Here is a 53,094-nt window from a genome sequence, read left to right on the forward strand (position 1 = left end):
TGGATCAACAAGCCCGACCAGGAAACGAAGACCGTCCCGCAAGCCGCTTAATTAATTAACTCCCGCTGGCCTCAATCCCTTGACACGTTCCGCGATGCCGTTGAAGACCGAGGCGAGGATGGTGACCGTAACGTAAGCGGCGAACATGAACCGTCCCTTTGTGGTTGTTTGCTTCAAGGACGAGCTAGCCCGGTGGGATGTGACTGGCTGTGCTGTGACCTGAAGCACAAGCAATGGCGTGGCCCCTGTACCGTGCGAAAAACTCGTCGCACAGGGTGTGAGCTGCTGTTTCGCGACAGTGACACAGGATGACAGGCGTGTTGGTTCGGCCGCTGCACCTCAGTGCGCTGGGGCCCGACGCCACTTGCCCGAACAGGGCCCTGGTCGCGCAACACCGCCAGATCAGCGATCGCTTCCCCACCATCGGCGAGCATGACCGCCACGTCCACCGCCACCCGGCCAGGGTCATGACCTACCCGCCGGACCCGCAACGGCGCGAGAGCGTCGATGAACGCCCCGGTCAGCCCCGTGGCATCGGCGAGGTCGGCCAGCAGCCGAGCCCCGGTATGCCCGACGACACCCCGCCCGTCAGCAGTGGCAACGATCTTCGGACGCGACCCGGTAACCTGAATCTAGAAAGTTCCCTCCGCGGCGAATGGTTGCGACCCTCAGCAGTCCCATCCTTGCAGCCCGGAGGGCACTTTCACGTTCACGCCCCGTCCCCAACGGCACGCCTTCATGAGGCGCGAGGTTGGCGCCCGTACGGCCATCGGATCGGAAGGATGCCGACAGTGGGCCCGGATGGTGCACAGCACGCTGTCGGAGGAGTCCGAATGACCGAGTTGTTCCCGCCGATCCCGCTGTCCGCCTGGGCGGACTCGAAGGAAACCGTCCACCGGTTCGCGCAGATCGTCGGCAAGATCCGGCTGGACCAGGCACCACCGCGCAACCACTGGTGGCACGTGCCGTTCCACCTGACCGGCCGCGGCATCACCACCCGGCCCATGGGCCGGGACGTGATGTTCGCCATCGACTTCGACTTCGTCGACCACCGGCTGGTCATCAACACCCTGGCCGGCCAGACGGTCTCCTTCCCGCTGCCCGGCCTGTCCGTCGCGGCGTTCCACGAGCGACTGTTCACCGCACTGTCGTACCTCGGCATCCGCGTCCACATCGAGGCCGAGCCCTACGATCTGACCGACAGCATCCCGTTCGCCGAGGACACCACGCACGCCGCCTACGACCCGTACTGGGTCAACCGGTACTGGCAGGTACTCAACCAGGTGGGGCTGGTGCTGGAGGAGTACGCCGGCCGGTGCAACGCCAAGACCAGCCCGGTGCACCACTTCTGGCACACCTTCGACATCGCGGTCACCCGGTTCTCCGGCCGGCAGGTTCCCCAGCCGGACACCGTCGACCCGGTGACCCGGGAGGCGTACTCGCACGAGGTGATCAGCGCCGGCTTCTGGTTCGGCGACAAGAACATTCCCGAGCCGGCCTTCTACTCCTACACCGCGCCCGAGCCCGACGGCCTCACCGAGGAACCGCTGCGACCCGCGCAGGCGCGCTGGATCGAAAGCCGGGGTGCACACCTCGCGCTGCTGACGTACGACGACGCCCGCGCCGCCGCCGACCCGCGCGCGACGGTCCTCTCCTTCCTGGAGAGCGCCTACCAGGCCGGCGCCCGCCGTGCCGGCTGGGATACAAGCGAACTGCGCACCCAGTACGCACCCTGACCGCCGGCACCAACGTGACCGGTGCCCGTCGTGCCGCCGGCCCGGCAAGGTCATCGTCCGGCTAATGTCCTGAGTCGTTGCTGATCGGCCTGGCCAACCACGCCGACGCCAACGGCCGCGGCGCGTACCCGTCACCGGAACGCCTCGCGCTCTAGGCCCGCAGGTCCGTCCGATCGGTACAACGCGACCTGACCGAACTGGCCCGCCGCGGCCTGGTCCGACGCGGCCACGGGCAACGGCTTCGGCGCGGCCCGCGACTCCGAGTTACGAGACGTCCCTCAATGGCAAAAGAGTGGTGGGCCGGCGATTGCCGGCCCACCACCTGTTTCTATTGCGGCGACGGCGCGCTACAGAGCCGCGCAGTCACCGCCCTTGGCACCGTTCATCGTGTTCGGTGCGCCGAAATCCTTGACCGCCGCGCTGTTGCCAGTGCAGCTCAGCGATCCGTTGACCCGGCTACCGACCAGGATGGGCCCGTAGGCGCCGGTCAGCCGGCTGAACCGCTCGTTGGCGGCCACCTGGACGTTGTCCGAGAGGGTGAGCGAGCCGTCGAAGGTGCTGCCGGCAATCGTCACGTCCCGGGTGGCTCCGGTGATCCGGGTGGGGCCGTTCACCGTGCTGCCGAACAGCTGCACCGCCTGGGCGCCGGTCGCCGTCAACCCGCCGTTGATCGAGCTGTCGCTGACCACCAACGAAGCGCCTGGACGCACCGATACCCCACCGGCCACCTGGGCGCTCTTGAGGCAGGTCACGCCCTCGGTGGCCACGACTCGCGGTTGGTGGCCGGTGAGCGTCCTCGTGCAGTCGGGCGACGATCCCGGCAGCACGGTGGCCCGGTAGGCGCTCGGCTCACCGATGTTGCCAGCCGGGTCGATCGCCCGGTGCTCCACCAGGTGCGTGCCGAAGCCCGGCACGAACCCGCCGCCCGGGTGGTTGTCCGGCAGCGTCTGCTCGAACGCCGCCTTCGACAGACCGCCGGTGCCGAGGTTGCCGTACGTCAGCGCCTTCACGGTCGTGCCCGAGTGGCGAAACTTGAACGGCGACTCGGGCATCGGCTGCTCGGGGAACCCGAAGTAGTTGAACCACCCGTCCTTGTCCAGCCGGAGCTGGCCAACGACATGGCGGTCGTCGTCGTATCCGGTGTGGTCGTCCTGCGGGTCCAGCCACATGTCCCAACCGTCGAAGTACACCGGGTGCTCCATGCTGTCCGCGAGCCGGGTCAGCGGCTCCGACAGGGTGCGCGGTGCGCTCGGCCGTGCGTTGTCGACGGTCCATTCGATTCGGTCGGAGACGCCACCCGGATCGGCCGGGTCGGTCACCGCCGCGGCCAGCTGGTAGGTGCCCGGCGCCAGATTCAGCGCATCGAGGTCAAGGTTGCGGCTGTTGTGCGGGTTCGACAGCGTCTTGCCGTCGAGCGACCAGGTCACCTCGAGAGTCCGGTCGTTCGGGTGGTTGGTTCGCACGTAGACCACCTCGTCACCGGCGACCGGCTGGGTGTTCAGCGTGGCGCCGGTGATGGTCGCCGCAGGCGACGACGGCGCCGTCTTTGTGTCACCCACCGTCCATTGCCGGGTCTGCACGAACCGCGCCCCGTTGTAGCCCGAGTTCGTGGCCGTGTTGCTGGTTGACGGGTTGCGGACCCAGTCGATGCCGTCCGGCCCCACCGGATCACGTACCTCGACATGCACCACGGTCCCGGCGGGCAGGTCCAGCTCACCGAGGTCGAGGTTGCGGCTGTTGTGCGTGTCGAGCACGGTGCCGTCCGGGCCACCGATTCGCCAGGTGACCTGCAGCTCGTGGAAACGCGGCTGCCCGGTCTCGACCCACAGCACACCGTCGGACGCCACCGTGCCCAGCGGGGTGTGCCGGACGTTCATCTGCCCGGAGTTACGCATACCTGTCACCCGGGCGACCATGTGCTCAAGGCCGATCTGGTCGAAGTCGAACCCGATCCAGCGCATCATCGAGTGCTGGCTGGGCCGGCGCTGGCCGCACGGGTACGTGCCGCCGCCCTCGTGCAACCCGATCGTGCCGCCGGACAGGCTCTCCTCGCCGATCCAGCGCCACCACTTCTGCTGGTCCTCGACCATCTTCTGCGGATCGCTGTAGATGGTGTGGTGGAAGCTGCTGGGCTCACCGCCGCTGTAGCAGGGGCGCACCACGTCACGGGAGGAGTACGGGTACTCGTCAACCAACGTGCCGAGCGAGTGGCCGATCTCGTGCAACGAGATCAGCGGCCCCTGCGGGGAGCCGCCGGAGGTCGTCGCGTTCGTACCGCCGATCCCGCCGTACGTGAACGTGTTGAAGATCGCCAGGGTCTGCACGTTCTGCGCGGTACGAGGGATCCCCATCACCGGCGCCACGTAGGTGTCGATGATCCGGTTCTGCGCCTGGGTGCCGGTCTCGCAGGGGTTGACCCCGGCCGGGTAGTAGGCGGCGTAGCTCGCGCAGTCCAGCGGTGCGCCGCCGTAGACGGTGCCGCGCGCCAGCGGGTCGTTACAGCCGTCCTGGAAGATCATGCGCAGCGCGGTGTTCTTGGCGTTGATCGGACCCTCACGCTGGCCGCTGTCACGGATCGTGCCGTCCGGGTGGCGTACCCGGCCATCGGGGTCGCACCGGACGCCATAGTCGATCGAGGCGATCTCCACCGCATACACATTGATGTAGTCGCGATAGGTCCGGAACGGTTCCGTGGCCCACATGACGGCCAGGTTGCGGTCCACGTCCTCCAGGAAGAGCCGCTGCTGGTCCCACTGGTAGCCGTCACCGAGAATGACCAGATTCAGCCGCTCGGTCGCCGGGCCGGTGACTTGAATCGGATGCACCTTCGGGCTGGGCAATGGCATCGGCGGGCTGTCCGCCGGAGCGCCGCTCGCCGGGCCGGCGCTCAGCAAGCCGGCCACCAAGGCTACCGCCGCGAGGGTCGCGACCTTGAGTCTCACTGGCTATCCACCTCACCTTCATCCGCCGGCATTTCCCTCCGGCCACCAGAAGCTAAGTCCGGCAAGGATCGGGAATCACCAGACACCTGACGGAACTTCTGTGGGCACCGGCCGTCCAACGTCGCAACGCGCCGATCCACCGGGACTTCACCAAGGGGCGGCTTCGGCCCTCGACCACCAGCTCAGCCTGGTCGACGGCCCGACATCCGAGCAGGAAGTCGACTGCCACAGCGAAACCCGCAAGCGCCGGCACCTGAACCGCTACGAGGTCGTACGGACTCCGTCGATCATGCGGGGAAGGCCGAGCGGGTTGGCCTCGCGCAGCTCCGGTGGGAGCAGCGGGTCGGGGGTGTTCTGGTAGCAGACCGGGCGCAGCCAGCGCTCGATCGCGGTGCTTCCCACCGAGGTCGCGCCGCTGGTGGAGGCGGGGTAAGGCCCGCCGTGATGCATGGCGGGGGCCACCGTCACCCCGGTGGGCCAGCCGTCCACGACGACCCGCCCCGCGATCTCGCTCAGCCCGGCGACCAGTTCCGCCGCCGCGCCGTCCCGCTCGTCGGCAGCCAGGTGCACGGTCGCCGTGAGGTTGCCCGGCAGGGCGCCGAGCACCCGGTCCCGCTCGGCCGTCGAGCCATAGCGGACCAGCACGGTGACCGGCCCGAAGCACTCCTCCAGCAGCTCCCGGTACGGCCCACCCTCGGCGAGCCGCGACGCCGCGACGGTCAGCACGCCCGGCCGGACGGCCAGCGGCGCAGCGTCATCGCCGGCCTCCCCCGCCCCGAGCGGTTCCGTCACGCCTGGGAGCGCGGCACGGGAGCGGACTCCGGCGAGGAACGCCGCGCGCATGCGCGGGTCGAGCAGCGGCCCGGACGGGACCGCCGCCGTGGCGACCGCCCGGATGACGGGGTCGCCCGCCGGTCCCTCGGGGATGAGGACGAGACCCGGCTTGACGCAGAACTGGCCCAGACCCTGAGTGTACGAGGCAGCGAGCCCCGCTCCGATCTCTTCCGCTCTGGTCTCGGCCGCCCGCGCGGTCACCACCACCGGGTTGAGACTGCCCAGCTCGCCGTGAAATGGGATCGGCCGCGGCCGGGAGGACGCGATGTCGAACAATGCGCGACCGCCGCGCACCGAGCCGGTGAACCCGACGGCCGCGGTAAGTGGGTGCCGTACGAGTTCCGGGCCCGCGTCGAAGCCGTGGACCAGGCGGACGACGTCCTCGGGCAGCCCGACCTCAGCCGCCGCCGAGCGGAGGATCCGGGCGCACAGGACGGAGGTGGCCGGATGGTCCGGGTGCGCCTTGACCACCACCGGGCACCCCGCGGCCAACGCGCTCGCGGTGTCGCCGCCCGGCACACTGAAGGCCAGCGGGAAGTTGCTCGCCGCGAATACCGCGACCACGCCCAGCGGCACCTTGTAGCGCCGCAGGTCGGGGCGGGGCGCGGGCTTCGCCAGCGGGTCGGCATGGTCGATGATCACGTCCAGGTGGGCGCCGGCTTCGACCACGTCCCCGAATGCGCGGAGCTGGTAGCACGTGCGGGCGAGCTCGCCCGTGAGTCGTACCCGGCCGAGCGCCGACTCCGCATCGGCAGTCGCGATGATCTCCTCGCCGCTCTTCTCCAGGAGCGTGGCAGCCGTGCGTAGCAGGTCTGCCCGCGCGGCGCGGTCCCTGAGTGCCGCGCCGGCTGCGGCGGCGGCCCGCACCGCCTCGTCCACGTCCTCCGCCGTCGACTCGGTCCCGACGCGTCCCTGCGGCTCTCCGGTACGCGGGTCGATGCTCAGCACGTCACTCACGTTCTCGTCCTCTCTTGCGTCGCGTCTTCTCTTCAGTCGCGCCTTCGGTCGCCTCGACGGCCGTCGTGTCTTCGGCCAGGGCGGCGAGCTCCCCCAGGGGCACCGGTACGGCGAAGCTGCGGGTGGCCAGCGGGCGCAGGTCCTCCGACGTGGTCTCACGCCTGCTCAGACAGGCCGCGATCTCGGCGGTGGCGAAGCCGCACACCCGTCCCTGGCACCAGCCCATCCCCGGCCGTGCCAGCATCTTCAGCGTGCGCGCATCCGCCGCGCCGAGGTCGTCGTGCGCCCGGCGCAGGTCACCGTACGAGACCTCCTCGCAACGGCAGACCGGGGTCGTCTCCGACAGCCAGTGCGGCCACGCCCGCGGCACCGGATAGGTCCGGTGCATGGCGGCGGCGAACCGGCGCCCCCGCCGGACGGCGCTTCGCAACCGCCTCATCACGGCCGGGTCGGCCGGCTGGCCCAGTGCGGCGGCGAGGGCGAGCGCGCTCAGCCGTCCTTCGTGGACGGCCAGGGCCGCGCCGCCCACGCCGGTCGCCTCGCCCGCGACGTACAGACCCTCGACGGTGCTGCGCTGATGGTCGTCAACGGCCACGACGAGGGATCCGTCGACGTCCTTCGCCGTCTCGGCGCCGAGCATGAGCGGCAGTTCGAGCGACGGGGTGAAGCCCCACCCGAGCGCCACGAGGTCGGCGGCGATCTCCTCGTCCGGTCCGGCCGGGCGGCCGTCGCGGTCCACCCTGGTGATCCGGGCCGCCTCGACCCTGTCCGTACCGAGGATCTGACGAATCACGGTCCTCGTCCGGTACGGGATGCGGTGGCGGGCCATGAGCGCCGCGTACTGCAGTGCCTCGACGCCCTTGCCCGGCGCGGAGATCGCGCCGACCGGGTCGCGCAGCCAACCGAGCGTTCCGTTGGCCTCGACGACGGCCGCGACGCTCACCCCGGCCCGCGCGAGGCCGGTGGCCACGGGAAGCAGGAACGGGCCGGTGCCGGCGACAACGGCTCGCCGTCCCGCCGGCGTGCGATGCCCCTTGAGCAGGGCTTGCACTCCTCCTGCGGTCATCACGCCGGGCAAGTCCCAGCCGGGGAGGGGCAGTTGCCGGTCGTATCCCCCGGGGCACAGGATCAGCGCCCGCGCGATGAACGTACGGTCCGCCCCGTCGGCCGTGGACGTGGCGACCGTCACCCGGAGGGTGAACGCGCCGCTCTCGCCCCTGGTGATGAGCCAGACCTGGTGCCCGGGCAGGTAGCGGATCCGACCTTCGGCGCGGAGGGCGTACATGCGGTCCCGCAGCCCGGTGAAGACCGGCCAGCCGTGATGGCCGACGCGATCGTCGGGGCGGGCGTGGTTCTCGTCGTAGTGCCGCCAGTACTGCCCGCCGGGTTGTCCGGCGGTGTCGATCAGGGCGACGCCGAGCCCGGCCTCGGCGGCCTCGACGGCGGCGGCGAGCCCGGCCGGGCCCGCGCCGACCACGGCGACGTCATGCACGGGTGGCATCGTCGTTCCTCCGCTCGCCGGCGTCTTCGAGGTCTGCGCCGGTCTCGGCGTCGTCGCCGAGGCTCATGCCATCGATGGCGGCGACCAGGCAGGCGCGCTGGTCGGGGACGCCGTCGACGGTGATCAGGCAGTCGAAGCAGACGCCGATGCCGCAGAACAGCCCCCGGGGCCTGCCGCCCTTGCGGGTGGTGCGCCAGTCGGGGATTCCGGCGGCGACCAGCGCGGCGGCGACGCTCTGGCCGGGGTCAGCCGGAACGGTGGCGCCGCGGAAGGTCATCTGATGAGTCATCGGAGCGCCTCCTCGGCGTCGGCGAACCGGTCCGGGGCGAACGGCGTGAGGTCCAGGTCGGGCCGCTCGCCCGCGAGCGCCTGGGCGATCAGCCTGCCGGTCCCGGCGGACAGGCCGACGCCGGCGCCCTCGTGGCCGCAGGCGTGCCAGAGGCCGGGCGCGCGGGGGTCGGGACCGATGACGGGCAGGTGATCGGGGCAGTAGGGGCGGAAGCCGAGGTAGGTGCGCATCGCGCGGACCTTCCGAAGCATCGGAAACAGCGCGATCGCCTTGGCCGCGAGCATGCCGATCGCGGGGACGGAGACGGTCCGGTCGAAACCGACCCGCTCGCGCGACGCGCCGACGAGGATGGTGCCGCTGGCGGTCCCCTCGACGACGGGCGAGGTCTGCAGGGCCGCGTCGGAGCTGGCCACGTCGCCGACGTACCCGGCGGCGTACACCTTGTGGCGGATCGTCCGGGGCGGCATCGGCTGGGTGACCAGGACGAAGCCGCGCCGGGGCAGCACCGGGACGCGCACCCCGGCGAGGCCGGCGACGCCGGCGGCCCACGTGCCGGAGGCGTTGAGCACCGCCCCGGCGGGGATGTCGCCGCCGGGCGTCCGCACGCCCGTCACCCGGGCGCCGTCGCGCAGGAACCCCGTCACCTCGGTACGCGTACGCACCTGCGCCCCGCGCTCCCGGGCCAGCCGCAGCAGGTGCGCCGCGACCAGCATCGGCTGGACCTGGGCGTCCTGCGGGTAGAACGCGCCCCCGGCGAGCTCCGGGGAAAGATGCGGCTCGTAGTCACGCAACTCGGTCCGCGCGACGTCACGGACCTCGACACCGCACCGGCGCTGGCGGACGGCGAGCTCGCGCAGCGACGCGACGTTCTGCTCCGACGCCGCGACGACCAGGCCGCCCTTGGACTCGAACTCCCACAGATCGGCGTGTTCCGCGAGATCCTCACGCCAGACCCGCTGCGAGTACAACGCCAGGTCGAGCTCGGGACCGGCCTCCTTGTCGGACACCAGCACGTTGCCCTCTCCGGCGCTGGAGGTGCCCCCGGCGATCGCGCCGCGCTCGACGACGACCACCCGCACCCCCACCAGCGATGCGAAGTACGCGCTGGCCGCGCCCACGACGCCCGCCCCGACGACCACGAGGTCCGCGCTCATGCCGCCGCCGTGAGACTCACCGGCACTGTGCTGATGATTCGCTCGCTGACGCTCACTCATGCCGTGTCCTTTGCGCCACCTGCCCACAGACCTCGCACATGGCCGATGTGCCGGTGCATCAGCAACTCGGCCCCGGACGGGTCGCGGGCTTCGATGAAGTCCAGGAGCTCGTGGTGCTCGGCGGCCGAACGGCCCAGCCTGCCGCTCTCCAGCAGCGGGGTCAGACCGAGCAGCCGGGTCTGCGAGCGCAGGTCGGAGACGACGTCCACCAGGAACCGGTTACCGCTGTAGCCGAGCAGGGTCAGGTGGAAGACGTGGTCGGCCTCGATGTAGCCGACCAGGTCGCCGCGCTCCGCCGCATCGACGATGGCCTGCGCCAGCGTCCGCAGTTCGGGGATGTCCTCCTTCGGGATCACCGCCACGGCGTCCCGCACGGTCGGCGGCTCGATGAGCAGCCGCACGGCGGCCAGGTTGTCGAGGTCCTCCTCGGACATCTCCGTGATCCGGAAGCCCTTGTTCGGCTGGGGGACGACCAGGCCCCCCTTCACCAGGTCGAGCATGGCCTCCCGCACCGGTGTGGGCGAGACGCCGAGCTGCGCGCCCAGCGCCGGAGCCGAGTAGACCACGCCGGGCTCCAGCTTGCCGGAGATGATCGCGGCACGCAGGGCGTCCCTGGTTCGGTCGCGGAGGTTCTCCCTCCGGTCGACACCAGGCAGGTCGGGCACGGGCACCGGGCTCACAGCAGGAACCCCGCGGGAAACGGGTCGGTGGGGTCGAGGTGGAACTGCGAGGTTGCGGTGACCCACGCCCGGCCGGTGATCGACGGCAGCACAGCGGGCAGCGACCCGACCGTGGTCTCGTCGAGCAACCGCCCGGTGAAGCGGGTGCCGATGTACGACTCGTTGACGAAGTCCTCACCGATACCCAGTTCGCCGCGCGCGTGCAGCTGCGCCATCCGGGCGCTCGTGCCCGTGCCGCAGGGAGAACGGTCGAACCAGCCGGGGTGGATGGCCATGGCGTGCCGCGACAACCTGGCGGTCGAGCCGGGGGCCTTCAGATAGACATGGTGGCAGCCGTTGATGTCGTTGCGCTCGGGGTGGATTGGCCGGTCCTGCTCGTTCACCGCCTCCATGATCGCCAAACCGGCGGCCAGCAGGTCGCCGGCGCGGGACCGGTCGAAGGGCAGCCCCAGCTCCGCCAGATCGACGATCGCGTAGAAGTTCCCGCCGAAAGTCATGTCGTACCGGACCTCGCCGAAGCCCGGCACCTCGACCGTCCGGTCCAGCGCGTGTACGAACGACGGGACGTTCTGGATGGTGACCGACTCCGCCGCACCGTTTCGCACCGCCACGGACGCGACGACCAGCCCGGCGGGGGTGTCGAGCCTGATCGTGGTCACCGGCTCGACAACGGGCACCATCCCCGTCTCGACGAGCACCGTCGCGACCCCGATCGTGCCGTGGCCGCACATCGGCAGCAGCCCGGACACCTCGATGAAGAGCACGCCGTAGTCGGCGTCGGGACGGGTCGGCGGCTGCAGGATCGCGCCGCTCATCGCGGCGTGGCCGCGCGGCTCGTACATCAGCAGCGTGCGAATGTCGTCGCTGTTCTCCATGAACCACAGCCTGCGCTCGGCCATGGTCGCCCCGGGGATCGTGCCCATGCCGCCGACGATGACCCGGGTGGGCATGCCCTCGGTGTGCGAGTCGACGGCGTGGAACGTGCGGCGGGACCTCACTTGTAGCCCTTGCTCAGGACGGCTTCGGTGTCGGCGGTGATCCTGGCGGCCAGCTCGGGCGAGAGCGGCAGTCGCGGCGGACGACAGGTGCCGCCCCTGCGGCCGGCGATGTCCATCGACAGCTTGATCGACTGGACGAACTCGGTCTTGGAGTCCCAGCGCAGCAGCGGGTGCAGGTCGCGGTAGATCGGCAGCGCCTTGGCGATGTCGGCGGGGTCGCCCGAGGTGGCCAGCCGGTAGAGCTCCACGGTGCTCTCCGGGATCGCGTTCGGATAGCCGGCGATCCAGCCGACGGCGCCGGCGATGCCCACCTCGAGCAGCACATCGTCGGCGCCGATCAGGATGTCCAGGCCGGGTGCCAGCTCGCCGATCTCGTACGCCCTGCGGACGTCGCCGGTGAACTCCTTCACGCCGACGATCAGGCCCTCGTGGAACAGTTCGGCGAGCAGCGCGGGAGTCAGGTCGACCTTGGTGTCGATCGGGTTGTTGTAGGCGACGACCGGCAGCCCGGCCCGGGCGACCTCGCGGTAGTGCTCGACGACGGCCCCGCGATCGGCGCGGTAGGCGTTCGGCGGCAGCAGCAGGACGGAGGTGGCCCCGGCCGCGGCGGCCTGCTCGGCCCAGCGGCGGGCCTCGAGCGCACCGTAGGCGGCAACGCCGGGCATGACGCCGAAACCGGCGGGGGCGGCCTGGACGGCCACCTCGACGACCCTCGCCCGCTCCTGCGGGGTCAGCGTCTGGTACTCGCCGAGCGAGCCGTTGGGCGTCACCCCGTCGCAGCCACCGGCGGCGAGGAACCGTACGTGCTCGGCGAACCCGTCGTAGTCGACGGAGAGGTCGTCATGGAAGGGCAGTGCCGTCGCGACGTGAACGCCACGCCACGGCTTGGCTGGTCCGGCCGTTCCTGCTGCGCCGGCGGGGGTGGTCATTGAGGTCTCCTTGATGGTCGTACCGCGAAGCATCGGACAGTGCAATATCAGCTGGTTTGGGCTGCCATCCATTTCTCCAGGCCGTCGGCTTCCAGCGGCAACGCGCGGGACAGCACCTCCGCGCCGTCCGGCGTGACCAGGAGGTTGTCCTCGATGCGCACGCCGATCCCGCGCAGCTCCGGCGGCACCGTCAGGTCGTGCGCGTGGAAGTACAGCCCGGGCTCGACCGCGAGCACCATGCCCGGTGCCATGACCGCGCCCTGATAGGCCTCCTCGGCGGCCCGGCCGCAGTCGTGCACGTCCAGCCCCAGGTGATGGCCGACGCCGCACACCAGATAGCGCCGGTGGTGCTGGCCGGTGTCGGAGAGCGCCTCGTCCACGGAGACCGGCAGCAGTCCCCAGTCCGCCAGTCCCCGCGCGATCACCTCCATCGCCGCATGGTGGAAATCGGTGAATCGGCGGCCGGGGCCCACCGCCGCCAGCCCGGCCCGGTGGGCCCGTTCCACCAGGTCGTGCACCTGCCGCTGGACCGCAGAGAACCGCCCGGAGGCGGGGAGCGTGCGGGTGACGTCGGCGGTGTAACAGCTCTTGACCTCGACGCCCATGTCGAGCAGGAGCATCTCGTCCGGCAGCACCGGGCCGTCGCAGCGCACCCAGTGCAGCGTGGGCGCATGCTGGCCACTGCCGACGATCGTGGCGTAGCCGGGGCCGTTGCCGTACGCCCGGGCGTACCGGTCGAAGGTGCCCTGCAGCCACCGCTCCCCGGGCCCGGCGATCGCGGTGGGGATCTCGCGGACGACCGCGGCGAAGCCCTCGACCGTGCGGTCCACGGCCTCGCGGAGCTGCCCGATCTCCCACTCGTCCTTGTACATGCGCAGTTCGGCGAGGGTCCGGCCAACCTCCTCGTCCCGGGTCACCTCCTCGGTGAGCTCCGCGAGCGGCCGGACCTCGACGCCGAGTGCCTGCGCCCAGTCGGCCAGCCCCGGCACGGCCCCGACCCACAGCTCGCCGTATCGGGCGTCGGACCAGAAGCCGGCGTCGCCGGGACAGGCGGGCGGCGGCAGGTAGAGCGTCGCGTCACCGCCGCACAGCACCACCACGGCGTTCTCGATACCGCAGCCGGTCACCCAGACAAAGTCGCTGTCCGGGCGGAAATCGTACGTCGTGTCGTTGCTGCGCACGGGCGCCTCCCCCGCCGCCAGCACGATGGTCCGGCCGGGGAGCGCCTCGGCCAGCCGGGCCCGGTGGGCCGCCGCTGCCTCCACGGCACCGGGGACGACCGACGGTGTGCGGTCGGGCACGCCCCATCCCGTGGTCATGTACTCCGTGAACGCCGCAACCTCGGACAGCTTTGGCGGCTTGCCTTCGCGCAACGGTGACTCCCTCTGTCTCGCGGACCGGCCGGCTCCGGTGCGGTCTGCCGGCGGCTCTGGCCACGTGTCCTCACGCATCGGCGACTCCTCCTCCCACCTGGCGGACCAGCTCGGTCAGCCGGGCGAAGACCTTGTCGTCGCCGATGCCGTCGTGTTCGTACTCGTTGGTGACCCAGGTCTGGACGTTGCCGACCCGGGACGCGGTGTCCAGTTGCAGGCCGGCGTCCACGTACATGTCGTCGTAGTAGACGGCGGCGGCCACCGGGACCTCGTTGGCGGCCAGCCGGTCGAGGTCGTAGAGCTGTGGCCACTCCTCCCGGACGGCCAGCAGCTCGACGGCGCCACGGAACGGGCGCAGCTCGGCGATCTCCTCGAACATCCAGGGATAGATCATCTCCCCGGTGAACAGCAGCGGCCTGGCCTCCTCCGCGAACCGCGGGTACCTCCCCCGTTCGGCCTGCGCCGCCCAAGCGGTGGCGGCGGCGCCATGTCCGTAGATGCTCTCCTGCAGGACCGCGAACAGCGGGTTGTCGCTGTAGGAGGTCCTGGCCAGCACCTGGTGCAGAAACGTCGCCGACAGCTCGTCCCCCGAGAAGGCCTCGTCGAGCAGCCAGTGCATGCGCTCGTGTCCGGGCTTCATGCCGAGGTCGATGCCGAGCGACTGCAGCCGCCGGACCGTGAGCACGTCGCCGTCGGGCAGCAGCACATCGCCCTCGGCCAGCCGGTCGGCGATCCGGCCCACCTGGGCAACCTGGTGGGGGTAGCGCCGGTAGAACGCCCTGTTCTTCGCCTCGACCCGAGGATAGGTGCGCCGGTAGACCTCGGCCGCCGACGGGTCGAGACCGGGCAGGCCGCCGGTGACGTAGCAGGCGCTCAAGCCTTCCGGGGCCTTCGACAAGTAGGTCAGCGTGATGAAGCCGCCGTACGACTGCCCGAGGGTGGACCAGCGCCGGCCGCCGAAGACGGTCTTCCGCAGGTGCTCGTGGTCGGCGAGGATCGAGTCGGCCCGGAAACACGCGAGAAAGCTGGCAGCCTCCTCGGCCGTCGCGAACCCGCTCATCCGGCGACCGTCGATACGGGTGCTGCGACCGGTGCCGCGCTGATCCACCAGGACGACGCGGTAGTCGCGCAGCGCCTGGCCGAGCCAGCCGGACCGGCCAAGCGGGCGCGGGCCCTTCCCGCCGGGTCCGCCCTGCAGGTAGACCAGGCACGGCAGGTCCTCACCGGCCCGTACCGGATCGACGATCTCACGGGCGAAGATCTGGATGGTGCCGCGCGCCGGATCGGACCAGTCCAGCGGCACGTCGGTCACGTGATCGCGGACGCGCATGCCGGGAATCGTGTAGGTCGCGACAACGGTCATCGGGCCTGCTTCTCCTGCCGGATGCGCTCGACCGTGTGCCAGGGATCGACGACGCCCACCGCCGCAGTCCGCACGGCTCCCGCGTGATCGTGTGCACACGGATTGAGCTGCCGAGACGCCATCAACACCTCCCAGTAAGGTGTGCCATTGCACTGATCATAAGCACGACCGAGGGGCCCCGCCAAGCGGGGGCAGCGGGGAATCGACTTTGACCGCCAAGCGGGGGGCGACAGCCGTGACACGGTCAAACAATCGCCTGGTGGCGAGCTGCCATGAGGGCCAACCGGCCCCGGCTCGCCCGAGAACCCCAGACCTCCAAGTGGAGAGAAATAGCCATAAAAATGTCGTAGTGCATCACAAGTAACATTGCACTCGGCTGTTCGTGAGGTCCTGGGCCAGCTCACCCATCGGCGGTTTCACCGAGCGGCTTGGCGCGGTCGACCGTCCGTGGTGTCGCCGCCGATGCCGCTCGTCGGCGGTCGCGGCCGACGCGAGTGGGCGCGTGGTGCGCCAACCACAGTCGGTGGGCAAACAGGACGCCGTAGCCGGTGAGGACCGCACCGAGCGCGGCCAGGGCGCCCGGGCTGGCGGACCGTCGCGCCGCATCCAGGATCACGCCGAGCATTGCCGCCGCCACGATCAGTGACACGTGGTTCGATGCCCAGAACACCACCGGTGTCATGCGCCTGGGTTCGAGATCACGCATTGCGCCGCCGCGGAGCTGCCTGACAAGCCATACCGACAGCGGCGCGGTAGCGGCCATCGCGGCCCAGACCAGCCACGGTACCCAGCCGAGCACGGCGAAGGCGGTGAGCATCGCGTACGCGACCGGCTGCGCGCCGACAATCAGGTTCACCGCCGGCTGATAGCCGATGATGACCGGCAGGGTGCGCTTGCCGACGGTCGCATCCGATCGGCGGTCACCCAGATTCATCACCATCATCCGCGCCACCTGCAGCAACGCGGTGGGTGCCAGCACAGCCACCAGCAGCATGGGTACGGTGCCCGCCTGGAGCATCGCCGCGACGGCGGGCCACAGGCCGTTGAGGATCGCGGCGACGGTCACCTCTCCCGCGCCTCGATAGTTGAGCTTCATTGGCGGCGCGGTGTAGAACCAGGCCAACACAACGGCCGCGGTGGCGAGCACGCGTGCCTGCCAGGACGGCATGGCGGCCATCATCAGCATCGACGCGCTCAACAGGACGAACCCGGCGCCGAGCGACACCACGGGCGCCACCAACCCGTCCACCAACGCTCGGCTGCCACCGGTCCACGGGGTGAAGTAGACGTTCGCGCGGTCGGCGTCAAGATCGAAGTACTCATTGCAGTAGTGCGTCATCACATGGACCGTCCACGCGAACAGTTGCGCGACGGCGTACCACGTGAGATCGAGCGGATAGCCCTGGTGTACCGACACCGCTACGGCGAGACCCACCGGCAGGAGGTTGTAGAGCAGGAAGCGTAGTCGGGCGAGTCGGAGGAAACCGCTCCAGCGAGCCCGGTCACGCTCAAAGAGTGGTGCAGGCGGCCCTGGCCGGATCAGTACGTCCCGAACTGTTGTGCTGCAAGGCGGTTGCAAGCGGCGGAGGAGATCATCCAGCCTGCGGCGGCCGTGACGGGCCGCCGTGCACACACAACAAAAGGGAGCACCGCAGTGAATCTACGACGCATCGTGACCGCGTTGGTCGCTCTGGCCGCCACCATGACGGCATCGGCGGTGATCGCCAGCCCGGCCCAGGCGTACGCGGGACCGCACTACTGGATGTACACCGACGACGGCAATCCCGGTGGCCGCGTGGACTTCTGGCCCGACGGGGACATCGTCCAGGTCTGCGACATCCAGGCCGACGGCGCGCACGTGAACGTCGTGCTCCATGACATCTTCACCGGCGCCGGGTACAGCGTCAAGGCGTCCGGCAACGGCAACTGCACCACCCGGCGGGCCAGCATGGGCGGCGCCTATGACCTCAACGAACGTTCCAGCAGCCGGGGCTGTTACCTGTTCAACATCCGCCTGTGGGACGACATTCACTACGTCTCCGGCAGCGAGGACAAGGCCGCCTGGTGGAACGACAACGCCGCGAAGCGGTCCGACTGCTGAGCAGTGATGTGACATACCCTGCGATCTGGGTTGATCTCGAAGGAGCGCCCGGAACACGTTCCGCCCCCGGCAAGCACTCGACGACAAGAAGGAGCACGATGGCCAAGCGACAGTGGTCCACCATGGCAGTCATCGCAGGCGCCACCCTCATGGTGGCCTTATCCGCGCAGCCGGCTCAGGCCAGCGGATCCGTGTGCACCGTGCGGTACGACAACAATTTCTGCTCGGGCGAAGTCACGTTCGCGTCGAGTGGCGAGATCCTCAAGGTTCTCGATCTCAGGGCGGATGGCCACGGCGTCAAGGGATACCTCCAGCAGTACTACGACTTCAGCTGGCATTGGGTCACCCCGTCCAGCGGTCTCTACAACGGGTACGGCAACGGCTGGACAGCGGTACACGACTACGAGATTCCCGAAGGCAGGGACGTACGCTACCGGGTCTGTCTCACCGATGGCGCCAATGGCTCTCCGTATGCCTGCAGCGCCTGGGCCGTCGACAGCGCCTGACCCGCTTCCCACCGAAGGGACACGGTGCGTATCGCCTCGGCGTCCATGGGGCCGGTCCAGGCGTCTGACGGGCAGTCACATCGCGGACCAGCCCACCTGACGTAGCGTCGTCGTCCCGAACAGCAAAGAGCGCTCTACCGGATACCCGCAGCAGCAGGCCGGGTAGCCGGAGGGAGTTTCACCCTCCGGCTACCCGGCCCTGGGCCCTGGCCGATGCGTCTATCGTCACCGGCAGTCCATCAGCGGAAACGACCGCTGTTGGCCCTTCCTTGTGAACACGTCCGGGGGCGGGCCGGGCGGCCGGCCAGGGTGCAGGGCCCCGGCAAAGTCCTCAGGTGATGCCGAGTAGGGCCAGTGGTCGGTTGCTGTCGCGGGCGTGGTGGCGGTTGGCGGCGGCGATGTTGGTGACGCCGGTGAGGCGTAGTGCGCCGACGGCGGCGTTGCGTAGGGCTGCCATGACCTGGGGTCCGGTGCCGGTGCGGATATGGGATCGGTCTTCGTCGTAGGTGGCGTCCCGAACCCAGTGGACCTTGTTCTCGATCGACCAGTGACCACGGATCCAGGCGGCGAGCTGCTCCGGTTTGGCCTGGTGAACGAGCAGGTCAGTGATCGCGTAAACGGTCTCGGTCCTGAAGCGATTCGGCTGATCGAGCCGGCGCGTAGGGCGGTGTAGACGTCGCGGACGATGTAGCGCTTGAGGCAGCGGAGGATCTCTCGATGCCGGCGCCGGGTTGCTGCACCGACTGACGTCGTATATGCCGAACCTCGAGCGGTACGTGGTGGATCACTCCTCCTCCCCGAGCAGCTGGGAAAGGCGAAAGTGCCTGCCGCACAAGGGAAAATGGTGATTGCGACATCTACCAGGATCTCTTGCGAGAAGGCACTTCCGACGTGCGTGAGCTTACCGGATGGTCGAAGGACCTGCGTGTCACGGCTGACGGTGACGGGGTGGTGGCGATGGTCGGGGTGGCGGGTCTGCGGATGCTCGCGGACCGCACGGGCCTGACCGCGGGCATATCGAGGGTGCTGACCAAACCGGGCTTCCACCCGGTCCACGACCGGGGTCGGGTTCTGACCGACATCGCGTGTTCGATCGCCGCTGGCGGCACCGACGTGTACGACATCGAGGCGCTGCGGGCCCAGGCTGCACTGTTCGGACCGGTGGCTTCGGACACCACCGCCCTGCGTGCGCTGGGTGAGATCAGCGACGGTGGCCTGCACCGCATCGACACCGCGCGGGCGGCGGCTCGCGCGCATCTGTGGAGCCTGCTACCGGCTGGCGTGCCGCAGGCGATCTACGCCGGCGACCTGAGCATGGGCGACACGATCGTGCTGCGCGTGGATGGCACCATCACCCTGGCCCACTCCCGCAAGGAACACGCCGAAGCGACGTTCAAGAAGACGTTCGGGTTCCACAGCCTCGGCGTGTGGATCGACAACACCGGTGAACTGGCCGCCCTGATGCCCCGCCCCGGCAACGCCGGGGCCAACACCGCCCAGGATCTGATCGAGGTACTGCATCAGGCGATCGCACAGGTGCCCGCCGGCCGGCACGACGACCTGCTGATCACCAGCGACGGGGCAGGCGCCTCCCACACGCTTATCGACTGGCTGCACCGCCTCGACCAGACGCCAGGACGGCGGGTGGCCTACTCGATCGGGTTCGACGTCGACGAGCACGTCCGCCCGGACATGCAACCGCCGACCCGACGACTGGTGGGCCCCGTGCCTGTCCAACACCACCGGCGAGGTCATCGACGGCCTTCAGGTCACCGAGATCACCGACCTGCTCCGCGAACGGCTGACCGGCCTGAAAAACCTCGCGATGGTCGCTTCCGAGATCAACGACCGACCCCGCAAGATCCACGGTTGGAAGAAACCCTCCGAGATATTCACCGAACTCGTCGAGGCGAATGCTTCCACCGGCTGAACCCGCCCGGCGTTGAGACTGGTGGAGGCGAGCGGGCGTTTGTAGCACCAGAGCGGCTGGGGCGTCGGGTGGTTCGGGGCGGCGCCGGCGGTGCGACGCCGCCCCGAACCGAGGCGGAACTATTCCCGTCTACCGGGAGGCGAGGAACTCGTTGATGGCGATGGTGACCTGCGAGCCGGTGGCGTGGCTACGCACGATGGACATCACCCGGTCGTGCAGGTCGGTCTCACCGAACCGGTCGTAGGTGTCGGAGATGACCAGGTCCAGCCAGGGCCGCTTGATCGGTCCCGGCTTTCCCTCGGTGGGCTTCGCGAAGAACCGGGCGAGAGCGTCGGCGATCCCGCGCTTCGCCGCACCGACCTGCTCCGGCAGGTCGCCCTGCCGGTCGGCCGGCACCTGATCCAGGTTCGCCGTCGCCTCGGCGAGGTCGGTGACGGCGGAGTCGATCTGATCGGTGTTGTTCAGCTCGGCTGCGGCGATCCGGTCGAGCAGGTCGCGGGCCTGGACGAGGAGTTTCACGATCGCCAGCCGCTGGTTCAGCGCCGCGACCTGGGTAGCGTCGGTGACCTTCGCGATGGCTGCCTCGGCTGCCGTGATCGTCTGTGCCGACGGGTTTGCCTCGGCGACGGTGACAGCGTCCTGGGCCACCTTCAGCAACTGTGCCTGGTTGTCGGAGAGTTGCACGCTCATCGAGCCGATGATGAGGGGCAGGTTGTTCGCGCCCACGATCCGCATGTCGGCGTTGCCGTTCTGCCGATTGCGGAACATGACCTGCGGCAGGTCGAGTGTCACGTTCTGCCAGGTGTTGACCATCGCGGCGGTGATGTTCACTCGGGTCGTGCTCTGGTACGCCGACCCGGTGGCTGCGGAGTCGTACTGCAGGACGAACGAGCCGGCGACCGGGGAACGGTACTCGATGGTGGCGGTGGCGTCGTACGGGCCGCCGGTGAGGTAGCGGTCGTCGACGGCGAGGTAGAGGTTGTTGCCGGAGTTGAACGTGTTCCTGTCGATCTGCAGGGCGCGCCGACCGTCGACGACGATCTCGTGCGCGGGGCCGCTCTCGTACGGAATCCAGGTCAGCCCGTCGGGCTCATCGGAGAAGTCCATCGAGACCCGGGTCACCGGGTGAGCCGGTGGCACCACGTCGATGCGCACCGCCGAGATGGCGAGCGGAAGGTTGGCAACCGCGTTCAGCCGCAGGTCCGCGCCACCGTTCTGCCGATTGGTGAACCGGATGTCGGGGATGTCGACGGTCGCCGTCTGCCACTGGTTCACCTGGCCGGCGCCGATCGTCACCGCCGTCGAACGCTGGTAGGCCGAGCCGCTCTGCTGCGAGTCGTACTGGATGGCGAACGAGCCCGTGACCGGAGAGCGGTAGCTGATCGTGGCCTTCACCGCGTACGGCCCGCCGGAGATCGCCGCGTCATCGACGAACATGTAGAGCTGGTTGGCGCCGCCGAAGGGATTCTTCTGCAGCTCCAACGCCCGGCGGCCGTCGACCTCGGTCGTCACGAACGGGGCGTCCTCGTAGTCCTTGTAGGTCAGCCCGTCGGCCTTGTCCGCCGCGACGTCGAACGAGACCGTGTACCGGTTCGGGATCGGGCTTCCGCCCGGGCCCGGGTCAGGGTCGACCCAGTCTGACCGCTCGGCCAGGTACGCCCGGCCCTGCGCGTCCTTCTTCAGCAGGAAGTAGTAGTCGACGGTGCCTGGCAGGGACAGATACTCCGCCTTCAGCGAGTCCGGGGTCACTGTCAGCCGCATCGCCCCAAAGTGCGTGGCATCGCGGAACTTGCTGCCCGGCGCGACGCCGAACAGCGGGGTCAGGCCGGCGCCGCCGTTGCCGGAGATGGCGATGTTGTAGCCGTCGGCCGTCTCGATGTGCTCCGCGTGGTGATCGTGGCCGGCGAGGATCAGATCCACGCCCGGCGTCATCAGCCAGGAGCGGTCCAGGTTGTTGCCGGCCTTGCCGGAGGAGTAGATCGGCTGGTGGCCGCCGACGACCTTCCAGGCGGCCGAGCTGTTGGTGAGCGTGTTGCGGTACGCGTCGTAGATCGGCGGCTTCGAGCTGCCCGTCGCCGTCTGGCAGTTGGCGTCGGGGTTGACGAAGTCGAGCAGTCCGTTGCCGAGGCCGGCGACGAAGGCGGCCGGAACCTTGAAGTAGTCCAGGCTCGGCCGGACGCTCTCCGGCGAGCAGCCGTTGCCGTAGTCGTGGTTCCCCATGATGGGGAACAGCTTGCCGGCGTCGATATCCGCCTTGTACGGCGCCTGGGCCTTGACAACCTCCTCGGGTAGGCCCTGCTGGTACGTGTTGTCGCCGGTGGTGAGGATGGCTTCTGGGCTCCAGGAGTGGACCATGTCCGCGACCTGGTACTCCTCGGCGCAGGTCCGGTCAGCGCCGCAGCCACCGTAGTCCCCGATCACGGCGAGGACCAGGCGATCCTGGGGCGGGTGATTCGCATCGACCGGCGGGGTGATCCGCTGAAGCTCCCCACCGACCGCGCCCGCCGCGGTGGAGAGCCCCGCCGACAAGATCAGCGCAGCGACCGATGACAGTGTGATGCCGAGTTTTCGTTTGACTAGCAAGCCCAGCTCCTTGTGTCGCGGTCAACAAGGCCGGAGGCTAGGCGGTTGGGGTGATCGCCCGGTGAACCCGAAACAAACCGGAACGGGCTCGCCCCGGACCAGGCAGACAAATGTCCTAACCGATGCGGTCACGGCGGCTCCCCCGTGGAGCCCTTTGGTTACGCCCGCTCGCCGATGCCGCCGACGTGCACTCAGCTATGCCGCGCGGGGCCGGGCCGGCTGCCGGCCCACGACCGCCACCTTCAACGGTCCGTTGTTCCGCGGCAGCCCTCCCGGCTCCCCGCTCTCAGCGCCAACCGGCGGGCGCCAGGCGTGACGGCCCCAGAGCGGCTGGGGCGCGTCCAGGCGGCGGCGGTGGGCTTGGTGGCGCGGTGGGCATGCCGGCCAGTAGCGCCGCGCAACCGGCCGGCCCGCCAGGTGCGCCGTCACGGCGTCAGGTGCTTCTCGAACCAGTGGTGGGCGTAGTGCTCGGTGTTGTATGCCTCGGTCCCGCGGTAGCCGGTCGAGCGGTACATCGCGATCGCCTCGGAGAGGTGGCGATTGGTGTCCAGGCGGACGGCGGTCCAGCCACGCTCGGCGGCGTATCGTTCCAGTTCGCTCAGCATGCGCCGGCCGATTCCGAGTCCGCGCACGGTGTTGGACACCCAGACGCGCTTGATCGGCGGGCGACCCTCGGGTCATGGCCCTGGCCGGCGCCCTGACCACCTGCGTGCACGCCGTCACCGGTCTGTCCAACCGGAGCCTCCGCGCCCTAATGACCGGACTGCTCGGCGCGCCGTACTCGATCGGCCAGGCCAGCTACGACCTACGACGGCTACGACTCAAAGGCCTCATCACCCGCCAGCCACACTCCAACACCTACACCCTGACCCCAGACGGCCTCCGCTTCGCGATCTTCTACACCAAAGTCCACAACCGGGTCCTCGCCCCGCTGCTGGCCGCCGACCAACCACCCGCACCGCCGCCACTGCGCCAAGCGCTACGCACCATCGACCAGCGCCTCAACGACTACCTCGCCCAAGCGCGCCTACCCGCCGCCGCGTGAAACCTGGCTCAACCGTCGAACCCCTGAAACCAAGCGAACGCTAGGCGTCTCCGGTGTCGCGCACTCGCAGCCGCAGCACCTCGCCCTGGCCAACCAGGGTGCCCTTGTTCGAGATGTAGATCGTGCCGTCGTGAGCGACCGCCAAGCCGGTGGGCGTGACGAGGCCCGCCCGGGCGAGTTCGACACGCGAGCCGTCACGTTCCACCCTGATCAATGCGCCAGTCGGGTCACCGCTGAACAGGCCGTTGGCTGAGATCTCGAGGACCAGCAGTCGGCCCTTGTGGTCAAAGGCGATGTCGACGACGTTCGTGAAGCCCTCGGCAAAGACGGTGGGCGCCTGACCAGGCACGACGCGCCACACCTTCGCCCCGCCGACGGGGAACGGGAATCCGGTCAGCTGGCCGACGTAAAGCGCCCCGCCGGGACCCGTCGTCACCGTGGTCGGCACGAACTGCATCGGGATGTCCGGTCCGCCGAACGGACTCGGAGTCGGCGTCGTCGGGAAGACGGCGAGCGTGGAGATGCGACCCCGGCGGTCGAGACGCAGCAGGTCGTTGCCGCCCGCGTCGGTCACCACCGCACCATCGCGGTACGGCAGGAGACCGTACGGATTGCTGTCCGGTCCAGTACCGGGCTGGTCCTGGTCCGGGTTGTGTGCCGCCTCGTACCCAGCCAGGTCGGCGAAGGCGCTCGTGCCCGAAGGCCCGAACCGCACGGTCTGACCGATGAGCGCCCCGCCGGGACCCAGCCGGGCGCGGCGCTCCGGGTCCGTGCCCAGGCCGATGGTGACGAGCGGGCCGGCCTTGGTCAGCGCGATGTCGTGCGGTCCGAGGACCTCGGACTGGTTCGCGGTGCCCAGTGACGGAAGTCCGGTCACGACGCGCTCCTGGTGGCGATTCCCCCAGACAGCCGTGACCGCGCCCGTGTCGCCGAGGCAGAACGTCTGGCCCTGCCCGCCGATGATGCATGGTCCCTGGCCGCCTCTGCCGGCCTCGGCGACCAGCACCACTCCCCCGGGCGCCACAGCGAGCCCCCTGGGATTGTCGAGCCCGGTGGCGACCACCGTCATGCGGTCGGCGCCGGCCTTGCCTGTGACCGCCGTCGCCGCGCTGGGTGCCGACGCGACGACGAGTCCGGCGACGGCGACGGCAGCGCTGGTAGACCGGAGCGTGAGCCTCACCATTCGATGTCCTCCCGCGGGTTCTCTGGACCGTGGCGTATACATCGGTGACAACTGCCGATGACGCTGACGGGATGTGGGTCTTGGGCCGCTCACGGTGTCGGGCGTGCGACCGCCGAGGTGGCCGGGTGTGCCGAACGATGCGCAGGGACACCGCACCACTTCTGGGCGGCGGGAGCAGCGCAGCCGCATGCAGCAACCGCACCGTTCACCGCAACGGGCTGCTCCCAAACTGCTCCCACTGCCTCGACTGCTTGCCGAGAACGCGGGAAGTGCCGTCGGGCGCTATGACACCGGCTCGAAGCGCGGGAAGGAGACGTACACCGGGTCGCTGTCAACCTCCCGGTAGACGCCCGGTCAGCGGCGCAGTCGGCGGGCGCAGGGGCCGTCGTGGTCGGCGCGGAGCAGGCAGCGCCGGCCGCCGGGCAGCAGCAGGTCGCAGAAGACCCGATGCCGTACGTTCTGGTGGTCCTCCGCGGACACGGTGGTCTCCCCCGGGTCGGCCTGCGGCAGCACCAGCATCCACCGGCCGATCACCCGGGCCAGGCGCTGCGCGGCGGGCAGGTCGGCGGCGACGACCGGCAGGTGGATGACGTACCGCTGGGTCATGCCTCACGGCCCTGGTCGGCGTGGGTGCGGGCCTGGTCGGACTGCCAGCGGCGCAGCGCGTCCTTGATGACGGCGGTCTCCCGCCGGCTCGCGGCCAGGGCCGCGTGGGCGGCGGCCAGCTCGCCGGCGACCCGGTCGAGGAAGGCGTACACATGGTCGGGCTCCAGGCCGCGGCGCCCGAGCCCGACCAGCTTGAAGCGGCGCTCGCGCACCTGCCACGGCAACAGCGAGGTGTACGGCGTTGCCGTGCCGACATGGGTCGGCCGTTGGTTGCGGACGTTCATCTGCTGCCTGCCTCTCTCGTGGAATGGAAGGGGTGGGGCCACCCGCCCTCCCCGCACGTGCGGACCCACCCCGCCCTGCCACCGCAGCTACCGATCAGCGGTACGGCACCAGGGCTTGTAGTCATCGTGTGACAGTGCGAAGTAGAAGTGCAACGTTCCACGGCAGAATTCTTGGCAGAGGCATTGACTTTCTTTATCGCTACGGGTAGCTGTTACATGGGCACGTTACGCAGTGTTGCGGAATGGAATCAAGGAGTGCTCGGGTGACAGAGGACGTCGGATCGACCGTGCCGCGCCGGCAGCTCGGGCGGCTACTGCGACAGTTCCGCACCGAGGCGGGGGTGACCCTCGACGCCGCCGCCGAGGCGCTCGAATACAGCCGGCAGAAGATCTGGCGCATCGAGAGCGGTCTGGGGCCGGTGCGGGTGCTCGACGTCAAGGCGATGTGCGAGCTGTACCACGTGTCGGCAGAGATGACCGAGGCGATGCGGGGGCTGGCCGCGGAGACGAAGTCCAAGGGGTGGTGGCACGCGTACGGGGACGCGGTGCCGAGCTGGTTCGAGTTGTACGTCGGCCTGGAATCCGCCGCCGCGACGCTTCGCCGCTACGACGAATCCCTGATACCCGGGCTGCTTCAGACCCGGCAGTACGCGCAGGCCATCTACCGGCTCGATCGGCCTGCATCCAGCGAGGAGGACCGGGAGCGAGCCGTTGAAGTGCGGCTGCAGAGGCAGTCCCTCCTGACCCGCCGACTGCCGGGGGCTCCGCAGGTGCACCAGATCCTCTCCGAGGCAGTCCTTCGTCGGGTCGTTGGCGGGCCGAGGGTCATGACGGCTCAGCTCCGACGCCTGCTAGAGGTAGGCGATCTGGCAAACGTGTCCGTCCGGGTCCTGCCGCTGTCTGCGGGCCCGCCGCCCGGGGCGGTCGCGGGATCCTTTGTGATCCTCGACTTTCCCGCTACCAAGGGTGGTCGAGCGGCGCCCGAACCATCCGTCGTCTACAGCGAGTCGCTCACGGGAGCGCTGTACCTCGACAAGCCCGACGAGCTGAGCGCCTACGAGGGCGCCTGGCGGGGTGTAGCAGCCCTCGCACTTGATGAGGGAGAATCCAGGGACATGATCAAGAGGATCGTCGGGGAGCTGCAGCATGACTGACCTGTCCAGTGCCAACTGGCGCAAGAGCACCCGCAGTGGCGGCAACGGCGGCGACTGCGTCGAGGTCGCCACCAACCTCCCCGGCATCGTCGCCGTACGTGATTCCAAGGACAGTCTGGGGCCGGCTTTGGCCTTCACGCCCGAGGTCTGGGGAGACTTCGTCATCGCCGTGAAGGGGCATCATCTTCACCCTGGCTCGGTTCGCTGGTGACTGAACCGGCCTTCCGGCTGGCGGCTGCGCTCGTGGGACTCGCCCTGCTCATCCAGTCGAGCACGACAGGCGTAGGAGCTGCCGCCGTAGATCTTCAACATGTGCCCGATGATCGGCGAGCTGCCAATTCGTAGGTTTGGCAGAGCCGCCTGGTAGCTTCTGACAGGCGCAGAGGCTGGCGCGGTGTCCATCGGCGGCGGTCAGCCAGCAGGCGCAGACGCGCACCTATGTGACCGCTGGCAAGAGAGGCTGGTGTGCGTTTGTGGACGCGCGTTCCCGGGTCGCGGCGTACGGCTGGGACTTGCGGGATTCCTCGCGTGCTTGGGCGCTTTGTCGTGCCGGCTCTGTGCGCGGCGCTGTTCGCCGCTCCGCTGTGGTTCATGGTGGTTGGCTCACTTCGACCCGCCGGCCTGCCCCCGCCACGCACGCTCGAACTCTTCCCGCCCGAGCCGACGTTGGCCGCCTACGCTCGGCTACCCAGGCTGATACCCCTGTTCACCTACCTGGCGAACTCGGCGCTGGTCGTCGCGCTTGCCGTTCCGTTGACCGTCCTCGTCGCCTCGCTGACCGGCTTCGGTCTCCGGTTGCTCACGCCGGCAGCCCGGCGGCGGGTGGTTCTCGGTCTGCTGGTGGTACTCCTCGTGCCGGTTACCGGGGTCTGGGCGACACGCTTCGAACTGTTCCGACTGGCCGGCGTGGTCGACACCTACGTCCCGCTGCTGGCCCCGGCGGCGCTCGCCGGCAGCCCGTTCCTCGTGCTGCTGTACGTCTGGAGTTTCGGCGGCATACCGGACACCCAGCTCGGGGCGGCCCGGCTGGAAGGCGCCGGGTGGCTGACAATCTGGCGCCGGGTGGCCCTGCCCCAGGTACGTCCGGCGACCATGGCGGTGGCGGTCCTCGCCTTCACCTTCCACTGGTCCAACTTCATCGACCCGCTGCTGTACCTGCACAACGGTGATCGCTACACCTATCCGCTGGGTTTGCAGTTCCTGCGCCTGCTGAATCCCACCGACTGGCCGCTGTTGATGGCTGGCTGCGTGATCGCGACCGTGCCGTGCGCGGTGGTGTTCCTGCTGGCCCAACGGATCCTGTTGAACGACAACCCGTTGACGGCATTGAGATCTGGAGGACGCCGATGACTGGACGCGGTGTACGGCGGTGGGTGGCGCTCGCCACCGCGGCCCTGATGATCGGCTCGGGCGCCGGCTGCGGTGGCGCCCGTCGCACGGACGACGCGGCGGGAATCACCGTGGTGTTGACGGGCAACGCCGAGGAGATAGCCGGTTACCGGAGCCTGGTCGCGGCCTTCGAGAAGAGCACTCCCGGCGTCGACGTCACCCTCTCCCCGGTCGCCACCCAGGACGAACTGATGGCTCGGTTGACAACGTCGTTCGCCGGCGGGAATCCCCCCGATGTCTTTCTGTTGAACTATCGCCGTTACGGCCAGTTCGCGGCGCAGAAAGCGATCGAGCCCGTCCAGCCCTACCTGGACGGTAGCAAGGTGCTGAAGGAAAAGGACTTCAGCCCGCGAGCTCTGGAGGCCTTCCGCTTCGACGGGGAGAAGCTGACCTGCCTTCCGCAGAACATGTCCTCCCTGGTCGTCTACTACAACGCCGACCTGTTCGCCAAGGCGGGCGTCCCGCTGCCGCAGGCGGGTTGGAGCTGGGCGGACTTCCTGTCGGCGGCGCAGGCACTGACCGGCGCCGGCACGTACGGCGTCGGCGTGGCGCCGTCGATCGCCCGGGTCGCGCCGTTCGTGTGGTCCAACGGTGGTGAACTCGTCGACGACACGCGCCAGCCCGCCGCCCTGACCCTGACCCACAACACGGCCACGCGCAAGGCCCTCGACTGGTTCCTCGACCTCCAACTGGTGCACCATGTGGTGCCGCCGGACGCCGAGGAGCAGAGCGAATCAAGCGAGGCACGGTTCCTGCGCGGCGGCTTGGGCATGTACCTGAACAGCCGGGTGGCGGTGCCGACACTACGCACCATCAAGGGCTTCGAGTGGGATGTGGCGTCACTGCCGGTGGCCCCAGGAGGCGTACCAGCCTCGATCCTGCACAGCGACGCCTACTGCATGAGCGCGGGCCGGTCAGACCACGGTGCCGCCTGGCGCTTCATTGAGTTCGCTATGGGAGTACAGGGCCAGGAAATTCTCGCCGAGTCGGGCCGCACGGTGCCCTCCCGCCTCGACGTCGCCAACTCCTCCGCCTTCCTCGCCGCGAATCGGCCCCCACGCTCGTCGCGGGTCTTCCTGGACGCCGAGCCGCACCTGCGCACCACACCACGCACTGCCACCTGGTCACGAGTGGAGCGCGAGGCCGACAAACTCCTCGAAGAGGTGTTCTACGGACGGGTTGGGCGCGAGGAAGGACTGCGCCACCTGGAGGAGCAGATTCGCCCACTCTTCGCCCTTCAGGTAGGAAGCGGCCGGTGAGCACCGAGCACCGCGCGATCCGGCTGGAGTCATTGGCCAAGTCGTACGGAAAGGTCACCGCCCTCGACGGCATCGACCTGGAGGTCCGGGTAGGTGAGCTGGTGACCCTGGTCGGACCGTCGGGCTCGGGCAAGTCAACCATCCTGCGCCTGATCGCCGGGCTGGAACGACCCGACGGCGGCCGGATTCTCGTCAACGGTCAGGATGTCAGTCCCCTCCCGCCGCACCGACGCGCGGTGGCGATGGTTTTCCAGGATTACGCGCTCTACCCGCACCTGACCGTGCGCGGCAATCTGCTCTTCGGACTGCGGGTGCGCCGGGTCCGACGCGGCGAGGCCGAACAGCGGGCGCAGCAGGCCGCCGAGCGCCTGGGCATCACGGACCTGCTCGACCGCTACCCCGACCAGATGTCCGGCGGGCAGCGCCAGCGGGTCGCCCTGGCCCGTGCTCTCCTGCGCGAGCCCCGCGTCTACCTGTTCGACGAGCCGATGGCCAGTCTGGACGCTCCGCTGCGATTCGCCACCCGCGCCGACCTGCTGGCCCTGCACCGCGAGCTCGGCACCGCGACGATCTACGTCACGCACGACCAGGCGGAGGCGATGACGCTCGGCGACCGGGTGGCTGTGCTGCAAGCCGGGCAGGTGCGCCAGGTCGGCAGGCCGCAGGAGGTTTACGACCGGCCGGCCGACACCTTCGTCGCCGGTTTCCTCGGCAGCCCACCGATGAACCTCGTCCCGGGTGGGGGTGTGCTGGGCGGCACGGCCGGCCTGACACTCGGCGTACGGCCGGAGGATCTGGCTCTCGACGCCGAAGGGCCGCTGGAGGCCACAGTCGAGGCGGTGGAGGCGCTGGGCAGTGAGGCGATCGTTCTCACGCGCTGCGCGGACGGTACCCGGTTGGCGGTACGAACCGGGCCGCGGCCGGGTATGCGGCCGGGCGATCGGGTACGCCTTCGCCCTGACCCGAGCCGAATCCACCGCTTTGATGCCGACAACCGGCGATGCCGGTGAAGACCGGCCGGGCCAGACGTCCCCTCACCGCGTGGGCGTTTCTCGCGCCGTACACCGTTGCGGTCGTGTTGCTGATCGCGCTTCCCGCCCTGCTCAATGTGGGCTACGCCTTCACCGACCACACCGGGCTCACCCGCGATCCACAGTTCGTGGGCCTGGCCAACGTCCGTCGCCTGCTCTCCGACGGCTTCCTGCTCGACAGTCTGCAGGCGTCGCTGTTCCACGTGGCGCTGGCGGTACCGGTCCGGCTGCTCGCCGCCGTGGGGCTCGGGCTGCTTCTGGCCGCACCGCGCCCGGGTGGTCGGTTGTTCCGGGCCGCTGTCTACCTGCCGACTGTCATCCCAGACGTGGCGCTGGCGGTGCTGTTCCTCTGGGTGCTCAACCCGAGGTACGGCCCGCTGAACCAACTCCTCGGACTGTTCGGCCACCCCGGCTACACCTGGCTGGCCGATCCGACCACCGCGCGGATCGGGGTCGTCCTCATGCTGGCGTTCCCGATCGGGGAGGGGTTCATCGTGGTCCTCGCTGCACGCCGCCTGCTGGACGGCCGGCTGTACGAGGCAGCGGCGCTGGAGGGCTGCGGCCCGTTCGGTCAACTTCGGCGGCTCACGCTGCCGCTGCTCGCACCGGTATTGGTGCTACTCGCGGTCCGTGACACGATCCTCACCCTGCAGGTCAATTTCGTCCCGGCGTACGTCCTTACCGATGGTCGGCCCGCCAACGCCACGCTGTACCTGCCGGTCTACATATTCGACCAGGTCTTCGAGTTCTCCGGCTTCGCCTATGGCTCGCTCATCACGATCATGCTCATGGCGGTCACCGCGGTCATCATCGCCCTGCAGCTGCTGATGGTGCGGCGCTGGCGCGTACTGCGCTGAGCGTGACATCCTGCTTCGGTGAGAGTCCGGGTGGTTGCCCTCGTAGTCGCGCTCGCGTCGCTCGCCGGCTGCGGCGGCACGAACTCACACCGCGGCACCGATCCCGCCCGGGCGATGCTCGCGAACCTGCCAAGCTGCGACCGGGTACCACTCAACGACGATCCCGAGATCAGCGCCGATGTCACCGGGCTGGTGCTGCCCCAAGGCGCCCGGGTCACCTCGGTGGTGGAGCAGGGCGTGCTGACGACCGTTGAGGCCACCCTCCGCATGACCCCACTGGACGTACGCGTGCACTACGAAAACCGCGACGACATCGACCTGCTGCGCGCCGAGGACGAGACCTTCGAGGCCGAGGTGCTGATACGCACGCCGCAGCGACGGATGTACCTGCGGGCCGGCGCGCTCTGCGCGGACGGCACGAGCCTGACCGCGGTGGTGGGCCCGGACTCCGACGAGGCGGGGCTTCCGCAGTTCCACAACGACTAGGCACCGGATCAGCTCAACAGCTGTCCTAACCCGACAATCCGAATCCCGTCAGATGCTTGGTGACGTTTGTCGCCACTGTGTCTAACGTGCGTACGGACGACCGGCCATCCCGGTCGCGTCCCACGCACAGGGAGATCCTGCATGAATCCAACCCTCCTGCGAGGTCGTCGCGGCCTCACGGTGGCAGCAGGCCTGGCGCTGCTCACCGCGGTCGCGCTGACGGCGTCCCTAACGTCCGCCAACGGCCAGGAATCGTTGGCCACGAGCACGCCGACCGGGCCGATGGAGCTGCCCGATGAATGGATGACCGCCCAACGGCTCAGCGACGGGAGCACGGAACTGTCCGCGGCCAAGTACGGCAAGGCACGCGGTGAGGCGAACCAGCTCGCCGCGCACACCCGCAGCGTCTACCGCAACCTGGCCGAACGGAACTGGAGCTTCTTCGGCCCGACCAACATCGGCGGCCGAGTGGTCGACATCGCGGTGGACCCCCAGGTCGAGGATCAGATCTTCATCGCCGCCGCCTCGGGGGGCATCTGGAAGTCCAGCGACACCGGTGCGACGTTCACCGCCGCGTGGCCGGGCAGCTCGGGCCAGAGCATGGGTGCGGTCGCCATGACCAGCGACGGCGTGCTCTTCGCCGGCACCGGTGAGCCGCAACCGGGCGGCGGCTCGATCACCTTCGGCGGCGACGGCATCTACCGCTCCCCTGACCGAGGTGCAACGTGGCAGCACGTCGGCCTGAAGGACAGCCACGCCATCGCCCGCTTCGCCATCGACCCGAGCAACGAAGACCGGATCTTCGCCGCGGCGACCGGCAACCTGTTCGTCCCCGGCGGTGAGCGGGGCGTCTATCTCTCGGAAGACGGTGGCGACACCTGGCGCCAGGTCCTCGCCGCGCCGAACGACACCACCGGCGCGACCGAGGTGGTCATCGACCCGAGCAACCCGGCTCGCATGTATGCGGCGATGTGGGACCACCGGCGCGAGCCGCACGAGCGCACCTACGGCGGCCCCGGCTCCAGCATCTGGCGTTCCAACGATGGCGGACAGACCTGGCAGCGAATGACCAACGGCCTGCCCACCGACGCCGACCAGGGCCGATGGGGGTTGGCGGTCGCCCCGAGCAATCCGCAGCGCCTCTACGCATACGTCGGCACGGCCGTCGGCCCGTTCCGCGCGTTCTACCGCTCGGACGACGGCGGCGACACCTGGACGCAGACCCCGGTCACCGCCAACCAGGCATCCCAGTCCACCTTCAGCTGGTGGTTCGGCAAGATCTTCGTCGACCCGAAGGATCACAACCACGTCTTCCTCGCCGGAGTCAACCTGATGCGCTCGACCAACGGCGCCCAGACCTTCTCCTCTGTCGGCGGCCCGCACGCCGACCAGCACGTGCTGCGGTGGGACCCGAAGACGCCCAACCGTGCCTACCTGGGCAACGACGGCGGCTTCTACCGGTCCGACAACAACGGCGCGAGCGGATGGGTGAAGTCGACCCACGAGCCGTACACCCAGTTCTACACGGTGGATGTCGCGGAGACCGATCCCGTGCTGAAGGTGGGGGGCGCCCAGGACAACGGCTGCAACCGCGGCTACAACGGTCCGGGTGGCGCGTGGAACGCCATCGGCTGTGGTGACGGCCTCCAGGTGATCATCCACCCCGAGAACCCGAACATCGTCTTCGGGTGCAGCCAGTACGGCGCCTGCTACCGGTCGGAGAACGCGGGTGGGGCACCTCGTCAGAGCATCAGCACCGGCCAGACGGTGTCGCAGCGGCGCAACTGGCTGACGCCACTGCAGTTCGACCCGAGCGACCCCAACGTCATGTACTACGCCGGGAACATCGTCAACCGGTCGACGGACAACGGTCGTACGTGGAAGGCGATCAGCCCGGACCTCACTGGTGGCGGTCCCAACGACCCGGCCGGCTACCCGTGGGGCACCATCAGCACGATCGCGGCCGCCCCGACGGACGGTAACAAGCTCTACGTCGGCACCGACGACGGCCGCCTGTGGTGGACCGACGACCTCGGGCAAAACTGGAACCGGGTCGATCAGGCGCAGCTCCCCGGGACGTGGGTGACCCGGGTTGCGGTGCACCCGAAGGACAAGAACATCGCCTACGCCACGTTCTCCGGCTTCCGCTCCGGCAGCAATCGCCCGCACGTGATGGCGACTGACGATGGGGGCCGCACCTGGACGGACATCGGCCGCGGCCTGCCCGACGCGCCGGTGAACTCCGTGGTACCGACCTCGGACGGGCTGCTGCTGGTCGGAACCGATGTCGGGGTGTACGTCTCCGGATGGAACGGCGGCGAGTGGGCCTCACTGGGCGCGGATCTGCCGAATGCGGCCGCGATGTACATGCGCTACCACGAGCCGACCCGCCAGTTGAGTGTGGCCTCGTTCGGTCGGGGCATCCACGACCTCACGGTACCCCGGTGCCCCGCGGCCTCGACCAAGCTCCCCTTGCCCGCGCCGGGCGTCGGCGTCGTAGGGGCGCTCGCCTCGTGCCGAGCGGGATAGCGATTTCGACGTAATTGGGGGCGGGGATCTGGAGGCTTGCCTCCGATCCCCGCCCTCACCCTGTGCTGCCGTCCACCGACGGGAGCCCGGGCCGCCTGTCGACGACGGGTGAAAAATGGATCTGGCCCACTTTCGTTGATCGAGATTGGACCCTGGGAACGCCGATGCGGCTCATCGGGCGAGGAGCACGCGTTTGCGGAGCAGGTCAAGCTTGGCGCGACCGAACATCTGCCGTTTCAACATTTTGATCTTGTTGACGGTGCCCTCGACAGCGCCAGAGCTGTACGGCAGCGTCAGCCCGTTGCGGACCGCGTCGTAGTCCCGCTTCAATCCAGCGGTGAATGAGTGCAGGTCGGGCTGGTCGTCGGCCTCGACCGCGTGGATCCACGCGTCGAGGCGGTCGCCGTGGCGGCCGGTGAGCATCTCAGCGAACGCGGTCACGTGCGCGGCGAGGGCGTCCAGATGGCGACACCGGTCGCGTATCTGGTTGAGTTTGACCTGCTCGTCAGCGTCGAGGCTGTCGGGGCGGCGCAGCAGCCAGCCGGTAATCTGCCGCGCCTTCGGCGGTGTCGGGGCTGCCGGTGCGGTCCCATGGGCGCGCAACGGGCGCAGGTAGTTGCGCAGGGTGCGGCGGCCTTCATGAATGTCGAGCACAAGGGTGTCGAAGGCTTCGGTGAGTTCGGTGAACTGCTGGAGCGCCAGCGAAGGATCGACGTCGCGCAGGTCCAGCTGGGCGGTCTCCGAGAATCTCCTCCACCGAACCCATGCGATGGCCAGGCGGTCGATCACGGAGCCGATGGTCTCGGTGTGCAACGGTGCCCCGCCCGGAGGCTGGACCACCTGCTCAAACCAGGAGTCAATCTCACCAATGAGAGCGACGCGAGTGGCATTGAGGCGGTCAATCGATCTCTTGGCTGCAGCCACAACGTGGTCGTCAGCGGATGGGTCGCGCGAGATTGTCTCCGCCGCCCATTGATCGCGGTGATGCGAGGCGAGCCGGGATGCCGCATAAAGGGGCACCGCCCAACCCACTGGCGGAACCTGTTGGCGGCCACCGAACGTACTGGTGATCATGTCTGAGCCGGGCAGCGGTGGACAACGCTGCTGGTCAGGGGTGCTTGGTAAGTCACCGACGGAATGGAGGGGCATGGTTGAGCCTCCTTTGATCCTCCGCAGGTCTTACTGCGGGTGGCGGCCAGTGCTGCGGGCGGGGACAGCCGAGGTGACCATCGGCATGAGGGCTTCCTGTGTGGTTAGCGGTAGTTGGGGTGGGCGAGGTCGCCGACTGCGACGGTCAGCGCTCACCCGTCTTCGTGGTGGTGACTCTTGGTAGCGCACTCCTGCCAGATGCGGGCGAGGTGGTGGCTCATGCGGGCGGTGGCGGGGTGACCGGGGTGCTCGCGGCGGTGCGTGGCGATGGTGTCGGCGAGCAGATTCCGGGCGGCCTGACAGTGGCCGAGGTCATGCAGAACAAGAGCTGTTATGGCGTGAACGGCAAGGGTTCGGTGGCCGCGCGGGTCGTCACTGCTGGCGAGGTGTTCGCCGAGTCGCCGGTAGAGGTGGTAGGCGCGTTGGTGGTGGCCGGCACTGCGGTGGGCCGCAGCGAACAGGTGCAGGGCGTGCAGGCTGCGCCGGTCCGTGCTGCCGTAAAGGTGGTCGGTGCTGTAATGGGCGTACCCGGCCCAGGCGATGGCGGCGTCGAGCTGACCGAACCGTAGGTGTAGTTCGGTCAGGAGGATGGCGGCTTCGGCATGCACCAGGTGAGGCTGGCCAGTGGCGGGGTCGATGCCGGTGAGGCTGTCGTGCAGGAGCTGCCGGGCGCGTAGCGGATCGCCGAGGGCGAGGGCACGGGCGGCGGCGACCCGCTGTGCGCGTTCGGTCTCCCACCGGCTTGGACTCGATAGGGGGACCGCGCGCCAGGTGAGGGTGATATCGCGGGCGGTGGCGCCGACGGTGACGCGTGTCAGGATACGGTGAGCGTGCATGGCGGCCAGGTGTGGAGGCGTCGGTGTCTCCGCGGAAGCAGCGACGATCCGTGGGGCGTGTCGCAGGATCGCTCGACCGACATGATCGGCAATGACCACGACATCGACTGGTGGTCGCCAGCATTCTTCTCCGCAGCGATACGCCTGTGCCGCGTCGGCTGTCTCGGCGTGGGTCAGCGGGTGGTGGCAGAACTTGCAGTACATCAGCCCAGGACTGAGATAGGTCTTCCACGGTCCGGTGCCGTCCGCTGCGCGTTCCGCCTGGAGCGGTGGCGGAGCTGTGGCTTTGTTGACCCATTTCTGCACTAGGCGGGGATCGAGGTCCAACTGGCGGGCGACGGCGGTGACCGCGCCGTACGCCTTGACGGTGCGGGCGTCGGCGACGCGCTGGACGACCGCGTCCACCAGGTCGGGTGGGTATCTGCGAGGGAAGGGCATGATCTGTCCGTTGAGGGGGTGGACGGGTTAGGCGTGCTGGTCTTGCCAGCGGTTGCCCACCGGTCGCGCGGAAGTGATCGGCATCGGGCTGCTGGCGTGGTGGACGTTCCGGAGCATGGGGCGCAGGCTCGGCCCGTCCGGCACGGTGAGGGGCGGGCGGGGCGTGTACCGGTGGCGGGTGAGCAGGTGCTCCGCCTCCGCGGGAACGGCGGTCCAGGACGGCAGGCCGATGCGGTCGAGGCGGGCGCGGTGGTGAGCCAGCAGGGCGCCGCCGCGACCGTTTTGCTGATGGGTTGGGGATACGGCGAGGAACGCCAAGTGGTAGTGCGGCTCGGTGGGCTGCTGCTGCGCGAGCAGGCCCTCAAGGGCGATGAAGCGGTCAGCATGTGATCCAGCGGCCTCCACGAGGCGGGTCGTGTAGTTGGCCGGCGGCGGGATCGGCCGGTAGCGGTGGAATCCGACGATGGCGGCGGTGAGGTCGTCGGCGAGGTGTACGTCACCGAAGAACATCGCGTGCTCCGCCCATACCGCCAGGACGTCGGTCAGTACCTGGCGACGCTGCGCGGTGTCCGGCACCAGCCAGGCGGCGAGCGGGCCGGGGTGCAGGGCGTCGGCGATCAATACGGCGACGGTCTGCCTGTCTGGCCAGCGGGCGGCACGGATACGAACATTGGGGTCCACGGCGGCGTCATCTCCTCGGCGATCTATCGGTAGGTGGCGGTGGCTAGGTCACCGACCGCAGCGTCGACCGCAGCGGTGATCTCCCGAATCGGTCGGTGGTGCTGGGCGGCGATGGTCTTCAGGTGCGCGGTCAGCGTGGTGGTGTCGTCGTCGAGGTAGAGGTGGTCGGCCAGGCCGAGGACGGCGACGAGTCCAGCGAGGGCGGCGGTGTGGTTGTCGGGAGGTTCGCGGCCGGCAGCGAGGTAGCGCAGGCGGGCGCGGGCGACGACGGCCCACTTGTTGTCGGTGGCGAGGTAGGCATCGGCGCGGACCAGGCCGCCGAGGCGGCGGCGGGCGGTGTGGCGCAAGATGCCGGCGGCGACGAGTCCGGCGCGGGTGCGCTCGTACAGGTCGTCGGCGAAGCTGCGCAGGAACGCCTTCACGGTCGGGGTGGCGCGCGAGTAGTGGATCGCGGCGAGGGCGGTGTCGGCGATCAGGTCGCCGACCGGCTGGTCGGAGTTGAGGCGTAGCCACCGGTCTGCGGCCGGGTGGTCGTCGTAGGGATCGAGAGCGATCCGCCCGGTGAGGAACAGGTCGATCAGTACGCCGCCGGCCATGCCGAGGGCCAGCGCTTGGCGGTGCAAGTGCGGCTGGCCGGTGTCGTCGTTGTGCCCGAGCAGGAACAGCTCATCCCGCAGCGGCAGCTGGGGTATCGACGCGGTCATCAGATGTCCCTACTCCTGAGCTCCGGCAAGGTCCCGCAGCCGGGCGTGCGCGTCGCGGTAGGCGGGCAGCGATTGCGGGATCAGGGCCTTGTCGACGGCGGCGAGGACGGTGTAGTTGGGGTCGCAGACGTTGCCGATGGGTGCCCGCCCGGCCTGGGAGATGAGCTGGTAGGCGTCCAAGGTTTGCAGGCCGCATAGGTCGACGGTCCAGCCGGTGAGGTCCCGGTGAGCGATGCGGTAGGCGTCCTCCAGAGGCCTCGCGCAGCCGACCGACATGATCGCTGTGTCCGTTTCCAGGCGCGGCCAGGCGGTGTCGACGCCCTTGATGACCTCGACCGCCAAGGTCGTCACGGTGGCGATCTCCACGCCGACACCGCACGCTTCACCGTGGCCTTGTCGGGCGTGCCCGTCGCCGAGGGCCAGCATCGCCCCATGCACGTTCGCTCCCAGGTACAGGGTGGCGCCGGCGCGGAGTTCGGGAGTGTCAAGGTTCCCGCCGTAGTAGTCGGGGACGATCGTGGAGCGGGACTCCATGCCACCTGGGGCGACGCCCATGGTGCCGATCATTGGATCCAGCGGCAGGTCGACCGTGTGCTCGCTCGCGGTGGCCCGATAGCGGACCACCCCCGCAGCACGGTCGATGTCGTACACCCACACCCGCTCCTCCAGCGGCGGTTGCAGGGTGGCCGTGTGCGAAGTCGAGGTCAGCGCCCCGAAGTATGGGAACGTCGCCGACACGCCCCAGTCCCGGGCGGGGACGATGGAGACGATGTGCACGGCGAGGGTATCGCCGGGTTCGGCGTCCTCGACGAAGAACGGCCCCGACACCGGGTTCAGGTACGGCATGCGGCACACCTGCGATGGCAGGTCCGCAGGTCCCCGCACGAGGCCGCCGAAGCAGTCCTCGGTGTGCACCTGCAGGATGTCCCCGGAGCGGACGTGCGCGACCGGGAGACGCCCGCCGAAGGTGTAGGCCAGCTCGTCGCGGGCGGGCCGGTAGGTGAACGCGTTCATCGCGATCACACCCGCTCCATGTCGCGCCCGGCGGCCTCAGTGGCTGCCATGCCGGACAGCACGGGCCGCCGACCGGTCAAGTAGAGGCCGGCGAGGACCAGCACGCCGAGGGCGAGCCAGGCCAGGCCGAGACGCTGGGCGGCGATGTTGGCGTTCACCACCACGTACGCCAAGACGGCGAACCCGATGCCGGGCATGACCAGGTGCGCCCACCAATTGCCGCTGCGCTGGCGGATCAGATGGTGCACGACCACGGAAACGTGCAGGACGAGGAAGGCGACCATCGCCCCGAAGTTGATCAGCGACGACAGCAGCGTGATCCCGTCCGCCCGGGTCGCCATGTACAGGCCGAGGGCGAGGGACACGGCGCCGGTCAGCAGAGTGGCGTTGATCGGCACGCTGCGGCGCACTGACACCTTCGCCAGAAAGGCCGGTAGCTGTCGGTCGCGGGCCATCGCGTACAACAGCCTGGACGTGGCGACCTGCGCGACCATCGAGTTCGGCAACCCCCACGCGATCGCCGTCGCAACGGCGCACAAGGTGGCCAGCCACCCTCCGCCGGCTACCGCGGCGGCGTCGTAGAAGGCGGTGCCGTTCACGTCGCCCTCAGCTAGCAGCGTGTCGGGGGCGGGGACGAGCATCGCCGCGAGCCAGGTCTGCGCGATGAAGAGAACTCCGGCCAGGATGAGGACGGCGGCCATGGCGCGGCCGATCTGCCGGGCGCCGTCGCGGGTCTCCTCGGCCAGCATGCTGATCCCGTCGAAGCCGAGGAAGGACAGCACCGCGATCGACACCGCCCCCGCGACGAGGGACCAGGTGAAGGTGTCGGAGTTGTAGAAGGCGTCCCAGCTGAACCGGCCCTTGCCGGAGGCGAGAGCCCAGCCGGCGACAGCGAGGAACACCGCCAACACGACCAGTTCGCCGACGAGCATCACCCGGGTCACTACGGCGGTGAGGCGGATCCCGACCGAGTTGATGACCGTGTTGACCGCCACGAACCCGAGCAGCCACAGCCATACCGGCACCGCGGGAACGGTGGAGTGCATTGCCACCGATGCCACCAGGTACAGCAGTCCCGGCACGAGCACGTAGTCGAGCAGGATCACCCAGCCGGCCAGGAAACCGACCGGCGGGCTGATGCCCCGACCCGCGTAGTTGTAGACGCTGCCCGACATGGGGAACGCCTTCACCATCTGCGCGTAGGAGAACGCGGTGAACACCAACGCCACCACACCGACCGCGTAGGCGAGGGCGACCATGCCGCCGGAGCCGGCGTACACGCTGCCGAAGATTGCCATCGGTGCGATCGGCACCATGTACACCAGCCCATACGCCACCAGGTCACGCAATCGGAGCTGTCGGCTGAGTTCCTGTCGATAGCCGTAGCGGGCGAGATCATTCGAAGTTGTCATTGAGGATCCTTACGAGGGTGAGAAGCGCGAGCAGGAGACAGAGAGACGCCTGCCGGGTGGCCGAGAGAAACCTGACGGCAGCGGCGCCCCGATTGACGTTGCTTGGCAGCGACTCGATGTAGTCACCCGTGGTGGCTACGTCGAGACCGACGGTGATTCGATACGGCAAGCCTGCCAAGCGCATCTACGCAGATGGATCCCCAGGAGTGGCGAGATTTTTCCCCACCCGGCCGCGGCTGTGACCTGCACGAACTTTGATCAACTGAGGTGGATTTACCCACCCGAGGGCCGTCGGCCTCGTCAAGACCCGTACCGAACCTGGCCAGAGCGGCGATACCGTGCGACGGAAGGCCACACGTAGGAGGTGACCGCGATGGCGAGGACGACTGGCACCAAGGCACAGCGCGATCACGTGCGCCAGACACTGGCCGGATTCGGCGCTACGCCGACCGCCATCGCCGCCGAGCTGCAGCGACGCTTTGGACTGCGCCCTCGAGATGCCTTCCGACAGGCTCACGGTTGGACCCAGGACGCGGTGGCAGAGAAGCTGAACGCCAACGGGACTGGTTCGGCGACGTTCACCGGGGCACGGATCAGCGATTACGAGCGGTGGCCCTTCGGCGGTCGTCGACCCACCTTGGCCGCCTTAAACGCCCTGGCGCATGTCTTCGGGACCGAACCGAGCTGTCTGGTCGACCTCGACGACCTAGCCGCTATGCCGGACGCGGACCGAGAGGTTCTGAGCGGCCGGAACGCCGCCCCAATGCCCAATCGATCCGTCACAGCCTCAGCACCGCGTGGCGCGATGACCGAGCCTCTGCGGTGGGACCTCGGCGCTCTGCAGGACGAGACGGAATTGGTGATAGCGGTGTCAGAACGCACGGCCAGCTTCGGAGAATGGGCCCAGGCCTCTAACGTCGGGCCCTTCACCCTTGACGATGTCGCCGCCTCCACCCGCAGAATCGCTGTCGACTATCTGAGTGAGCCACCCGTCATCGTTTACGCCCGAGCCGGTCTTCTGGCGGATCGTGTGTTTCGCCTCTTGCAGACCGGGCGTCAGGATCCCGACCAGACTCGGGAGCTCTACACCTGGGCGGGTTACCTGTGCACATTGCTTGCCTGGATGGCCGGCGACCTCGGTCATCCCGCCGCCGCCGAATCCCAGGCCCGCACCGCATGGATGTGCGCTGAAACCGTCCGCGACAACACGCTCCGCGCGTGGGTCCTGTCGACGATCAGCAAGATTCACCTGTGGGAGCGGCGGTTCGAGGACGCGGCCAACGCCGCCGTACGCGGCTACGGCCACGCCGCCGAGGGAAGCGCGGCGGTCATGCTGGCTTGCCAGGAAGCCGACGCGTGGGCGGAGATCGGCGCTGCCGAGCCGGCCCGAGCGGCACTGCAACGGGCTGAGGAAGCCCGCCAACGCGCCAGCCGCGACCCGGTAGGTGGCCTCCTAGCCTGCGGCACGGTGCGCCAACACAACTACGCCGGTTCAGTGCTGCTTCGCATCGGCGAGGCCGCCAACGCCATCGAGCACGCCCAGCACGCCCTCACGGAAGCCGCCGCAGATCCCTCGGTCGCCTACGGCACACTGGCCCAAATCCGCATCTGGGCCGCCGCAGCGCACCTCAAAGCCGGCAGCCTCGATGGCGCGGTTTCGGTCCTGTCTCCGGTGCTCGCTCTGCCACCCGAACAGCGACTCGACCCGCTGGTGCACCGCCTGCGCGGCGTCGGCCGAAGCCTCGCCGGCGACCCGTCGCTGCGCACGAGCATCGAGGCCCGCAGTGTCCAAGCAGCCATCACCGAGTTCTGCGCCACCGGCGCCGCCCGTCAACTTCCGTGAGACCTGGAGAACCCATGGCAGTTCCGCACGCCACCGACGTCCGTAACCACTGGTACTGGCGACCGGGTTGGGGAATCGGCTCCCGCTTCTACACCTGGCACATCACCTTCGACGGACAACCCGAGGTCGAGGAACTCGCCGACCAGTACCGGTCCCTGCTGTCCTCGCAGTCCAGCCTCGATGTCATCCCGAACCGATGGCTGCACCTCACCATGCAGGGCATCGGCTTCGTTCAAGACGTCGCCACCGACGACGTCGACGCCATCGTTGCTGCCGCCAAGAGTCGCTGTGCACGGCTGACCCCGTTCAAGCTCACCATCGGCACCCCCCACGTCGATCCTGAGTCCATCCAGATCGCCGTTGACCCGGTCGAGCCCGTGCGGCAGCTACGCGCCGCCATCCGCACCGCCATCGCGGACGTCTGGGGGCAGGACCGAGTACCCGAGGCCGCCGAGCCCTACAACCCTCACCTCAGCCTGGCCTACACCAACACCTACGGCCCTGCGGCACCGCTTATCGAGGCTCTTTCCTCCGCTCCGAACCTCAGCGCCAGCGCAATGATCAACTCCTGCCAGCTCATCGTCCTCAACCGCGACGAGGGGATGTACGTGTGGGAACCGTACGCAACCATCGAGCTTGGATCCTGAGGCCGGTCTTCAGCGCCTGCCGCGCTAGCTAGTCGCCACTGGCCGTGCGTAGGTAGACGGTGCCGTAGTCGGGGCGGGGCTGACCGAAGACTTGCTCTGGGGCGATCTCCTGGCCACGCAGTTCGGGCGGCAGGTAGTAGGCGTTCTCGCGTCGGCGTGGGGCGTCCACGACTCGCTTCGTGGTGTGGCCGCGCGGCGGGGGTCGCCCTCTGCTGCGCAATGCTGACGGGGACCAGCGTTCGGGTGAGACGGGCTACGCCCGCCCCGAAGGGGGCGGGCGCAGGTCACGCGGCGCGTGGCGGTGCGGGTTGGTGCAGGCGGAGCAGGCGGGCGAGTGTGGCGGCTTGATCGACGGTGGGGAGGCCGGCTTCGGCGACCAGTGCTTGGATCTCGGTTTCGGTGTCGGGGTCGGTCAGGTGGCGGGCCATCGACATCGTCCCCGGCAGAACGGCAGGTTCGGGGTCAGGGTGTGCGGTCGGGGCCTCGCCGCCGGTTGTCCGCGTGGGCGGGGTCGGCGGCGACGGGTGTGTTGTGTTCGCGCGTGATCTCTGGTCACGGCGTGTGGCCATGTCCCTCCCAGGACGGCTCGTGGCGTGAGGTCAACGTGTGGGGCCATGGGCATCTCCTTCTCGGTGGTGGTAGGACTCGCTGGAAATCGATTGCCGGATTCCGCCGGCCGGAGTCGGCGGCGGCTCGACGGGTGGTGAAGGGCTGCGGACGGTACCTCTGGTGGCCACGGAAGTGAAGACGATCGCCACTCACCGCGACTCACAGCGGCGAGCCGCTGGCGTGAGTGCGAGCGCGAACGCTGTCGCCGCACGGCGTGGCTGACAGACTCTGACAGCTCCCGTCCGACGCGCGCAGTCCGCTCCGGTCGCCTCGGTGCGCGCCCGTACGGCGGGCGACGGCATCGCTCCGGCGGGGGTTGGCGCGTGCGGGCGGGTTCGGCAGCGTGTGCTGCCTACAGGCCGCCGAACGCGCCGCGTGTCCTGCTCTCATCAGGCGGCCCGCTCATCCGGGGCGGGCTGGTCGTGGGTGGGGTGTTCGTCGTCGTCGTGGTCGGTGTCGGTGTAGGGCAGGTCGATGAGTCGGTGACGACCGGCGCGGCCGGCGAGTTGCCAGACCTGGTGAGCGGGGCTGGCCGCGAGTGCGGTGCGCAGTTCGGCGGTGGTGGTGGCGATGACTGTCTCCAAGCCGACGCAGGCGATCCGGTGGTGCAGGTTCGCCTCGCGGCGGGCGGAGGGTAGGTGAAACAACACCGGCCATGCCCAGGTGCTCATGGTGTACAGCCGCTCGTACTTGATGACCTTGTCGATGAGGACCTGGAGGTGTTCGCCTCCGGTGTCGTACTCGAGGAAGAACGGCACCGACCGTCCGCGCTCGGTCCACACCCCGGCGCCGTCCGGGCGGGGGAAGCCGGTCGCTCCGGCGAGGATGACGTGCGGGTCTGCGCCTTCGCGGTACAGGGTGCCGGGTTCGTGGTAGGCCGACGCGGGCTGCCAGCGGATCAGGTCGCCCTCGGGGTGGGTGCGGGCGTGGGCGGCGAGGTCGATGAAGACCTGATTGCCGCCGAGCAGGTGCGGCAGGTCCGGCCGGCTGGTCAACGATTGTTTGCGGCGGCGGGCCTGGTCCCGGCGGCCTCGCGGGAGTCCGCGTTGGGCGTGGACGTGGTCGTAGCCGAGTTGGTCCAGGAGGTAGTGGTAGGGGTGCGAGCCGCCGTCGGCCTTGTTAGGTCGGAACCGGTCCACCGCCCGCAGGGCGGTGAGGCGGCGTAGCCGGCGTTGGGCGAAGTCCAGGGACGGGAACAGGGCGGCGGCGATCTGGTCGGTGGTGAACACGCCGTGGTCATAGAGCCAGCCCAGCAACCGATCGTCACGGGCGGTGATGCTGGCCTGCAGGCGAAGCAGCGGATCCGCGGTCGGTAGGTGTTTACCCATGGTCAGAAGCCCCTGGGGGGAGACCCGAGACTGGAGGGTCTGTCTGGAGCGATCCCAGACTCCTGACAGCGGCGCTGACCTGGGCTGTGAGCGGCCGTGAGGGGTCAGGTTGGGAGTCAGGATCAAGACGGACGGTCAAACGGAGATCGGCACTGACTGCTGAACCGCCGGGCACAACGGGTGCCGGGCGACGGTGCCGCGAGAGTTCGCGTGAGTCCGGTCGGCGACGCCGGTGGAGGTCGTCGGGTTGGGTCGTCATCGTTGTAGCTCCAAGGTCGAAGATGTGGGTGGGTGTGCGGTGTGCGCCGACCGCTGCGGCGGGAACGCGCTGACAGGTCTGGTCCGGTTGTGTGAGCTGCCGCGCCTCCGGGGAGACGCGGGTCTGACAGCGGCGGCTCGATCTGACAGAAGCCGTGGGTCGAAGTTCTGTCACGCGGCCTCCGGCGGTGACAGATCCGGTGCGGGCGGGGTGGTCTCGGCTCGCAGGGCGCGCACGAGCGCGGAGGCGGTGGCGTTGGACAGCTGATGCCCGTCCGCGCGTAGCTGGTGGGCGAGGGCCTTGCGGGACAGCGGTGTCCCCTCGGCGGTGAGGGTGCGGGCGGCGGTCCGGGCGGCCGGCACCAGCGCGGCGACCTCCGGACCGTCCTCGTCTGTGGGGGCCTCGGTGTCCCGGCAGTCCGGGACCGCCGACGGTTGGTCCGTGACGGCGGGGACCGCGATCCTGGAGTCCGGGACCGCGGCGGCGGTGACGGGGACCGGCGCTTCGGGGTCCGGAACCGACGCGTCGGCAGCGGACGTCGGTCCGGGCTTCGTCCGCTCGAGCTGAGTGGTCTGGTTGGGCGGGTGGGGGTCGGCGCGGCCGAGTGCGATCTTCACCATCGCTAGGAAGCCAAGGGCCGGCAGGGCGGCGGCGATCCAGCCGATCACCGACGCCTCCGCCTCTACCACCTGCGCGGCCAGCGACAGCAGCACCGCTACCACGAGCATCGCGGCGGGAAAGGCGACGGATGTGCCGAGGCGCCGCTTGCGGCGCAGCTCCAGACCGGCGGCGATCGACATCAACTCCAGCACGATCGCGTCGGCCCAGGCCAGCCAGCCCGGCTGCCCGTGCGCGGCGGCGACGTCGTGCACGTGGGTGAACGACGCCGCGCCGGCCGCGCCGCCGATCAGCAGCATGATCGCCACCTGGGCGCGGTCCTCCCACCGCCCCCGCGTCGTAGTCACCGCGGTGGGTAAGTCGGGGTGTCGTTGGTCAGGTGTCGCCAACGGCCCACCACCTGGGTCCAGACGGCGCGTGCACGGCCGCGGTCGGCGTTGTCGTGTGACGGCGGTCCGGGATGGCAGCCGCCGTCACGGACGGGTTGGTGTGGTGCGGCATCACGTTTTGCTCCTCGAACTGGGTTGCAGGTTGCAGGTGCGGGCGTGGAAGGGATCGGCCCCGGGTCACGCCTGGCCCCTCGGATCAGCTCCCTGGCAGGCGCGACCCTGCCGGGTGACGCCCGGCCGGGCGGACCCCTCGTACTGCAGGGGACGGCAAACAGTCGCTATGGTCGAGTCAACGAACACGCCCCACCCCGGGCAGGGGCAGGGGCAGGGCAGCAGGCGTCGTCACAACCCGCACAGCAGGCTGCGGTCAACACGTGGACATAGGGCAAACGGCCAAGCCGAGCCACACCAGCTCAGGACTCACCACCGCCAGCGCTGTCGGAGCGCTCAGGTGGTGCGGCGGCTCAACTCGCCGACAGACGATCCTTCATGCGGGGCCCCCTACTCTCAACGCCCCGCGCGGCGTCGGCACGAACAACGGCAGGCACCCTGTCCGGGGTGCCTGCCCGCTGCGTGTGTGGCCGACCGCGCCAACCGGCGCTGCGGGAACGTAACTCCATTACGCCCCGGAAAGCCGATGAAGTCAACCACCAATTCGCAACAGATTGGCCACCGAGTCTTGCCAACGGTCCGAATAGGTGCTATCAGGTCCGCCTCCGTTCGTCGCGGTCGTCCTCAGTCCGGCCCGACACGGCAAAAAATTTTTGGCAGGCTCGCTTGTTGGGACGCGGCTTCTTGCACGTGGACTCGACGCGGAGCCAGTGGGCAGCCGGCGCACGCCAGCCAGCACGTCAGGGCGCTGTTACGACAGCTTCTGCGGTAGTTCGGTCGGTCAGGGGCGGGTGTCGGTAAGCGGCACCGGTGTGGTTGTCCACGTGCTGGACCCTCAGGTCGGCGAGGAAATTGCCGAGCCAGCCGGTCGCGTCCAGTGGCCAGTGGCCAGTGGGCCAGAGTCGCCCGCTTGACCTGGGTGTCGCCGGGACGGCTCTGCCGTGCGTACCTATGGGCATCATGCGGTTAGCCAGATGTGCACTGCCGGCATTGATCTCTCTCGCTACCTGCCGCATGCTGTAAGGATACGGCGGGAGGTCGGTCGATGACTTCGGGTAGCCATGGCGAGCTGGGTGGTTGCGGCATGTGCACGACCAACCCGATCCAGACGAGGGCGCATGGCTAGGAGCGCCCGCACCCGCAGCGCGGCCGAAGTGCCCGGTCCTAGGGGCTCTGCTGAGGCGTATGGCGCCGTGCTTGAGGCGGCAGTTTCTCGCTTCGGCGCTTCCGTCGCGCCGGTGCTTCAGCGGGGCCTGGCTGCTCCGGAGGACACTCTGCGGGCGCCAATGGTCGAGCTTCTCAGTGCGGCTGGACGGGCGATCGGCTGCCCGGTTAGGGCGCATGGCGAGGTCCGCCTCCCGGATCTTGCTATCCGCCCTGACTACTTGATCGACGTCGACGGAGCCCCGATTGGGTATGTGGAACTGAAGGCGCCGGGTCGGGGCGTTCCCAGCCACGGTTGGCATCCCACGGCGCGGGAACGTAAGCAATGGGCCCAGCTTCAGTTGCTTCCGAATGTTTTGTACAGCGACGGTCAGTCATTCGCGGTATATCGCTGGGGAGAGCTGCAGGGGCCAGTGGCACGGGTGGAAGGCGACCTGCACCGGGCAGGTGCGCGGCTTCGACCCGCAGACGCCAACCTGGCGCTCGCGCTCCATGCTTTCCTTGCGTGGCGTCCACGTCCACATCGCCGCCTCGAACATCTGGTCCGAGACGCGGCGCGACTTTGTCGATTGTTGCGCGACGAGGTGTTGGACACCCTTGGTCAAGAGCGGCTTGGCGGGAGGGTACGGCTCTTCAGTGATCATCTAGCCGACTGGCGCACCTGGCTATTTCCGCACTTGAGCGAGGAGTTGTTCGCCGACGCTTACGCGCAGACCGTCACATTTGGGCTGCTTCTGGCGCGCCGGTCAGGGATCGAGTTCGAGGGCAAGGAACTGCCGACGCTCGGGCGAGAGCTGGCAAAGAACCACCTTCTCGTCGGGCGAGCGTTGGCTATCCTCACCGAGGACCACGGTGGTCCTAGCATTGAGCAGCGCAGCGTGGCTCTGCAAACGCTGCGGCGCGCCATCGCGGCCAGTGACTGGACGGATTGGCGGACCGACACGTCCGACCAGCTGTATGAACACTTCTTGGAGCTGTACGACCCAGCGGTACGACGGGGAAGTGGCGCCTACTTCACGCCGCAACCAGTCGCAGACTTCATGGTCCAGTTCGTCGACAGCATCCTGCACGAAAAGTTGCAACGACGGCTCGGCCTCGCCGACCGCGACGTAGTCGTCGTCGATCCGGCTATGGGCACCGGCACCTTCCTGTTGAGCGTCATTGCACGTGTAGCGGAGACGATTGCAGCCGACCACGGAGACGAGCCGGCCGAACTCCGTGCCCTCCTCGGCCGATTAGTCGGCTTTGAACGCCAGATCGCGCCTTTCGCCGTAGCCGAATTGCGGCTGCACCAGGATCTCGCAGCGAGGGGATTAGAAGTCACCGACGAGAAGGTCAGATTCTACGTCACTGACACCCTGGATGATCCTAATGTAGAGACGCTTGTCAGCCCGTACGTATACCGCCCACTCGCTGATTCCCGGACGCAGGCGATCAAGGTCAAGACCGAGGAACGAGTCATGGTCGTTCTCGGCAACCCACCCTACCTCGAACGCGCCAAGAATCAGGGAGGGCTCGTACTCGCCAGCAACAAGGGAAAGTCGAGCATGCTTGACGCCTTTCGAGGCACGGGTACCGGTCGACTCGAATTCAAACTGCACAACTTGAACATCTACTTCTGGCGCTGGGCCACCTGGAAGGTATTCGAGGCGCATCCAGAGCACCCCGAGGGAGTCGTGGCATTCGTTTGCACGTCGGCCTATACGACCGGACCAGGCTTCGCCGGCATGCGCGAGTACCTGCGACGGCAGGCGGACTGGGGTTGGATCATCGATCTCTCTCCTGAGGGGCATCAGCCCGAGGTGCCGACGCGCGTCTTCCCAGACGTGCAGCAGCCATTGTGCATCGGCGTATTCGGACGTACCAAGACGGCCGATAAAGAAACACCTGCCAGGATTCGCTACATTGCCCTTTCCGGGACCAGGCAAGAAAAATTTGACGCCCTCCAGAAACTGACTGCCGCAAGCGGTCGATGGTTGGACTGCCCAACGAAGTGGTCAGCACCCTTCCGTCCCGCATCGCAGGCCGTATGGAACGACTGTATTGCGCTCGCCGACCTGATGCCGTGGCAATCCCCAGGTATCAAACCCAACCGAACATGGGTTTACGCGCCGGACGAAGAAACGCTGGCCGAGCGGTGGCGGCGCCTAAGCTTGGCTCCCCTAGCAGAACGACCACAGCTCATGAAGGAAACTCGGGATAGGATAATCGGCCTCGCACTCTCGCCGCACTTCGACGCCACCGGTCAGCCCGCGTCACTGGCTGGCGACATCGACCCGCGGGTATCCATCATGCGCATATCGTTTCGGAGCTTCGACCGGCAGTATGTCATCGCCGACCGAAGGGTCGTCGACTTCGCCCGTCCCGATCTGTGGTCCACATGCGGAACGCATCAAACGTATCTGACAACATTGTTCGCGGAATCGGTAACTTCCGGACCAGCCGTCGTGTTCGCCGCTGAAGTGCCCGACGCCCACCACTACATGGGCCACCATGGAGGCAAGGTACTACCTAAATACCGTGACGCCAGCGGTGATCAACCCAACATCGCGCCTGGCTTGATCGAGCACCTTTCTCGTCAGTTCGGGACCCACGTTACCTGCGACGACGTGCTCGCCTATGTTGCCGCAGTGGCGTCGCATCCCGGCTTCCCGACACGATTCCGTTCGGAGCTTCGTACCCCGGGAGTACGGATTCCGTTGACATTGAACCCCGACCTTTGGCGTAGAGCAGTCAGCCTCGGAGAACGAGTAATCTGGCTCCAGACTTATGGTGAGCGTTATGCCTGCTCAGCGGCCGGCCGTCCACAGGGACCTCCGAGAGAACTGCGGCCCGATGTCCTCGTGCCCGTACCAGGGGCACCAGACCACATGCCCGAATGCATCACGTACGATCGGGACAGCTCGACCCTGTACGTTGGCGAAGGAGCCCTCGGTCCCGTTCCCGCAGCGGTGTGGGATTACGACGTGTGCGGCACAAAGGTTGTCAAGAAATGGTTTGACTACCGCTCAAGAAAGCCCCGCGTGCGCAAATCGTCCCCACTAAACGAGATCGTCGCCACCAAGTGGGACTTCACTGACGACCTTCGAAATTTGCTAGCCGTACTCCATGGATGTGTGCTCCTCGAACCGCAGCAGGATGACTTACTGGAAGCCATCCTTGATGGACCGCTCCTCAGGGCGACAGGGCTTGAGGACTCCGGCATGCTGCCACCGGCAGCTGAAGCGAAACAGCCGATCATTGAAGCTCAGCCACCCCTCTTCTAATGACATGGTCAGTTGAACCGCGCCTCGCGCCCTGCCCGTCCATCCAGCACGAAGCAGCCGGCGCGACCGCGCGTCTCATCCTCGACTACGGCAAGCCCCGCGACGACGTCCAGCGCGCCAGGTTAGCAACGATCGAGCTGTGCCGCTGTAACACGCTATCGGCCTCGAACAGCGCCAGTATGTGTATGCCGACCGTGGTGGCGTCTGCGAGATTGCCGCGGCTTCTGGCGTTAACTCCTGCGGCCCGCTGCGTCAATTCCGCTCGTAGGGCACGCGGCACCTTGCATGCCATGCCATGACGGCGGCGCCGAGACGAACAGTCCGACGCCGCCGTGCACGATCAGGCCGCTTGGTCCTGCGGGCCAAACTTCCACCGCCAGTCCAAGCGGTGACGGCCGAACGTTCGGCGTTCACCCTTGAACCCGGCGCGTAGGAGTTTGATGTCGGCAACGAGTCGAATGATCTCCCGCTTGACCGGGATGTCGTCACCGAGTTCCTGCCACGCCTGCACCGCCTGATCCCCGATGCGCCCGCGCAGCACGGCGGGGATCCCGGCGTCGGCGGCGCGTTGCTCGTGCTCGGCGATCTGCGCCAGCAGGCCCTTCTCGGCGCGGGCGTAGGCGATCGCGGTGACCTCGCCCTCCTCACCCAACTTCCGCCAATCCTCCAACTCCCCCCGCAACCGCTGTGCCTCCGCGCGGGCGTGCGCCACTTCCTCGTCGCTGGCGCTGGCGGGGGTCAAGATGTCGTACACGTCGGGACGGGACAGCCACGCCACCACCGTGCGTTGCACATACTCATCGAGGAACTCGGCCTTCACCGCGGCGCACCGCTTGTGCAGGCACGAGCACACCTGGCCAGTCCAGCCATGCCGGTTGACCCGCTGCGACGACAACGGCCCGTCACACACGCCGCAGCGCACCAGGTAGGACAGCAAGTGAACCGCCCGCGCCGGTCGTGTTGTCGTGCGGGACGGGTCGCCTAGCATGCGCACCACCGACCAGTACGTCTCCTCCTCGACCAGGGCGGGCCAGATGCCGTCGCCGACAATCTCCCCGCGCAGCACCCGCTTGCCGATGTAGGCCGGGTTCATCACCTGCATGCGCAGGATCCCCCGCCGCCAGATCCCACCCCCGGAGGCGGGGATCCCGAGCCGGTTGAGTTCGGCCTCGAGCGCGGTAAGCGGCGTGCCCTCGGAGATCTTGCGGAAGTTGTCCCGCACTACCTGCGCGTGCGAGTACTCCGTCACCGTGCCATCGGCGGCCACCGCCATGCGGATCTCCGTGTCGGGTTCCTGGCGTAGCAGGGCTTTGGTGCGCTGGTCGTAGATCCGCCGGTACCCGTAGGTGATCTTTCCGTGCGGGCGGCCGGCTTCGGCGGCGCCGACGATGCCGCGTAGCACGTTGTCGCGGATCGAGTCGGCCATCCACTCGGCCTGCACGGCCTGGAAGCCGAGCATCATCCGGTCGTTCTTGTCCCGCAGGTCATACAAGACTCCGCCGACGAGCCAGAAGTACAGGCCGAATTCGTGGCACATGTCCCGGATCTTCACGAACACCGCGAGGTCCCGTTCCTTGCGGGAGATCTCCCAGACCACCAGCACGTCACCCTTGCCCGCGCGGCGGCGGTGCTGCGACTGGCGCTGCTCGACTGGCGCGCTGGCACGGTCGAACCGTACGCCGAACTGACCGAATGCTGGAACGCCATGATCGATGCCGACGGATTGATCGTGGCCGTGGTCGGCAACGAGGTCCGGCTCGTCGAGCCGCACGGTGGACAGCCGGTCGCCCGCGTCGCCATGCCGGCCGAGATTGAACCCTGGACACTGGCGATCAGCCCGGATGGACGCGTGATCCTCGCCGGCGACAACCAGGGCGGGGTGCACATCCTTCACGCACCGCCGGCCTGAGAGACCGATCGATCCAGAACGCCAGCAACGCAACCAGCTCCACCAAATCCGAACACCTTCACCAACCCACCGCGCCACCGCGGCCAAGTCAAGATCCTTCATCCCTCGACTTTCGCGCTCTATGCGGCTGCGAGTGCCCATGCTCGCTGGACCTGGCGGATTTCTGCGTTGGTGGGTTGGGCTGGGCGAGAGCCCATAAAGCGAGCGGCGATGAGGGTGCGTCGCAGCGTGGTGAGCATGTCCGTGAACGACGGGTCGGTCTTTGACAGATACCACGGTGCGTGGATCCGGCGGTCGGTGACGATCCCGGACCGGTGGCCGTGCATCGTGTACCACAGCACGACGAGGGTGTAGACGTACATCCCGAACGCCCAGGTGCGCGTCACCGCTTGTTCGGTGCGGTTGCGGGCCTGGCCGACGCCGAGGGTCTGCCGGGTGTCGAAGAACGTCACCTCGATCGCCCACCGGGCGGCGTAACGAGCCACCAGATCAGCGCCGGTGACGCTCAGATCGGTGGTGATCAGGGCCAGCATCGGCCCCTTTTCCCGGTCTCGGACGAGGACCATCCGTACCCGTTGGGGTCCGAACACCCGGTACCAGAGGCAGTCGAGCACCGCGATGCGCACTGTGTCGACCCGCCCGTAACGCGCCACAGCCACCGTCTGCCACGTCGCGGTAGCGGCGGCCTGCGCGGGGGTACCGATCCGGTCGCCCTTCAACCGTGGCCGTCCCCGCTTACCGGTGGGGGCCGGTGCACGGTGGTACACCACCGCGTTGCGGGGCAGCCGGGTCGTCCAGGAGATCTGAGCGGGCAGGTCTCGCAGGCCCTTGCCGTGGTAGGCGGCGTCGGCGACCACGTGGATCCGCCGGCCCGGCACCCGCCCAGCGATGGCCGTGACCATCTGCGCCGCGAGGTCGACCGTCGAGGCAGTGCCTTTACCCCGCCACCGCCGGCACA

At 68.7% G+C, this 53,094-nt stretch carries 45 protein-coding genes and 3 pseudogenes; 16 read left to right on the top strand and 32 right to left on the bottom strand.

Features of this window, described 5'->3' with window-relative positions:
• Positions 1-343 precede the first annotated feature (343 nt).
• Positions 344-632, bottom strand: a pseudogene (locus ABZ807_RS26625) (transposase); the annotation flags it as partial.
• A gap of 201 nt (positions 633-833) precedes the next feature.
• Here ABZ807_RS26625 and ABZ807_RS26630 point away from each other — a divergent pair.
• Entirely contained in the window at positions 834-1,736 is a 903-nt protein-coding gene (locus tag ABZ807_RS26630; protein WP_357163459.1) for a DUF5996 family protein, read from the top strand.
• Positions 1,737-2,083: 347 nt separating this feature from the next.
• On the opposite strand, the gene ABZ807_RS26635 is transcribed toward ABZ807_RS26630, so the two are convergent.
• The 11 genes from ABZ807_RS26635 to ABZ807_RS26685 all read right to left on the bottom strand — a co-directional run bounded on the left by ABZ807_RS26635 (position 2,084) and on the right by ABZ807_RS26685 (position 16,251).
• Positions 2,084-4,678, bottom strand: a complete 2,595-nt coding sequence (locus ABZ807_RS26635) for a M64 family metallopeptidase (RefSeq protein ID WP_357163462.1) — start codon at positions 4,676-4,678, stop codon at positions 2,084-2,086.
• 261 nt (positions 4,679-4,939) lie between these two features.
• Positions 4,940-6,469 (bottom strand): aldehyde dehydrogenase (NADP(+)), encoded by a 1,530-nt coding sequence (locus ABZ807_RS26640; protein WP_357163468.1) that lies wholly within the window; start codon positions 6,467-6,469, stop codon positions 4,940-4,942.
• On the bottom strand, positions 6,462-7,961 hold the full coding sequence (locus ABZ807_RS26645) for an NAD(P)/FAD-dependent oxidoreductase (protein WP_357163471.1): 1,500 nt from the start codon (positions 7,959-7,961) through the stop codon (positions 6,462-6,464). Before ABZ807_RS26645 ends, ABZ807_RS26640 begins: the two co-directional genes overlap by 8 nt.
• Complete coding sequence (locus tag ABZ807_RS26650; RefSeq protein WP_357163474.1) at positions 7,954-8,259, bottom strand: (2Fe-2S)-binding protein; 306 nt, start codon at positions 8,257-8,259, stop codon at positions 7,954-7,956. Before ABZ807_RS26650 ends, ABZ807_RS26645 begins: the two co-directional genes overlap by 8 nt.
• Complete coding sequence (locus tag ABZ807_RS26655) at positions 8,256-9,413, bottom strand: FAD-binding oxidoreductase (protein WP_357163477.1); 1,158 nt, start codon at positions 9,411-9,413, stop codon at positions 8,256-8,258. The genes ABZ807_RS26650 and ABZ807_RS26655 overlap by 4 nt, the downstream gene beginning before the upstream one ends.
• Before the next feature lie 56 nt (positions 9,414-9,469).
• The gene (locus ABZ807_RS26660; protein WP_357163480.1) at positions 9,470-10,153 is read right to left on the bottom strand and encodes a GntR family transcriptional regulator; all 684 of its coding nucleotides are present in this window, start codon (positions 10,151-10,153) and stop codon (positions 9,470-9,472) included.
• The gene (locus ABZ807_RS26665) at positions 10,150-11,151 is read right to left on the bottom strand and encodes a proline racemase family protein (RefSeq protein WP_357163483.1); all 1,002 of its coding nucleotides are present in this window, start codon (positions 11,149-11,151) and stop codon (positions 10,150-10,152) included. Before ABZ807_RS26665 ends, ABZ807_RS26660 begins: the two co-directional genes overlap by 4 nt.
• Positions 11,148-12,080 carry a dihydrodipicolinate synthase family protein gene (locus tag ABZ807_RS26670; protein ID WP_357163486.1) on the bottom strand — a complete coding sequence of 311 codons (933 nt, stop codon included), beginning with the start codon at positions 12,078-12,080 and terminating at the stop codon, positions 11,148-11,150. Before ABZ807_RS26670 ends, ABZ807_RS26665 begins: the two co-directional genes overlap by 4 nt.
• 47 nt (positions 12,081-12,127) lie before the next feature.
• Positions 12,128-13,453: an aminopeptidase P family protein gene (locus tag ABZ807_RS26675; protein ID WP_357163489.1), complete on the bottom strand. Its 1,326-nt coding sequence runs from the start codon at positions 13,451-13,453 to the stop codon at positions 12,128-12,130.
• Positions 13,454-13,523: 70 nt separating this feature from the next.
• Positions 13,524-14,816, bottom strand: coding sequence for an alpha/beta fold hydrolase (locus ABZ807_RS26680; protein WP_357163492.1), 1,293 nt, complete (start codon positions 14,814-14,816; stop codon positions 13,524-13,526).
• Positions 14,817-15,216: 400 nt separating this feature from the next.
• The gene (locus ABZ807_RS26685; protein ID WP_357163495.1) at positions 15,217-16,251 is read right to left on the bottom strand and encodes a prenyltransferase; all 1,035 of its coding nucleotides are present in this window, start codon (positions 16,249-16,251) and stop codon (positions 15,217-15,219) included.
• A gap of 219 nt (positions 16,252-16,470) precedes the next feature.
• Between ABZ807_RS26685 and ABZ807_RS26690 the strand changes: the two genes are divergently transcribed.
• A complete protein-coding gene (locus ABZ807_RS26690; RefSeq protein WP_357163498.1) occupies positions 16,471-16,917 on the top strand; it encodes a hypothetical protein in 447 nt (148 codons plus the stop codon).
• A gap of 98 nt (positions 16,918-17,015) precedes the next feature.
• Complete coding sequence (locus tag ABZ807_RS26695; protein WP_357163501.1) at positions 17,016-17,423, top strand: hypothetical protein; 408 nt, start codon at positions 17,016-17,018, stop codon at positions 17,421-17,423.
• A gap of 331 nt (positions 17,424-17,754) precedes the next feature.
• On the opposite strand, the gene ABZ807_RS26700 is transcribed toward ABZ807_RS26695, so the two are convergent.
• Positions 17,755-17,880 (bottom strand): hypothetical protein, encoded by a 126-nt coding sequence (locus ABZ807_RS26700; protein ID WP_357163504.1) that lies wholly within the window; start codon positions 17,878-17,880, stop codon positions 17,755-17,757.
• A gap of 36 nt (positions 17,881-17,916) precedes the next feature.
• Positions 17,917-18,180, bottom strand: a pseudogene (locus ABZ807_RS26705) (hypothetical protein); the annotation flags it as partial.
• A gap of 134 nt (positions 18,181-18,314) precedes the next feature.
• On the opposite strand from ABZ807_RS26705, the gene ABZ807_RS26710 reads away from it, so the two are divergent.
• A complete protein-coding gene (locus ABZ807_RS26710) occupies positions 18,315-19,508 on the top strand; it encodes a transposase (protein ID WP_357163507.1) in 1,194 nt (397 codons plus the stop codon).
• Here the strand turns inward: ABZ807_RS26710 and ABZ807_RS26715 are convergent.
• Positions 19,483-21,936 carry a metallophosphoesterase gene (locus ABZ807_RS26715; protein WP_357163510.1) on the bottom strand — a complete coding sequence of 818 codons (2,454 nt, stop codon included), beginning with the start codon at positions 21,934-21,936 and terminating at the stop codon, positions 19,483-19,485. The two genes, ABZ807_RS26710 and ABZ807_RS26715, sit on opposite strands and share 26 nt — an antisense overlap.
• Before the next feature lie 425 nt (positions 21,937-22,361).
• A complete protein-coding gene (locus tag ABZ807_RS26720; RefSeq protein WP_357163513.1) occupies positions 22,362-22,580 on the bottom strand; it encodes a GNAT family N-acetyltransferase in 219 nt (72 codons plus the stop codon).
• A 35-nt stretch (positions 22,581-22,615) separates the two neighbouring features.
• Here ABZ807_RS26720 and ABZ807_RS26725 point away from each other — a divergent pair, with 35 nt between their 5' ends.
• Positions 22,616-22,981, top strand: a complete 366-nt coding sequence (locus ABZ807_RS26725) for a hypothetical protein (RefSeq protein ID WP_357163515.1) — start codon at positions 22,616-22,618, stop codon at positions 22,979-22,981.
• A gap of 40 nt (positions 22,982-23,021) precedes the next feature.
• Here ABZ807_RS26725 and ABZ807_RS26730 read toward each other — a convergent pair whose 3' ends face one another.
• The 3 genes from ABZ807_RS26730 to ABZ807_RS26740 all read right to left on the bottom strand — a co-directional run bounded on the left by ABZ807_RS26730 (position 23,022) and on the right by ABZ807_RS26740 (position 25,054).
• Positions 23,022-24,050: a ScyD/ScyE family protein gene (locus ABZ807_RS26730; RefSeq protein WP_357163518.1), complete on the bottom strand. Its 1,029-nt coding sequence runs from the start codon at positions 24,048-24,050 to the stop codon at positions 23,022-23,024.
• A 468-nt stretch (positions 24,051-24,518) separates the two neighbouring features.
• Positions 24,519-24,770: a hypothetical protein gene (locus ABZ807_RS26735; protein ID WP_357163521.1), complete on the bottom strand. Its 252-nt coding sequence runs from the start codon at positions 24,768-24,770 to the stop codon at positions 24,519-24,521.
• Positions 24,767-25,054 carry a DivIVA domain-containing protein gene (locus tag ABZ807_RS26740; RefSeq protein ID WP_357163524.1) on the bottom strand — a complete coding sequence of 96 codons (288 nt, stop codon included), beginning with the start codon at positions 25,052-25,054 and terminating at the stop codon, positions 24,767-24,769. Before ABZ807_RS26740 ends, ABZ807_RS26735 begins: the two co-directional genes overlap by 4 nt.
• Before the next feature lie 263 nt (positions 25,055-25,317).
• On the opposite strand from ABZ807_RS26740, the gene ABZ807_RS26745 reads away from it, so the two are divergent.
• From ABZ807_RS26745 to ABZ807_RS26780, 8 genes are all read left to right on the top strand, one after another.
• Positions 25,318-26,208: a helix-turn-helix transcriptional regulator gene (locus ABZ807_RS26745; protein ID WP_357163527.1), complete on the top strand. Its 891-nt coding sequence runs from the start codon at positions 25,318-25,320 to the stop codon at positions 26,206-26,208.
• The gene (locus tag ABZ807_RS26750; protein WP_357163530.1) at positions 26,201-26,419 is read left to right on the top strand and encodes a DUF397 domain-containing protein; all 219 of its coding nucleotides are present in this window, start codon (positions 26,201-26,203) and stop codon (positions 26,417-26,419) included. Before ABZ807_RS26745 ends, ABZ807_RS26750 begins: the two co-directional genes overlap by 8 nt.
• A 317-nt stretch (positions 26,420-26,736) precedes the next feature.
• Complete coding sequence (locus tag ABZ807_RS26755) at positions 26,737-27,558, top strand: carbohydrate ABC transporter permease (protein WP_357163534.1); 822 nt, start codon at positions 26,737-26,739, stop codon at positions 27,556-27,558.
• Positions 27,559-27,581: 23 nt separating this feature from the next.
• Positions 27,582-28,856 (top strand): sugar ABC transporter substrate-binding protein, encoded by a 1,275-nt coding sequence (locus tag ABZ807_RS26760; RefSeq protein WP_357163537.1) that lies wholly within the window; start codon positions 27,582-27,584, stop codon positions 28,854-28,856.
• Positions 28,853-29,866, top strand: coding sequence for an ABC transporter ATP-binding protein (locus ABZ807_RS26765; RefSeq protein ID WP_357163540.1), 1,014 nt, complete (start codon positions 28,853-28,855; stop codon positions 29,864-29,866). The genes ABZ807_RS26760 and ABZ807_RS26765 overlap by 4 nt, the downstream gene beginning before the upstream one ends.
• A gap of 65 nt (positions 29,867-29,931) precedes the next feature.
• Positions 29,932-30,744, top strand: coding sequence for a sugar ABC transporter permease (locus tag ABZ807_RS26770; protein WP_357100395.1), 813 nt, complete (start codon positions 29,932-29,934; stop codon positions 30,742-30,744).
• 30 nt (positions 30,745-30,774) lie between these two features.
• Positions 30,775-31,230 (top strand): hypothetical protein, encoded by a 456-nt coding sequence (locus ABZ807_RS26775; RefSeq protein ID WP_357163543.1) that lies wholly within the window; start codon positions 30,775-30,777, stop codon positions 31,228-31,230.
• A gap of 141 nt (positions 31,231-31,371) precedes the next feature.
• Positions 31,372-33,759, top strand: a complete 2,388-nt coding sequence (locus tag ABZ807_RS26780; RefSeq protein ID WP_357163546.1) for a glycosyl hydrolase — start codon at positions 31,372-31,374, stop codon at positions 33,757-33,759.
• A gap of 171 nt (positions 33,760-33,930) precedes the next feature.
• Here ABZ807_RS26780 and ABZ807_RS26785 read toward each other — a convergent pair whose 3' ends face one another.
• From ABZ807_RS26785 to ABZ807_RS26815, 7 genes and pseudogenes are all read right to left on the bottom strand, one after another.
• Complete coding sequence (locus ABZ807_RS26785) at positions 33,931-34,413, bottom strand: transposase (RefSeq protein ID WP_357163591.1); 483 nt, start codon at positions 34,411-34,413, stop codon at positions 33,931-33,933.
• Positions 34,390-34,908 (bottom strand): annotated as a pseudogene (locus ABZ807_RS26790) (DUF4254 domain-containing protein); the annotation flags it as partial. The gene ABZ807_RS26785 and the pseudogene ABZ807_RS26790, both read right to left, overlap by 24 nt.
• 152 nt (positions 34,909-35,060) lie before the next feature.
• Complete coding sequence (locus ABZ807_RS26795; protein ID WP_357163549.1) at positions 35,061-36,182, bottom strand: CDC27 family protein; 1,122 nt, start codon at positions 36,180-36,182, stop codon at positions 35,061-35,063.
• A gap of 27 nt (positions 36,183-36,209) precedes the next feature.
• Positions 36,210-36,803: an N-acetyltransferase gene (locus ABZ807_RS26800; RefSeq protein WP_357163552.1), complete on the bottom strand. Its 594-nt coding sequence runs from the start codon at positions 36,801-36,803 to the stop codon at positions 36,210-36,212.
• 83 nt (positions 36,804-36,886) lie between these two features.
• On the bottom strand, positions 36,887-37,567 hold the full coding sequence (locus tag ABZ807_RS26805) for a GPP34 family phosphoprotein (protein ID WP_357163555.1): 681 nt from the start codon (positions 37,565-37,567) through the stop codon (positions 36,887-36,889).
• A 9-nt stretch (positions 37,568-37,576) separates the two neighbouring features.
• Complete coding sequence (locus ABZ807_RS26810) at positions 37,577-38,590, bottom strand: acetamidase/formamidase family protein (protein WP_357163558.1); 1,014 nt, start codon at positions 38,588-38,590, stop codon at positions 37,577-37,579.
• Positions 38,587-39,993, bottom strand: coding sequence for an APC family permease (locus ABZ807_RS26815; protein ID WP_357163561.1), 1,407 nt, complete (start codon positions 39,991-39,993; stop codon positions 38,587-38,589). The genes ABZ807_RS26810 and ABZ807_RS26815 overlap by 4 nt, the downstream gene beginning before the upstream one ends.
• A gap of 373 nt (positions 39,994-40,366) precedes the next feature.
• Here ABZ807_RS26815 and ABZ807_RS26820 point away from each other — a divergent pair, with 373 nt between their 5' ends.
• Entirely contained in the window at positions 40,367-41,836 is a 1,470-nt protein-coding gene (locus ABZ807_RS26820; protein ID WP_357163564.1) for a helix-turn-helix transcriptional regulator, read from the top strand.
• 14 nt (positions 41,837-41,850) lie between these two features.
• Positions 41,851-42,483: a 2'-5' RNA ligase family protein gene (locus ABZ807_RS26825; RefSeq protein ID WP_357163567.1), complete on the top strand. Its 633-nt coding sequence runs from the start codon at positions 41,851-41,853 to the stop codon at positions 42,481-42,483.
• Positions 42,484-42,511: 28 nt separating this feature from the next.
• On the opposite strand, the gene ABZ807_RS26830 is transcribed toward ABZ807_RS26825, so the two are convergent.
• From ABZ807_RS26830 to ABZ807_RS26845, 4 genes are all read right to left on the bottom strand, one after another.
• Positions 42,512-42,652 (bottom strand): hypothetical protein, encoded by a 141-nt coding sequence (locus tag ABZ807_RS26830; protein WP_357163570.1) that lies wholly within the window; start codon positions 42,650-42,652, stop codon positions 42,512-42,514.
• Between the two features lie 115 nt (positions 42,653-42,767).
• Entirely contained in the window at positions 42,768-42,911 is a 144-nt protein-coding gene (locus tag ABZ807_RS26835) for a hypothetical protein (protein ID WP_357163573.1), read from the bottom strand.
• A gap of 570 nt (positions 42,912-43,481) precedes the next feature.
• Positions 43,482-44,420, bottom strand: a complete 939-nt coding sequence (locus ABZ807_RS26840) for a replication-relaxation family protein (RefSeq protein WP_357163576.1) — start codon at positions 44,418-44,420, stop codon at positions 43,482-43,484.
• Between the two features lie 429 nt (positions 44,421-44,849).
• Positions 44,850-45,644: a DUF2637 domain-containing protein gene (locus ABZ807_RS26845; protein ID WP_357163579.1), complete on the bottom strand. Its 795-nt coding sequence runs from the start codon at positions 45,642-45,644 to the stop codon at positions 44,850-44,852.
• Between the two features lie 1,439 nt (positions 45,645-47,083).
• On the opposite strand from ABZ807_RS26845, the gene ABZ807_RS26850 reads away from it, so the two are divergent.
• Positions 47,084-50,227 carry a type ISP restriction/modification enzyme gene (locus ABZ807_RS26850; protein ID WP_357163582.1) on the top strand — a complete coding sequence of 1,048 codons (3,144 nt, stop codon included), beginning with the start codon at positions 47,084-47,086 and terminating at the stop codon, positions 50,225-50,227.
• A 340-nt stretch (positions 50,228-50,567) separates the two neighbouring features.
• Here ABZ807_RS26850 and ABZ807_RS26855 read toward each other — a convergent pair whose 3' ends face one another.
• Positions 50,568-52,238: a recombinase family protein gene (locus ABZ807_RS26855; RefSeq protein WP_357163585.1), complete on the bottom strand. Its 1,671-nt coding sequence runs from the start codon at positions 52,236-52,238 to the stop codon at positions 50,568-50,570.
• A gap of 17 nt (positions 52,239-52,255) precedes the next feature.
• The coding region (locus tag ABZ807_RS26860) for a transposase (protein WP_357163588.1) at positions 52,256-53,094 on the bottom strand (839 nt) is incomplete at its 5' end.

Origin of the sequence: Micromonospora sp. NPDC047548 (assembly GCF_040642975.1) — a bacterium.
Lineage (GTDB): Bacteria > Actinomycetota > Actinomycetes > Mycobacteriales > Micromonosporaceae > Micromonospora.

Coding starts and splice junctions, on each gene's coding strand:
- ABZ807_RS26835 (WP_357163573.1), bottom strand. CDS start 42,911: ATGGCCCGCCACCTGACCGACCCCGACACCGAAACCGAGATCCAAGCA.
- ABZ807_RS26670 (WP_357163486.1), bottom strand. CDS start 12,080: ATGACCACCCCCGCCGGCGCAGCAGGAACGGCCGGACCAGCCAAGCCG.
- ABZ807_RS26815 (WP_357163561.1), bottom strand. CDS start 39,993: ATGACAACTTCGAATGATCTCGCCCGCTACGGCTATCGACAGGAACTC.
- ABZ807_RS26735 (WP_357163521.1), bottom strand. CDS start 24,770: ATGACCCAGCGGTACGTCATCCACCTGCCGGTCGTCGCCGCCGACCTG.
- ABZ807_RS26740 (WP_357163524.1), bottom strand. CDS start 25,054: ATGAACGTCCGCAACCAACGGCCGACCCATGTCGGCACGGCAACGCCG.
- ABZ807_RS26850 (WP_357163582.1), top strand. CDS start 47,084: ATGGTCGAGCTTCTCAGTGCGGCTGGACGGGCGATCGGCTGCCCGGTT.
- ABZ807_RS26795 (WP_357163549.1), bottom strand. CDS start 36,182: ATGCCCTTCCCTCGCAGATACCCACCCGACCTGGTGGACGCGGTCGTC.
- ABZ807_RS26695 (WP_357163501.1), top strand. CDS start 17,016: ATGGCCAAGCGACAGTGGTCCACCATGGCAGTCATCGCAGGCGCCACC.
- ABZ807_RS26655 (WP_357163477.1), bottom strand. CDS start 9,413: ATGAGCGCGGACCTCGTGGTCGTCGGGGCGGGCGTCGTGGGCGCGGCC.
- ABZ807_RS26700 (WP_357163504.1), bottom strand. CDS start 17,880: ATGGCAGCCCTACGCAACGCCGCCGTCGGCGCACTACGCCTCACCGGC.
- ABZ807_RS26825 (WP_357163567.1), top strand. CDS start 41,851: ATGGCAGTTCCGCACGCCACCGACGTCCGTAACCACTGGTACTGGCGA.
- ABZ807_RS26805 (WP_357163555.1), bottom strand. CDS start 37,567: ATGACCGCGTCGATACCCCAGCTGCCGCTGCGGGATGAGCTGTTCCTG.
- ABZ807_RS26680 (WP_357163492.1), bottom strand. CDS start 14,816: ATGACCGTTGTCGCGACCTACACGATTCCCGGCATGCGCGTCCGCGAT.
- ABZ807_RS26730 (WP_357163518.1), bottom strand. CDS start 24,050: ATGACGGTGGTCGCCACCGGGCTCGACAATCCCAGGGGGCTCGCTGTG.
- ABZ807_RS26650 (WP_357163474.1), bottom strand. CDS start 8,259: ATGACTCATCAGATGACCTTCCGCGGCGCCACCGTTCCGGCTGACCCC.
- ABZ807_RS26750 (WP_357163530.1), top strand. CDS start 26,201: ATGACTGACCTGTCCAGTGCCAACTGGCGCAAGAGCACCCGCAGTGGC.
- ABZ807_RS26840 (WP_357163576.1), bottom strand. CDS start 44,420: ATGGGTAAACACCTACCGACCGCGGATCCGCTGCTTCGCCTGCAGGCC.
- ABZ807_RS26780 (WP_357163546.1), top strand. CDS start 31,372: ATGAATCCAACCCTCCTGCGAGGTCGTCGCGGCCTCACGGTGGCAGCA.
- ABZ807_RS26630 (WP_357163459.1), top strand. CDS start 834: ATGACCGAGTTGTTCCCGCCGATCCCGCTGTCCGCCTGGGCGGACTCG.
- ABZ807_RS26820 (WP_357163564.1), top strand. CDS start 40,367: ATGGCGAGGACGACTGGCACCAAGGCACAGCGCGATCACGTGCGCCAG.
- ABZ807_RS26855 (WP_357163585.1), bottom strand. CDS start 52,238: ATGAAGGATCTTGACTTGGCCGCGGTGGCGCGGTGGGTTGGTGAAGGT.
- ABZ807_RS26725 (WP_357163515.1), top strand. CDS start 22,616: ATGGCCCTGGCCGGCGCCCTGACCACCTGCGTGCACGCCGTCACCGGT.